Origin of the sequence: Enterobacter sp. BWH52 (genome assembly GCF_001037565.1) — a bacterium.
GTDB classification, from domain to species: domain Bacteria; phylum Pseudomonadota; class Gammaproteobacteria; order Enterobacterales; family Enterobacteriaceae; genus Enterobacter; species Enterobacter hormaechei_C.
In genome coordinates this window covers 1-57,671 of the sequence record NZ_KQ089856.1, presented here as the reverse complement: position 1 = coordinate 57,671, position 57,671 = coordinate 1, and the positions used below count along the sequence as shown (strand labels likewise).

Annotated in this window: 49 protein-coding genes and 2 rRNA genes (1 of these 51 running past the window's edge); 14 read left to right on the top strand and 37 right to left on the bottom strand. The window is 55.6% G+C overall.

Annotated elements, in window-relative coordinates:
- Both SK47_RS21590 and SK47_RS21585 read right to left on the bottom strand, forming a co-directional pair.
- On the bottom strand, positions 1 to 1,532 hold the 5' portion of the coding sequence (locus SK47_RS21590; protein WP_045337027.1) for an EAL domain-containing protein. It extends 34 nt beyond the left edge of the window; only the first 1,532 of its 1,566 coding nucleotides appear in the window; the start codon lies at positions 1,530 to 1,532; the stop codon falls past the left edge of the window.
- A gap of 265 nt (positions 1,533 to 1,797) precedes the next feature.
- A complete protein-coding gene (locus SK47_RS21585; RefSeq protein WP_003860281.1) occupies positions 1,798 to 3,198 on the bottom strand; it encodes a sensor domain-containing diguanylate cyclase in 1,401 nt (466 codons plus the stop codon).
- Positions 3,199 to 3,641: 443 nt separating this feature from the next.
- On the opposite strand from SK47_RS21585, the gene SK47_RS21580 reads away from it, so the two are divergent.
- Positions 3,642 to 3,923: a YjcB family protein gene (locus SK47_RS21580; RefSeq protein WP_003860282.1), complete on the top strand. Its 282-nt coding sequence runs from the start codon at positions 3,642 to 3,644 to the stop codon at positions 3,921 to 3,923.
- A gap of 61 nt (positions 3,924 to 3,984) precedes the next feature.
- On the opposite strand, the gene ssb1 is transcribed toward SK47_RS21580, so the two are convergent.
- Positions 3,985 to 4,509, bottom strand: a complete 525-nt coding sequence (gene ssb1 / locus SK47_RS21575; RefSeq protein WP_003860284.1) for a single-stranded DNA-binding protein SSB1 — start codon at positions 4,507 to 4,509, stop codon at positions 3,985 to 3,987.
- A 251-nt stretch (positions 4,510 to 4,760) separates the two neighbouring features.
- Here ssb1 and uvrA point away from each other — a divergent pair, with 251 nt between their 5' ends.
- Positions 4,761 to 7,583, top strand: coding sequence for an excinuclease ABC subunit UvrA (gene uvrA / locus SK47_RS21570; RefSeq protein WP_003860287.1), 2,823 nt, complete (start codon positions 4,761 to 4,763; stop codon positions 7,581 to 7,583).
- A gap of 3 nt (positions 7,584 to 7,586) precedes the next feature.
- On the opposite strand, the gene SK47_RS21565 is transcribed toward uvrA, so the two are convergent.
- The 6 genes from SK47_RS21565 to dnaB all read right to left on the bottom strand — a co-directional run bounded on the left by SK47_RS21565 (position 7,587) and on the right by dnaB (position 13,256).
- Positions 7,587 to 7,940, bottom strand: coding sequence for an MmcQ/YjbR family DNA-binding protein (locus SK47_RS21565; RefSeq protein ID WP_003860288.1), 354 nt, complete (start codon positions 7,938 to 7,940; stop codon positions 7,587 to 7,589).
- A 2-nt stretch (positions 7,941 to 7,942) separates the two neighbouring features.
- On the bottom strand, positions 7,943 to 8,359 hold the full coding sequence (locus SK47_RS21560) for a secondary thiamine-phosphate synthase enzyme YjbQ (protein ID WP_022650227.1): 417 nt from the start codon (positions 8,357 to 8,359) through the stop codon (positions 7,943 to 7,945).
- A gap of 112 nt (positions 8,360 to 8,471) precedes the next feature.
- Complete coding sequence (gene aphA / locus SK47_RS21555; RefSeq protein WP_003860292.1) at positions 8,472 to 9,185, bottom strand: acid phosphatase AphA; 714 nt, start codon at positions 9,183 to 9,185, stop codon at positions 8,472 to 8,474.
- A 259-nt stretch (positions 9,186 to 9,444) separates the two neighbouring features.
- Complete coding sequence (gene tyrB / locus SK47_RS21550; protein ID WP_022650225.1) at positions 9,445 to 10,638, bottom strand: aromatic amino acid transaminase; 1,194 nt, start codon at positions 10,636 to 10,638, stop codon at positions 9,445 to 9,447.
- Between the two features lie 109 nt (positions 10,639 to 10,747).
- Positions 10,748 to 11,827: an alanine racemase gene (gene alr, locus SK47_RS21545; protein ID WP_003860296.1), complete on the bottom strand. Its 1,080-nt coding sequence runs from the start codon at positions 11,825 to 11,827 to the stop codon at positions 10,748 to 10,750.
- Between the two features lie 16 nt (positions 11,828 to 11,843).
- The gene (dnaB, locus tag SK47_RS21540) at positions 11,844 to 13,256 is read right to left on the bottom strand and encodes a replicative DNA helicase (protein ID WP_003860298.1); all 1,413 of its coding nucleotides are present in this window, start codon (positions 13,254 to 13,256) and stop codon (positions 11,844 to 11,846) included.
- 60 nt (positions 13,257 to 13,316) lie between these two features.
- Here dnaB and SK47_RS21535 point away from each other — a divergent pair, with 60 nt between their 5' ends.
- Complete coding sequence (locus SK47_RS21535; RefSeq protein ID WP_047654329.1) at positions 13,317 to 14,300, top strand: quinone oxidoreductase; 984 nt, start codon at positions 13,317 to 13,319, stop codon at positions 14,298 to 14,300.
- Between the two features lie 184 nt (positions 14,301 to 14,484).
- Here the strand turns inward: SK47_RS21535 and pspG are convergent, their stop codons facing one another.
- The 4 genes from pspG to SK47_RS21515 form a co-directional block, all read right to left on the bottom strand.
- The gene (pspG, locus tag SK47_RS21530) at positions 14,485 to 14,727 is read right to left on the bottom strand and encodes an envelope stress response protein PspG (protein WP_048245137.1); all 243 of its coding nucleotides are present in this window, start codon (positions 14,725 to 14,727) and stop codon (positions 14,485 to 14,487) included.
- Between the two features lie 136 nt (positions 14,728 to 14,863).
- Entirely contained in the window at positions 14,864 to 15,859 is a 996-nt protein-coding gene (gene dusA / locus SK47_RS21525; RefSeq protein ID WP_003860304.1) for a tRNA dihydrouridine(20/20a) synthase DusA, read from the bottom strand.
- An 82-nt stretch (positions 15,860 to 15,941) separates the two neighbouring features.
- Positions 15,942 to 17,228: a conjugal transfer protein TraF gene (gene traF / locus SK47_RS21520; RefSeq protein WP_176602923.1), complete on the bottom strand. Its 1,287-nt coding sequence runs from the start codon at positions 17,226 to 17,228 to the stop codon at positions 15,942 to 15,944.
- 192 nt (positions 17,229 to 17,420) lie between these two features.
- Positions 17,421 to 17,909, bottom strand: coding sequence for a cupin domain-containing protein (locus SK47_RS21515; RefSeq protein WP_003860307.1), 489 nt, complete (start codon positions 17,907 to 17,909; stop codon positions 17,421 to 17,423).
- A gap of 117 nt (positions 17,910 to 18,026) precedes the next feature.
- Here SK47_RS21515 and zur point away from each other — a divergent pair, with 117 nt between their 5' ends.
- Positions 18,027 to 18,539 carry a zinc uptake transcriptional repressor Zur gene (gene zur, locus SK47_RS21510; protein ID WP_003860309.1) on the top strand — a complete coding sequence of 171 codons (513 nt, stop codon included), beginning with the start codon at positions 18,027 to 18,029 and terminating at the stop codon, positions 18,537 to 18,539.
- Between the two features lie 47 nt (positions 18,540 to 18,586).
- On the opposite strand, the gene SK47_RS21505 is transcribed toward zur, so the two are convergent.
- The 4 genes from SK47_RS21505 to SK47_RS21490 all read right to left on the bottom strand — a co-directional run bounded on the left by SK47_RS21505 (position 18,587) and on the right by SK47_RS21490 (position 21,402).
- On the bottom strand, positions 18,587 to 18,796 hold the full coding sequence (locus tag SK47_RS21505) for a CsbD family protein (RefSeq protein WP_003860314.1): 210 nt from the start codon (positions 18,794 to 18,796) through the stop codon (positions 18,587 to 18,589).
- A 119-nt stretch (positions 18,797 to 18,915) separates the two neighbouring features.
- A complete protein-coding gene (dinF, locus tag SK47_RS21500) occupies positions 18,916 to 20,253 on the bottom strand; it encodes an MATE family efflux transporter DinF (protein WP_032661154.1) in 1,338 nt (445 codons plus the stop codon).
- Between the two features lie 63 nt (positions 20,254 to 20,316).
- Positions 20,317 to 20,925: a transcriptional repressor LexA gene (gene lexA / locus SK47_RS21495; protein ID WP_003860318.1), complete on the bottom strand. Its 609-nt coding sequence runs from the start codon at positions 20,923 to 20,925 to the stop codon at positions 20,317 to 20,319.
- Between the two features lie 108 nt (positions 20,926 to 21,033).
- A complete protein-coding gene (locus SK47_RS21490) occupies positions 21,034 to 21,402 on the bottom strand; it encodes a diacylglycerol kinase (protein WP_003860321.1) in 369 nt (122 codons plus the stop codon).
- A 154-nt stretch (positions 21,403 to 21,556) separates the two neighbouring features.
- Here SK47_RS21490 and plsB point away from each other — a divergent pair, with 154 nt between their 5' ends.
- On the top strand, positions 21,557 to 23,977 hold the full coding sequence (gene plsB / locus SK47_RS21485; protein ID WP_003860322.1) for a glycerol-3-phosphate 1-O-acyltransferase PlsB: 2,421 nt from the start codon (positions 21,557 to 21,559) through the stop codon (positions 23,975 to 23,977).
- Positions 23,978 to 24,066: 89 nt separating this feature from the next.
- Here plsB and ubiA read toward each other — a convergent pair whose 3' ends face one another.
- The 5 genes from ubiA to malK form a co-directional block, all read right to left on the bottom strand.
- Positions 24,067 to 24,936: a 4-hydroxybenzoate octaprenyltransferase gene (gene ubiA, locus SK47_RS21480; RefSeq protein ID WP_023315219.1), complete on the bottom strand. Its 870-nt coding sequence runs from the start codon at positions 24,934 to 24,936 to the stop codon at positions 24,067 to 24,069.
- Between the two features lie 12 nt (positions 24,937 to 24,948).
- A complete protein-coding gene (gene ubiC / locus SK47_RS21475) occupies positions 24,949 to 25,446 on the bottom strand; it encodes a chorismate lyase (RefSeq protein WP_022646736.1) in 498 nt (165 codons plus the stop codon).
- A 172-nt stretch (positions 25,447 to 25,618) separates the two neighbouring features.
- Complete coding sequence (malM, locus tag SK47_RS21470; protein ID WP_003860327.1) at positions 25,619 to 26,557, bottom strand: maltose operon protein MalM; 939 nt, start codon at positions 26,555 to 26,557, stop codon at positions 25,619 to 25,621.
- A 114-nt stretch (positions 26,558 to 26,671) separates the two neighbouring features.
- Complete coding sequence (locus SK47_RS21465; protein ID WP_026080558.1) at positions 26,672 to 27,982, bottom strand: maltoporin; 1,311 nt, start codon at positions 27,980 to 27,982, stop codon at positions 26,672 to 26,674.
- A gap of 42 nt (positions 27,983 to 28,024) precedes the next feature.
- Positions 28,025 to 29,134, bottom strand: coding sequence for a maltose/maltodextrin ABC transporter ATP-binding protein MalK (malK, locus tag SK47_RS21460; protein WP_003860329.1), 1,110 nt, complete (start codon positions 29,132 to 29,134; stop codon positions 28,025 to 28,027).
- 371 nt (positions 29,135 to 29,505) lie between these two features.
- Between malK and malE the strand changes: the two genes are divergently transcribed.
- The 3 genes from malE to malG all read left to right on the top strand — a co-directional run bounded on the left by malE (position 29,506) and on the right by malG (position 33,267).
- Positions 29,506 to 30,696, top strand: a complete 1,191-nt coding sequence (gene malE, locus SK47_RS21455) for a maltose/maltodextrin ABC transporter substrate-binding protein MalE (protein ID WP_003860330.1) — start codon at positions 29,506 to 29,508, stop codon at positions 30,694 to 30,696.
- A 121-nt stretch (positions 30,697 to 30,817) separates the two neighbouring features.
- Positions 30,818 to 32,362 carry a maltose ABC transporter permease MalF gene (gene malF / locus SK47_RS21450; protein ID WP_003860331.1) on the top strand — a complete coding sequence of 515 codons (1,545 nt, stop codon included), beginning with the start codon at positions 30,818 to 30,820 and terminating at the stop codon, positions 32,360 to 32,362.
- 14 nt (positions 32,363 to 32,376) lie between these two features.
- On the top strand, positions 32,377 to 33,267 hold the full coding sequence (malG, locus tag SK47_RS21445) for a maltose ABC transporter permease MalG (protein ID WP_048245136.1): 891 nt from the start codon (positions 32,377 to 32,379) through the stop codon (positions 33,265 to 33,267).
- 96 nt (positions 33,268 to 33,363) lie between these two features.
- Here the strand turns inward: malG and psiE are convergent, their stop codons facing one another.
- From psiE to pgi, 6 genes are all read right to left on the bottom strand, one after another.
- Positions 33,364 to 33,774 (bottom strand): phosphate-starvation-inducible protein PsiE, encoded by a 411-nt coding sequence (gene psiE / locus SK47_RS21440; RefSeq protein WP_000202963.1) that lies wholly within the window; start codon positions 33,772 to 33,774, stop codon positions 33,364 to 33,366.
- A gap of 162 nt (positions 33,775 to 33,936) precedes the next feature.
- Positions 33,937 to 36,033 carry a YjbH domain-containing protein gene (locus tag SK47_RS21435; protein WP_048245134.1) on the bottom strand — a complete coding sequence of 699 codons (2,097 nt, stop codon included), beginning with the start codon at positions 36,031 to 36,033 and terminating at the stop codon, positions 33,937 to 33,939.
- The gene (locus SK47_RS21430) at positions 36,033 to 36,770 is read right to left on the bottom strand and encodes a capsule biosynthesis GfcC family protein (protein WP_023315215.1); all 738 of its coding nucleotides are present in this window, start codon (positions 36,768 to 36,770) and stop codon (positions 36,033 to 36,035) included. The genes SK47_RS21435 and SK47_RS21430 overlap by 1 nt, the downstream gene beginning before the upstream one ends.
- On the bottom strand, positions 36,767 to 37,405 hold the full coding sequence (locus SK47_RS21425) for a YjbF family lipoprotein (RefSeq protein WP_003860339.1): 639 nt from the start codon (positions 37,403 to 37,405) through the stop codon (positions 36,767 to 36,769). The genes SK47_RS21430 and SK47_RS21425 overlap by 4 nt, the downstream gene beginning before the upstream one ends.
- A gap of 63 nt (positions 37,406 to 37,468) precedes the next feature.
- Positions 37,469 to 37,711, bottom strand: a complete 243-nt coding sequence (gene yjbE, locus SK47_RS21420; RefSeq protein WP_003860341.1) for an exopolysaccharide production protein YjbE — start codon at positions 37,709 to 37,711, stop codon at positions 37,469 to 37,471.
- A gap of 366 nt (positions 37,712 to 38,077) precedes the next feature.
- A complete protein-coding gene (gene pgi, locus SK47_RS21415; protein ID WP_003860343.1) occupies positions 38,078 to 39,727 on the bottom strand; it encodes a glucose-6-phosphate isomerase in 1,650 nt (549 codons plus the stop codon).
- Positions 39,728 to 40,101: 374 nt separating this feature from the next.
- Between pgi and lysC the strand changes: the two genes are divergently transcribed.
- The 3 genes from lysC to SK47_RS21400 all read left to right on the top strand — a co-directional run bounded on the left by lysC (position 40,102) and on the right by SK47_RS21400 (position 42,812).
- Positions 40,102 to 41,451, top strand: coding sequence for a lysine-sensitive aspartokinase 3 (lysC, locus tag SK47_RS21410; protein WP_003860344.1), 1,350 nt, complete (start codon positions 40,102 to 40,104; stop codon positions 41,449 to 41,451).
- 93 nt (positions 41,452 to 41,544) lie between these two features.
- The gene (gene panS, locus SK47_RS21405) at positions 41,545 to 42,489 is read left to right on the top strand and encodes a ketopantoate/pantoate/pantothenate transporter PanS (protein ID WP_022650218.1); all 945 of its coding nucleotides are present in this window, start codon (positions 41,545 to 41,547) and stop codon (positions 42,487 to 42,489) included.
- Positions 42,490 to 42,539: 50 nt separating this feature from the next.
- Positions 42,540 to 42,812, top strand: a complete 273-nt coding sequence (locus SK47_RS21400; RefSeq protein WP_003860346.1) for a YjbD family protein — start codon at positions 42,540 to 42,542, stop codon at positions 42,810 to 42,812.
- Here SK47_RS21400 and rluF read toward each other — a convergent pair whose 3' ends face one another.
- Positions 42,813 to 43,685: a 23S rRNA pseudouridine(2604) synthase RluF gene (gene rluF / locus SK47_RS21395; protein ID WP_045346556.1), complete on the bottom strand. Its 873-nt coding sequence runs from the start codon at positions 43,683 to 43,685 to the stop codon at positions 42,813 to 42,815.
- 197 nt (positions 43,686 to 43,882) lie between these two features.
- Between rluF and SK47_RS21390 the strand changes: the two genes are divergently transcribed.
- Together SK47_RS21390 and SK47_RS21385 are read left to right on the top strand one after the other, a co-directional pair.
- The gene (locus SK47_RS21390; protein WP_023315213.1) at positions 43,883 to 44,185 is read left to right on the top strand and encodes a type II toxin-antitoxin system RelE/ParE family toxin; all 303 of its coding nucleotides are present in this window, start codon (positions 43,883 to 43,885) and stop codon (positions 44,183 to 44,185) included.
- 6 nt (positions 44,186 to 44,191) lie between these two features.
- Positions 44,192 to 44,479 carry an addiction module antidote protein gene (locus tag SK47_RS21385; RefSeq protein ID WP_022650216.1) on the top strand — a complete coding sequence of 96 codons (288 nt, stop codon included), beginning with the start codon at positions 44,192 to 44,194 and terminating at the stop codon, positions 44,477 to 44,479.
- Here SK47_RS21385 and SK47_RS21380 read toward each other — a convergent pair.
- On the bottom strand, positions 44,476 to 46,107 hold the full coding sequence (locus SK47_RS21380) for a Na/Pi cotransporter family protein (protein WP_003860350.1): 1,632 nt from the start codon (positions 46,105 to 46,107) through the stop codon (positions 44,476 to 44,478). The genes SK47_RS21385 and SK47_RS21380 overlap by 4 nt on opposite strands.
- A 116-nt stretch (positions 46,108 to 46,223) precedes the next feature.
- Entirely contained in the window at positions 46,224 to 49,907 is a 3,684-nt protein-coding gene (metH, locus tag SK47_RS21375) for a methionine synthase (RefSeq protein WP_045346557.1), read from the bottom strand.
- Between the two features lie 193 nt (positions 49,908 to 50,100).
- Here metH and iclR point away from each other — a divergent pair, with 193 nt between their 5' ends.
- The gene (gene iclR, locus SK47_RS21370; protein WP_045343493.1) at positions 50,101 to 50,931 is read left to right on the top strand and encodes a glyoxylate bypass operon transcriptional repressor IclR; all 831 of its coding nucleotides are present in this window, start codon (positions 50,101 to 50,103) and stop codon (positions 50,929 to 50,931) included.
- A gap of 23 nt (positions 50,932 to 50,954) precedes the next feature.
- Here the strand turns inward: iclR and aceK are convergent, their stop codons facing one another.
- From aceK to SK47_RS21340, 6 genes are all read right to left on the bottom strand, one after another.
- Positions 50,955 to 52,706, bottom strand: coding sequence for a bifunctional isocitrate dehydrogenase kinase/phosphatase (gene aceK, locus SK47_RS21365; RefSeq protein ID WP_048245130.1), 1,752 nt, complete (start codon positions 52,704 to 52,706; stop codon positions 50,955 to 50,957).
- Positions 52,707 to 52,757: 51 nt separating this feature from the next.
- On the bottom strand, positions 52,758 to 54,062 hold the full coding sequence (gene aceA, locus SK47_RS21360; RefSeq protein ID WP_048245128.1) for an isocitrate lyase: 1,305 nt from the start codon (positions 54,060 to 54,062) through the stop codon (positions 52,758 to 52,760).
- A 31-nt stretch (positions 54,063 to 54,093) separates the two neighbouring features.
- Positions 54,094 to 55,695, bottom strand: a complete 1,602-nt coding sequence (gene aceB / locus SK47_RS21355; protein ID WP_045331332.1) for a malate synthase A — start codon at positions 55,693 to 55,695, stop codon at positions 54,094 to 54,096.
- A gap of 270 nt (positions 55,696 to 55,965) precedes the next feature.
- The gene (metA, locus tag SK47_RS21350; protein ID WP_003860360.1) at positions 55,966 to 56,895 is read right to left on the bottom strand and encodes a homoserine O-acetyltransferase MetA; all 930 of its coding nucleotides are present in this window, start codon (positions 56,893 to 56,895) and stop codon (positions 55,966 to 55,968) included.
- A 224-nt stretch (positions 56,896 to 57,119) separates the two neighbouring features.
- Positions 57,120 to 57,235 (bottom strand): 5S ribosomal RNA (gene rrf, locus SK47_RS21345).
- 69 nt (positions 57,236 to 57,304) lie between these two features.
- Positions 57,305 to 57,671 (bottom strand): 23S ribosomal RNA (locus SK47_RS21340); the annotation flags it as partial.

Here is a 57,671-nt window from a genome sequence, read left to right as displayed (position 1 = left end):
GCCTGGGGCGGCATCGCTTTCGCGAAGTGCCATCCCTGGCAATACTGTACGCCACGCTTCAGCAGCCAGCTCACCTGCTCCCCCGTCTCGACCCCTTCCGCAATGGTTTTCAGCCGCAGGCTTTGCGCCATCTCAATGATGTGCTCGGCAATCAGGTGGCTGGTGCTGTTGGTGGTTAAGGTATCGATAAAGGATTTGTCGATTTTCAGGATATCGACGTTCAGCGAATAGAGGTTATGCAGGTTAGAGTAGCCGGTTCCGAAATCATCAATCGCCACTTCATACCCCGCCTGACGAAACGCCTGAATGACCGGCGTGGTTTTCGGCACGTCAATAAACCCCCGCTCCGTCACCTCAATTTTGATTTGCTGCGCTCGAACCGAGTAAAAGCGGGCTTTGTCGGAGATCAGGGCGATAAGACGTGAAGAGTGGAAATCTGACGCCGACAGGTTAATCGAGACATACAGATCGGGATGAGCGGCAAGAAAATGGCCCAGATCGCTGAACACCTCCTCCACGACGTAATCCGTAATGCGCTCAATCATCCCCTCTTTTTCTGCCAGTGGAATAAATTCCGCCGGGCTCATAACCTGACCGTTGAATCCAGGCCAGCGCAACAACGCCTCTGCCCCCACGCACTGGTTATTTTTAATATCAATGATGGGCTGATAATGGACGCACAGCTGGCGTTTATTCAGCGCCCGGTGCAGAAGTCGGCCAGGCGAATTGAATTCACGGTGTGTACGCGACCACACCAGCAGAATAATAATGCTGCAAATTATCCCTAGCGGTAGCGTCAGGGTAGCCTGATGATAAAGCGTTTTATAAAAACGGGCACTGGAGGTTGAAACGATGGCCGCAATGGGCCGCTGCTCTGATTTTACGATCGTATAAAAACGGTCATCTTTCTGAAAAGTCGTTTCCTGATGTCGAAGCATCGAATGCAATAAAGAAATATTACCTTTCTGGCTCACAGAAAAGAATGCATTGCTGACGGTGTCATACACTCCCCACGACAGGGAACGATCGTCTGACATCACCTCACTGTACGAAAGCGGGTTGACCACTGCGACATAATTTCCGCGCTGCATATATATCATTTTATAACCATTAAAAAATGGTGTATCGCGAAAATAATAGATAGCAACGTCGGGTTTACGTGTGTAATTGGCAGCGGGGATGATGTAAGGGTGTTCCGGCGTAAAAAGGGTCGAGCAGAGAAAGTCCTGGCCATCAGCATAAATTAAATCGGCAACAAAAAGGCGACCGCGGGAAACGTTCAACATATATTGACGATGCTCCGGCGTACACACTTTGCCCTGATATTTTTCCGCGTCTTTCCGGGCCAGGTCAACCTGTTGAATAACCCGTTCAGTTTTATTTAAAGCAAGTTCAGCAAACGTGCGCAGCTGGGCGCTGATTTCCGACACTGCACTAAGCTGGGCAAACCATAGCGCAAGCATCACCGGCAGCATAACTACCATGATAATCCCGACCACTTTGAGCATTTTGCGCCGCGCGCTACGATTCATTTCCCGCTCTGTATCCCTGCATGTTGTACGCCTGTAGCAATGAAGACCGGCTGCTTTGATAAACAGGTGATTACGTTGCATGAATCATAGGAAGTTAGCAACTGACTTTTGGTATTAAAAATCCTAAAATTCGTGATGCCGATAATATTTTCCCGTAAGCCAAACTAAAAGTATTCATTTCGTTTCTGATAAGGAAAATAATTACCCGCGACAGGTGTGGAAAATTCGCTGGCTGAAATAGCCTGCTCTTTGTTCTTATGCTGATTTATAAATAATCAGACGCCAGGACCGTTTTTCCTCTTCCCGTACGCTTGGCGTCATATAATGCCTTATCGGCACGCATCAGTATGGCAGAAGTATCTCGTTGCCCCTGACAGACTTCAACCACCCCGGCGCTGAAGGAGAGTACCAGCGTTTTATCGCCCACACGCAGCGGTTTTGAGATCAGCGCGGCACGCAGGCGAGAAGAGAGCAACGTAGCGGCCATACCATCCGTACGCGCCAGCAGAAGAACAAACTCTTCGCCCCCCACCCGTCCCAGCGCTGACCCGGCCGGGCTCACCTCGCGAATACGGTCGCAAAAGTGAATCAATGCCGCATCGCCAACCTGATGTCCCCACCGATCGTTAATCTGCTTGAAATAATCGAGATCGAACATCAGGAGACAGAAGTGGCTACTGACATCCTGCGGCGAACTGGCTGCCAGCGCCATTTTGAGCTGCTGTAAGATTGTCGAGCGATTCAGACAGCCCGTCAGATCGTCCGTGGTGGCTTTGACGGTCAGCTGCTGTTCTGCTTTTTTACGTTCGGTGATATCCAGGCCAATATTGAGAATGGAGTTATCCGGCAAAAGGATGTTTGACCAGAGAATCGTTAACTGCGTCCCGTCTTTACGCACCGGGTGCCATTCGTACATATCCTTAAGTGGTGCGAAACGAACCGACTCCTGCACGCGCTGTCGCTCCTCGGGATCCGGATAAAACAGGGCCAGCGGATCGGGGTGCTCGTCGATTTCAGTCATACTCCAGCCAAAGACTTTTTCGCATTCGGCATTCCACAATACACACCGGTTATGCCTGTCAAAGGCGTTCATTAATACCGGCGCACGCTCAAATAAGGTTTTATATTGCGTGACGACGCGCTGCATTTCTTGCGCCGTTTTTTCCCGCACGATGATGTCATCAAAATAATCTTTTAGCTTCTCAACCAATACCACCACGATATTTTTCAGTATCGGCAACGAAGTAAGTTTTCCATTAAAAGCCAAAAAGAAATAACCACTGCACTGTCTGCCATGCGCTGAGAGTTTACACAGGACGCCGCTTTGCAGCCGCGCATAGCCCGGGTGCTGAGGGGAAAATACCGCCCGGCCAATATGCGCTTTCCAGTAGATAACCCGCCAGGCGCGGTGATGCCGCTGCAACAGGGTGCTGGCAAGAAAATCCGCCACGTTGAAGGCGTGACACGTCACGTCGCCGGCACAAACCACGCGCGGCCCGTCTGCGGATTCGACACTGACCCACGAGAGATTTGCCCCCAGAGCGCTGTTGATGGTTTCCAGCATTTCCACCGGCGAACACTGCGCGTTGAGTTGCGGCATCAGCTTCGCCAGGGCGTGCAGCGCCTGCATGCTGTCGTTAATAATCTCGCGTCTTTGTTCTTTCATTATCTTTTCGCAGGTCATTAATCGAGAGAGCAACCGCAATAACTCATATCTGAATAAAAGAATAAGACCACGAAATCAAAGAGCATGCTGAGTGTAAAACAAAGAATATAAAATCCAAAAAAGGCAATTAATTCAATGCGATGAATTATTTCTGCGGGTACATTTATTGTTCCACACAAGCATAATCCATAGACATACTGCTGTAAACGCTATACAGCCGAAGGTGTTTTGCAAAGGTTTTGCTATCTGAATGAATTAAAAATAAAAATTCCGACCAGACGCGGATACGAGCGACGACGATATATTTTCCCTGGTAATAAACCCACTTTTACCTCACGCGGATACTGGCTAATAAAACAGCAAATGTGATATAGTTCACACATCTTATGTAACGAGAAACATTGTTTCATTCCAGTTCGTCTGTTTTGTCGAGGATGAGTTTTATGGCAACCATTACCACCAGCATGGTGCTCCTGCGCTGGCCGTTGTTGAGCGCGGTTTTGATGTTCCTGGCCAGCACGTTAAACATTCAGTTCCGAAAGTCCGACTACGCAGGTCTTGCTGTGATTAGCACCCTGTTAGGGTTAGGCGCCGCATGCTGGTTCGCAACAGGTTTGCTCGGTATTACGCTGGTGGATATAGCCGCCGTCTGGGAAAACATTAAAGTGGTAATGGTTGAAGCCATGAGCCACACCCCACCAGACTGGCCGATGGTGATTACCTGATAGCCTGTTATAAAAAAACCCAGACATTATCTGGGTTTTTTGTGTTTCACGCGTCTGGATATCAGAACGGGATATCGTCGTCGAAATCCATTGGCGGTTCGTTAGACGGTGCCGGAGCAGACTGCTGCTGCGGACGGGACTGCGCGCCGCCGCTAAACTGATTGCCGCCCTGCGGCTGCTGAGGCTGGCCCCAACCGCCCTGCTGCTGGCCGCCACCTGCCGGTGCGCCGCCGCCCTGACGGCCACCCAGCATCTGCATGGTGCCGCCAACATTCACCACCACTTCCGTGGTGTATTTTTCCTGACCGGATTGATCGGTCCATTTGCGGGTACGCAGTTGGCCTTCAATGTAAACCTGAGAGCCTTTACGCAGATACTCACCGGCCACTTCAGCCAGTTTGCCAAACAGCACAACGCGGTGCCATTCGGTCTGCTCTTTCATTTCACCGGTCGCTTTATCACGCCAGGATTCGGAAGTAGCCAGCGTAATGTTGGCAACTGCGCCACCACTCGGCATGTAGCGTACTTCCGGGTCCTGGCCCAGATTACCGACGAGAATCACCTTGTTTACGCCTCTGCTGGCCATGTTCGTGTCTCCTGAATACGTTTCTTAATAGTGTAAACGCGCGAGTGTACCATTTCCATGCGACACTTTGATAGTTGCGTAGCATGTTCCAGAGTTCTCTCGCGGACTCGACATTGTTACACAGTGAATCAGAAAATGCATTCCAATACTGTATATTCAAACAGGTCATTTTGTGTCATAATTAGCCGTTTCTGACAGCCGTTTGTCCTTCAAACAAATCAGGCAATCCGTGTTCCAACCGGGAAAGGTGAATGGATAAGATCGAAGTTCGGGGCGCCCGCACCCACAATCTCAAGAATATCAACCTCATAATCCCTCGCGACAAACTCATCGTCGTGACCGGGCTTTCGGGGTCTGGCAAATCCTCACTGGCTTTCGACACTTTGTATGCCGAAGGACAGCGTCGTTACGTTGAATCGCTCTCGGCGTACGCGCGTCAGTTCCTGTCGCTGATGGAAAAACCGGATGTCGACCACATTGAAGGGTTGTCTCCTGCTATCTCCATTGAGCAGAAATCCACGTCGCATAACCCGCGATCCACGGTCGGTACCATTACCGAAATCCATGACTACCTGCGTCTGCTGTATGCGCGCGTGGGCGAGCCGCGCTGCCCGGATCACGACGTTCCGCTGGCGGCCCAGACCGTCAGCCAGATGGTGGATAACGTGCTGTCGCAGCCGGAAGGCAAACGCCTGATGCTGCTGGCGCCGATCATTAAAGAGCGTAAGGGCGAACATACTAAAACGCTGGAAAATCTGGCAAGCCAGGGCTATATCCGCGCCCGTATCGACGGCGAAGTGTGTGACCTGTCCGATCCGCCAAAGCTGGAGCTGCAAAAGAAACACACCATCGAAGTGGTGATTGACCGGTTTAAGGTACGTGAAGATCTGGCGACGCGTCTGGCGGAATCCTTTGAAACGGCGCTGGAACTGTCGGGCGGCACGGCGGTGGTGTCAGACATGGACGATGCAAAAGCGGAAGAGCTGCTCTTCTCCGCCAACTTTGCCTGCCCGATTTGCGGCTACAGCATGCGCGAGCTGGAACCGCGCCTGTTCTCGTTCAACAACCCGGCGGGCGCGTGCCCGACCTGTGACGGCTTGGGCGTTCAGCAGTATTTCGACCCTGACCGCGTGATCCAGAATCCGGAGCTGTCGCTGGCGGGTGGCGCCATTCGCGGCTGGGACAAGCGTAACTTCTATTACTTCCAGATGCTGAAGTCGCTGGCGGAGCACTACAAGTTCGACGTTGAAGCCCCGTGGGCCAGCCTGAGCGCGAACGTACATAAAGTGATCCTGTTCGGTTCCGGCAAAGAGAACATTGAGTTCAAGTACATGAACGATCGCGGTGACACTTCCGTGCGTCGCCACCCGTTCGAAGGGGTGCTGCACAACATGGAGCGCCGCTACAAAGAGACCGAATCCAGCGCGGTGCGTGAGGAGCTGGCGAAGTTCATCAGCAACCGCTCCTGCGCCACCTGCGAGGGCACGCGCCTGCGCCGCGAAGCGCGACACGTGTTTGTCGAAAACACGGCGCTGCCGACCATCTCAGACATGAGCATCGGCCACGCGATGGACTTCTTCAACAACCTGAAGCTCTCCGGCCAGCGCGCGAAAATCGCTGAAAAAGTGCTGAAAGAGATCGGCGATCGCCTCAAGTTCCTCGTGAACGTTGGCCTGAACTACCTGACGCTTTCCCGCTCGGCTGAAACGCTCTCCGGCGGTGAAGCCCAGCGTATCCGTCTGGCGAGCCAGATTGGCGCAGGCTTAGTCGGCGTGATGTACGTGCTGGATGAGCCGTCTATCGGCCTACACCAGCGCGACAACGAACGCCTGCTCGGCACGCTGGTTCACCTGCGTAACCTTGGCAACACTGTGATTGTGGTTGAGCACGACGAAGACGCCATTCGCGCCGCTGACCACGTGATCGACATCGGCCCGGGCGCTGGCGTGCACGGCGGACAGGTGGTGGCAGAAGGGACGCTGAAAGACATTATGGCGGTGCCCGAGTCGCTGACCGGCCAGTACATGAGCGGCAAGCGCAAAATTGAAGTACCAAAACAGCGCGTGGCGGCGAACCCGGAAAAAGTGCTGAAGCTAACCGGGGCGCGCGGCAACAACCTGAAGGACGTGACCCTGACGCTGCCTGTCGGGCTGTTCACCTGCATCACCGGCGTGTCCGGTTCCGGTAAATCGACGCTGATCAACGATACGCTGTTCCCGATTGCGCAGACGGCGCTGAACGGCGCGACGCTGGCTGAACCTGCACCGTACCGCGACATTCAGGGGCTGGAGCATTTCGACAAGGTTATCGACATCGACCAGAGCCCGATTGGCCGTACGCCGCGTTCCAACCCGGCGACCTATACCGGCGTCTTTACGCCCGTACGTGAACTCTTTGCCGGCGTGCCGGAAGCGCGTTCGCGCGGCTACACGCCAGGACGTTTCAGCTTTAACGTGCGCGGCGGCCGTTGTGAAGCGTGCCAGGGCGACGGCGTAATCAAGGTTGAGATGCACTTCCTGCCGGATATCTACGTGCCGTGCGACCAGTGCAAAGGCAAGCGCTATAACCGTGAAACGCTGGAGATTAAGTACAAAGGCAAGACCATCCACGAAGTGCTGGATATGACCATCGAAGAGGCGCGCGAGTTCTTTGACGCCGTCCCTGCGCTGGCGCGTAAGCTGCAAACCCTGATGGATGTGGGTCTGACCTATATCCGTCTGGGGCAGTCAGCGACAACGCTGTCCGGTGGTGAAGCGCAGCGCGTGAAGCTGGCGCGTGAGCTGTCTAAACGCGGTACCGGTCAGACGCTGTACATTCTGGATGAGCCGACCACCGGCCTGCATTTTGCGGATATCCAGCAGCTGCTGGACGTGCTGCACCAGCTGCGCGATCAGGGCAACACCATCGTGGTGATTGAGCACAACCTGGACGTGATTAAAACCGCGGACTGGATTGTCGATCTCGGCCCGGAAGGCGGCAGCGGCGGCGGTGAAATCCTCGTCTCCGGTACGCCAGAGACCGTTGCAGAGTGCGAAGCCTCGCACACCGCGCGCTTCCTCAAACCGTTGCTGTAATCGTCACACGGAGAGCTGCTGTCGGATCGTTTCCGGCAGCAGTTCAACCGCCTGTTGATACGACGCATCCACCAGGTAGTAAATTTGCGAATCTGGCAGCGAGCCGTCGAGAAACACCGTACTCCAGTGTGCTTTATTCAGATGCTTGCTAGGCCTGACATCATCGTGCTGCTGGCGCAGTAAGTCGGCCAGTTCAGGACTGGTTTTCAGTGATGCCGCTGGCCGCGCATCCACCTCTTTCACCATCGCGAACAACACATCCCCCACTTTGATCTGCGTGGCTTTCCAGTCGCTGTGAACGCTTTGTTCCGCCCCCGGCTTGCTCATGCAGTACTGAAGTATCTCCGAAATTGTCATCTTTATTCCCCTTGTAGCGTTGCGATAATTTTACGCGAACCACCGTGAATGCGATGTTCTCCCAGCCAGATCCCCTGCCACGTTCCCAGCAGTAACCGTCCGTTGTGGACCGGCAGCATCAGCGAGACGCCCAGCAAAGAGGATTTGATGTGCGAAGGCATATCGTCCGCCCCCTCGTAATCATGCTCATACGGGGCGTTATCCGGGACGGTTTTCAGAAAATGCCGCTCCATGTCAGACCGGACGGTGGGATCGCAATTTTCATTGAGCGTGAGAGAAGCAGACGTGTGCTGAAGCAGCAGATGCAGCAAACCCGTTTTGACGCGCGACAGGTCGCGGATTTGCCCGATGACTTCGTCCGTCACAAGGTGAAATCCGCGTGGTTTTGCGCTTAAGGTCAGGGTCTGTTGATACCACATGTGCTGCTCCATTATGAAAGGTGAATCTTTCTAAGTGTGCAGCAAGAAAGCGAAAGGTAAAACCCGCGCAGCGAGATTTGCTTAAAAAAGCATTCACCCCGCCGTTAATGCATCAGTATTCAGAGTTAACGATCACCTCTTCACCAAATTTTCCGGCCATCGGCAGCGGTCGGTAGGTGGAGTTCGAGGCGCGTAACACCCTGATGCCTCTGGCTCCCACGTCGTGCGCCGCGGTGATGTCGTTATCTGAATCCCCGTAGAACACTTTGATATTTTTCTTTTCCAGCCACTGGGTTTTGGTGTTTTGCCCTTCCTGGTCCCCGGCAAAAATGACCGGATTCATGCTGGCCGCCGGGATCAGAAAATCATCCTGTAGCGTTTTCGAGACGGTTTCGGTTTTAGTCTGGCTACGTCCGGTCACGAAGTAAATGCTGTCGCCGCGCTTTACGTGCATGGCGATCAGCGCGCGGGCAACCTCTTTCGGGATACTGAACTCATCCCAGCCGTTGTTCATCTTTTCCCAGAATTCCGGGTTTTTCAGATAGGCTTCGCTGTCCGGGGAGTACGTTTTTTTGCCGCGCCAGAAACCGGGGCTGGAGAAGAGAACGGTATCGTCAATATCGAAGCCCACGGCCATCGGCGGGCGACCCGTCAGGCTGTTTTCAATTTGTGCCACTGAAACCCAGTGAATGGGGGCCTGTTCGGCAAGAATGGCGGCGGTGGTGCCGGTGTAAAGCGGCGTGGGTGCAGAAGCCCGCGCAACAACGGTACTATTAAGCGAGAACAATAAGCAGGCGGCGCTGAGCGCCAGTGTGATCTTGCGCATATTTTCCCCTGAATATTCAGTTTGTTATCTTTTTATTTTGAGCGGATGGTCAAAAAACTATCCGACCATAACCCCAGCGGGAGGGGAAGGAAAGGAGTTTTTACTTATGAAGCGGAATAAAAAGAAGACGATCACAAAGTGTGGATGAGTGATGTAGGCCCGGTAAGGCGCAGCCGCCACCGGGCAAGATTTTCTGCGGCCTGATGCCCTCACCCCAGCCCTCTCCCACAGGGAGAGGGAGATAATAAGTAGTGAGTACTTACATCACAGCTGCAAACGCCTGCGCCACGCGCTGGACGTTGCTGGCATTCAGACCCGCCACGCACATACGGCCGCTGGCGATCAGGTAGACACCGAACTCTTCACGCAGGCGATCGACCTGCGCTGCGCTCAGTCCGGTGTAGCTGAACATCCCGCGCTGCTTGAGAAGATAATCAAAGTTATGCCCAGGCACGGCCTCTTTCAGGACGTTAACCAGCTCCTGACGCATCGACAGGATGCGCTTACGCATCGCTTCCACTTCCGCAAGCCAGGTGGCTTTCAGTGTTTCGTCACCGAGAACTGTCGCCACCACCTGCGCACCAAAGTTCGGCGGGCTGGAGTAGATCCGGCGGACCGTCGCTTTCAGCTGGCCGAGTACGCGTCCCGCGGCTTCGGCGTCTTCACACACCACGGACAGACCGCCAACGCGCTCGCCGTACAGGGAGAAGATTTTTGAGAAGGAGTTGCTGACCAGAGCGGGAAGCCCCGCGCTGGCAATCGCGCGAATGGCGTAGGCGTCTTCTTCCATGCCCGCGCCAAAGCCCTGATAGGCGATGTCGAGGAACGGGATCAGGTTACGCGCCTTCAGTATCTCGATCACCGCATCCCACTGGGCATTGGTGAGGTCCGCACCCGTCGGGTTATGGCAGCACGGATGCAGCAATACGATGCTGCGCTCCGGCAGGGTGTTCAGTTTTTCCAGCAGCGCATCAACGCGCACGCCGTTGGTTTCGCTGTCGAACCACGGATAGGTTTCAACCTTAAAGCCCGCGCCCTCGAAGATCGCAACGTGGTTTTCCCACGTCGGGTCGCTGACCCACACGCCGGAATCCGGGAAGTACTTTTTCAGGAAATCTGCGCCTACCTTCAGCGCACCCGAGCCACCCAGCGTCTGGATAGTCGCTACGCGCTTTTGCGCGAGCACCGCGTGGTCCGCACCAAACAGCAGCGGCGCGATAGTGTTGCGGTAGGTGTTTAATCCTTCCATCGGCAGATAAAGCGAAGCACCGTGCGGGGTTGCGTTAAGACGCGCTTCAGCTTCAGCAACGGCTTTCAACTGAGGAATGATGCCGTCTTCGTTGTAGTAAAGACCAATGCTGAGGTTCACTTTGTCGCTGCGAGGATCTTCTTTGAAACGCTCCATCAAGGAGAGGATAGGGTCGCCGGCGTAGGCGTCTACTTTCTGAAACACGCGATGTTCTCCGGATTATTATGAGGCAGGGAATTCAACAATAAACCGGAAGCGGAAGAAGATCGAGGGGATGTTAACAGAAGCGGGATGCACCGCATCCCGCTCATGCTTAGTCGACGTATTTCATCGCGACCCTTGAGGTAAGACGCGTGATAAGTTCGTAAGCACTCACTTTTGTTATTTCAGCAATACGTTCTACCGGCAGGCCTTCGCCCCACATCACCGCATCGTCCCCCGCTTTATCCTGCGCGTCGGGCCCCAGATCAACACAAATCATGTCCATCGCCACGCGGCCGACAATCTTCACTTCACGACCGTTGACCAGCACCGGCGTGCCCGTTGGTGCGGCGCGGGGATAGCCGTCACCGTAGCCCATCGCCACCACGCCAAGACGGGTATCGCGCTCGCTGATCCAGGTGCCGCCGTAACCTACCGGCTCTCCCGCTTTGTGCTCACGCACGGCAATCAGCTTTGAAACCAGCGACATCACCGGCTTAAAGCCAAAGTCCGGCCCCCAGGGTTTGTTCTCCAGTGGCGATACGCCGTAAAGAATGATGCCCGGACGCGCCCAGTCGAAGTGCGACTGCGGCCACAGCAGAATACCGCCGGATGCCGCGATCGAGCGCATCCCCGGTTTGCCTTCGCAGAAGGTGTTGAAGATATCAAGCTGCTGTTCCGTTGCGCCGCATTCAGGCTCATCGGCGCGGGCAAAGTGGCTGACGATGTTTACCGGCTGACGCACATTTTTGCACTGACACAGACGCTGATAAAACGCCTCCGCGCTTTCCGGCCGCACGCCCAGACGGTGCATGCCCGTGTCGAGCTTCATCCAGACGGTGACCGGCTCGCTCAGTTCGGCCGTTTCCAGCGCGGCCAGCTGTTCTTCGTTATGCACCGCCGTGTGCAGGTGCTGATCGGCAATGGTCGGCAGGTCCGAGGCTTCAAAAAAGCCTTCGAGGAGCAGAATCGGTTGCGTAATTCCACCTGCGCGCAGGCGGAGAGCTTCTTCGAGACGGGCGACGCCAAAAGCGTCGGCATCGGGGAGCGTTCGCGCGGTCTCAAGAAGACCGTGTCCGTAAGCGTTCGCTTTCACGACTGCAACGAGCTTACTGGCGGGCGCCAGTTCTCGCAGACGTTGCAGGTTGTGTCGCAGAGCGCGGCGGTTAATAACAACAGTTGCCGCTTGCATTTGAATTCCTTAGAAATTACTCATCATCATATTGAGGACCGGCATAGTTGTCGAAACGCGACCACTGGCCGTTAAAGGTCAGACGTACCGTACCGATGGGGCCGTTACGTTGCTTACCAATAATAATTTCGGCGATCCCTTTCAGGTCGCTGTTCTCGTGATAAACCTCATCACGGTAGATGAACATGATTAAGTCGGCATCCTGCTCGATGGAGCCGGATTCACGCAGGTCGGAGTTGACCGGGCGCTTGTCTGCACGTTGTTCGAGAGAGCGGTTAAGCTGCGACAGCGCCACCACCGGCACGTGCAGCTCTTTGGCTAACGCCTTGAGCGAGCGCGAAATCTCGGCAATCTCCAGCGTACGGTTGTCGGAAAGCGACGGAACGCGCATCAGCTGAAGGTAGTCGATCATGATGAGACCGATGCCACCGTGTTCACGGGCGATACGGCGTGCGCGGGAGCGCACTTCCGTCGGCGTCAGGCCGGAGGAGTCATCAATATAGATGTTCCGTTTTTCCAGCAAAATCCCCATGGTGCCGGAGATCCGCGCCCAGTCCTCATCGTCCAGCTGACCGGTACGGATGCGGGTCTGATCCACGCGCGACAGGGACGCCAGAGAACGCATCATGATCTGTTCAGAGGGCATCTCCAGACTGAAGATAAGCACCGGCTTATCCTGCAACATCGCCGCGTTTTCGACGAGGTTCATTGCAAATGTCGTTTTACCCATCGACGGACGTGCGGCCACGATAATCAAATCCGACGGCTGAAGACCTGCCGTTTTCTTGTTGAGATCGTCATAACCGGTGTTCACCCCCGTCACGCCATCGTGCGGCTGCTGGAAAAGCTGCTCAATACGTGCGACGGTGGCGTCGAGCACATCGGCGATGTTTTTCGGGCCTTCGTCTTTATTCGCACGGCTTTCGGCGATTTTAAAGACGCGGGATTCCGCCAGGTCGAGCAGATCTTCGCTGGTGCGCCCCTGGGGATCGAAACCGGCCTCGGCGATCTCATTCGCCACCGAGATCATCTCGCGGACAACGGCACGTTCACGAACGATATCAGCGTAAGCGCTGATGTTCGCGGCACTTGGCGTGTTTTTTGACAGTTCTGCCAGATAGGCAAATCCGCCGACGCTGTCGAGCTGTCCCAGACGCTCCAGCGATTCTGCGAGCGTAATCAGGTCGATCGGGCTGCCCGACTCCTGCAAACGCGCCATTTCCGTAAAGATGTGGCGGTGCGGGCGGGTATAGAAGTCTTCCGCGACAACGCGCTCGGCGACGTCGTCCCAGCGTTCGTTATCCAGCATTAAACCGCCCAACACCGACTGTTCCGCTTCAATCGAGTGCGGCGGGACTTTTAACCCGGCGACCTGATAATCACGCTCACGAGGTTCAGTCTGTTTGTTGAAGGGTTTGTTTCCTGCCATAGTGAATGGAGTTACCGAGATAAAGAGTGGGTCGAAAGATTACCACATTCTGGAGGAAGCATGGCAACACGTATTGAATTTCACAAGCATGGTGGCCCTGACGTACTCAAAGCGGTGGAATTTACCCCCGCTGCGCCTGGCGAGAACGAAATCCAGGTGGAAAACAAAGCTATCGGCATTAACTACATCGATACCTATATTCGCGGCGGCCTCTATCCGCCTCCGTCGATGCCGAGCGGGCTGGGCACCGAGGCGGCCGGCATCGTCAGCAAAGTGGGCAGCGCGGTTAAGCACATTAAGGAAGGCGATCGCGTGGTGTACGCGCAGTCGGCGCTGGGCGCTTACAGCTCCATCCATAACGTTCCGGCCGAGAAAGCGGCGCTTCTGCCAAATGCGATCGGCTTCGAGCAGGCTGCCGCCTCATTCCTGAAAGGGCTGACGGTCTATTATCTGCTGCGCAAAACCTACGAAATTAAGCCTGACGAGCAATTCCTGTTTCACGCAGCCGCAGGTGGCGTGGGGCTGATTGCCTGCCAGTGGGCGAAAGCCCTGGGCGCGAAGCTGATCGGCACCACAGGCAGCGCGCAAAAAGCGCAGCGTGCGCTGGACGCGGGCGCATGGCAGGTGATCAACTACCGGGAAGAGAGCATCGTTGAGCGGCTAAAAGAAATCACTGGCGGCAAAAAGGTCCGCGTGGTGTATGACTCGGTGGGGAAAGACACCTGGGAATCTTCGCTGGACTGCCTGCAACGTCGCGGGCTGATGGTGAGCTTCGGTAACGCCTCCGGGGCTGTCACCGGGGTGAACCTGGGCATTCTGAATCAGAAAGGATCACTGTACGTCACTCGCCCTTCCCTGCAAGGTTACATCACCAACCGGGAAGAACTTGAGGAAGCCAGCAACGAGCTATTCTCGCTGATCGCCAGCGGGGTGATTAAAGTGGATGTGGCAGAGGCGCAGAAATATCCGCTGGCCGATGCGCAACGTGCGCATGAGGTGCTGGAGAGCCGGGCAACGCAGGGGTCAAGTCTGTTAATTCCCTGAGCCATAAAAAGAAATTGGGCTTCCCGTGGGAAGCCCTTTCTTTTTTTAGTTCGGCTGTATGTAGGGTACAGCTCGATGAATTCTTTAGCGGCAGCCATAGTGACAGATTCGATAAGTAAATCCTATTCTGTTCTAAGGATTGCTGCCGGAAAAGTTGCAGGTATGTGACGTACCCCTCAATACCTTAGTAACGGAAGCGGTTATTGCGCTGATAACTGGGCACTTTTGGCGATTTAATCGCCCGTATCACCCACACCACCGCCACGGCCAGCAGTAACCACGGCAGCAGTTTGATCGTCAGGGCAAATAAACCGCCGACAAACATCACCACCGTGGCCACTACGAGCGCGGCCAGGATGCCGAGCAGCGATACGCCCGTGACCATCAGCATGATAAAGAAGCCAATCACAAAAAGTAGTTCCAGCATGGTGCTCTCCCACGAGTTCCCGAATGATGCTGCGATCGTTACAAGAAACATGCCAAAAATAAGTTGTTGTTCTGAAAGCAAAACGCCCCGCAATGTCTTGCAGGGCGTGGCGTATTTGACCATCTTTTAGCGAAATTTAACGTTTATCCGCAACCAGACGCAGCGCGTGTTCCAGGACCTCAATATCCGCACCGGCCTTATGCGCGTTCTCGCTGAGATAACGACGCCACTGGCGCGCACCAGGAATGCCCTGGAACAGGCCAAGCATATGGCGGGTAATGTGGCCCAGATACGTACCATGACTCAGCTCGCGCTCAATGTACGGATACATGGCGCGCACTACGGCCACGGGATCGGTGTCAGCACCCTCAACGCCAAAGATTTCCCGGTCAACCGTCGCCAGAATGCCCGGATTCTGATACGCCTCGCGTCCGACCATCACGCCATCCATATGTTCGAGGTGCGCTTTGGCCTCGTCCAGCGACTTAATACCGCCATTGATCGACATGGTCAGGTGTGGGAAGTCGCGTTTCAGCTGGTACACGCGCGGGTAGTCCAGCGGCGGGATCTCGCGGTTTTCTTTCGGGCTGAGGCCTGAGAGCCAGGCTTTACGGGCGTGGATGATAAACATCTCGCATTCACCCTTCCCTGATACGGTGTTGATGAAATCACACAGAAACTCATAGCTGTCCTGGTCGTCTATGCCGATACGGGTTTTGACCGTGACCGGGATAGAGACGACGTCGCGCATCGCTTTGATGCAGTCCGCCACCAGGTGTGCATTTCCCATCAGACACGCGCCGAACATACCGTTTTGCACACGGTCGGACGGGCAACCGACGTTGAGGTTAATCTCGTCATAGCCGCGTTCTTCAGCCAGCTTCGCGCACTGCGCCAGCGCAGCCGGATCGCTGCCACCCAGTTGCAGCGCAACCGGATGCTCCTCTTCGCTGTACGCCAGATAATCGCCCTTGCCATGAATAATTGCGCCGGTAGTGACCATTTCGGTGTACAGCAGCGTATGGCGGGAGAGCTGGCGCAGGAAATAGCGGCAGTGTCTGTCCGTCCAGTCGAGCATTGGCGCAATGGAGAAACGGTGTGCAGGGAAAGCGGTCTGGAATTCTGACGACATGGCGAAGTTTTAAGCATCTGGTGGAAAAGGGGCGCTACTATAGCATAAAGAAAAGCCGGAGGCGCAGCGCCTCCGGTGGACTTTAGAACGTCATGCTCAACTGTGCCCCTGCGCCCCAGGTCTCGTCTTCGCCATAAAGCCCCATCAGGTCAACGTGGACGGCGTTGAACGGCGCGAAACCGACACCGCCGGTAAAGACGTTGCTGTCGTTCCCTTTCATATCCGCACGATAACCGGCGCGTACTGCCAGCCAGCTCAGCGGCGTGACTTCGGCACCGACGCCAACGTACTGGGAGGTGTCTTCGCTTTTAAAGCCCTTGGTTTCGGTCAGATCGCCGTCTGCGGTAAGCGTGACCAGATCGTTATGCCAGGCGGCCCCGGCAGTGACCAGCGGACGGATCTGATAGGTGTCTTTATAACTCACTACCTCTCCCGTGCGTCCGTTGCGAATGCGGATATCTTTGGTATCGATATCGCGCGACATCAGGTTTTGTCCGCTCACACCGACCGTCCAGTTTTCACCGAAATCAGCCGCAATACCGGCATCGACGTTGAAGCCAGTGTCGTCGGTACGGTAGCGGCTGTCGTTCCACTTATTACTGTCGTAATCGTAGATTGAGGTGGTGTAGTTATAGAGCCAGGTTTTTTGCAACTTCGGCGTGACGCCAACGGAAACCGGAACGCCGCCAAGATCGAACTGACGGGCCACCGCAATACCGTAGTCGGACACAATCGCCGCCCGACCAGACGCCGTAGAGTTAAGGTTTTTGGTGATCTGATCGGTACCGTTTAGCGCGGCATCCAGCGCCACACCGGCAGCCACCGCATCGCTTCGTTGTATACCGCGCAGATAATCAATGTCCTGCTGATCGATTGAAGAGCTGACCCGGCCATGGGCATAGCCTTTTGCCATAAAGGCCACGGAAAGAAGATCGTTAGGGATACTGACGGCAATCCCCGCCCCTGCGGTGGCGTGTGCGGTCTTGCCTTTCAGGTAGTCCAGTTCATCAGCGAGATCTTTCGCTGCGCCCTGGAACTGATTGATCGAACCTAATGGATTGGTGATAACTTCAATGGGGGTCAGACTATCAACCACATCCTTGTAATGATTGATTTTGTCGTTAATGGTATCAATCTCGTCCTGAAGATTGTCTTCATCGGTCACCTGCACGCCAACGGACGGCAAAATAACCGTCACATCATCCTCGGGCTTAGATTTTGCCAGCAACGCGGGGTTGATTAACGCCCCGCTGCCATAGCTCCCTGCCGCGACACCCGTTCCGCCCATTGCGTCGCTACGCGCTTCCGTCCAGGTATTGGCTGCTCCCGCCTGATTTGCCATAAAAAAGGAGACAGCGATGCTAAACATCGAAAATTTAAAATGTTTTTTCACAGTGTGCTCGTAAATAGTTTGTTATTAGTTAACCCTGTCTGTTATCACCCAAACAGGAACGAACTATTGCTGTGAATAAGTGCAAAAAGACCCGCTATTTCCTTAAGTTAAATTCCATCCCGGCCTGTTGTAATATGTGACGACCATCAATATTTATAGAAGAGGAAATTATTTTCGCCCAGGTTTTCCATCGTGCGGCCCAAAAAACTGAGGCGGATGGTCGACCCAGCGGTCTTCGCGCGTCGCGGCATACACCGGATTGAGCGGATAGTAGATACGGTTATGTTTTTTATTGGCCTCACCCACCACCAGTAAGCGCACCTCTTCATCGGTATTGTTGATAAAGGTGTGACACACGCCCGTCCCGGCTGGAAATCCCACGCTGTCTCCGGGTTCGAGCTTCCATAAATAGCCATTGATCCAGGCCTCAGGGTAACCCTCCAGAACGTAAACAAACTCCTCTTCGTCGCTTTCCGCATGCGGATAAGATGTGCGGCGTCCGGGCGGCAGCCGTTCATGGTGAATACCAATGCGGCCGAGACCCAGTTTGCGGGCCAGCGGCGCGCCAATAGAAAAACGTTCGTTGCTGTCAGGATACGTTGCGTCATCAGCGCCTTCCACGTCCCTCCAGTGCCGAATACAGTCAGGTCTTTTCATTTTGCGATCTCCTGATTTGCGATGCGTCAGGTATAGCACAGCCTGGCGGATCTCGGTGTTTTTAGCAGAACATGATAAAGTGAGAGTTTTCACCCCTTACCACATCCGAGGTGCCCGATGGACAAGTCCACAAAAGAGCTGTTAGCGCAAGCTGAAAAGCTGTGCGCGCAACGCAATGTGCGCCTGACCCCGCAGCGCCTTGAGGTACTGCGTCTGATGAGCCTGCAACAGGGCGCCATCAGCGCCTACGATCTGCTCGATCTGCTGCGTGAAAGCGAGCCGCAGGCAAAACCGCCGACCGTTTATCGGGCGCTGGATTTTCTGCTGGAGCAAGGATTTGTGCATAAAGTGGAATCAACAAACAGCTATGTGCTGTGCCATCTTTTTGACCAGCCAACTCACACGTCCGCCATGTTTATCTGCGATCGCTGTGGTGTGGTGAAGGAAGAGTGTGCGGAAGGTGTGGAAGATATTATGCATACGCTGGCAGCCAGAATGGGCTTTGCGCTGCGACATAACGTGATTGAAGCCCACGGCTTATGTTCTGCCTGCGTGGAGGTGGAGTCATGCCGTCATCAGGATGACTGTCAGCACGATCACTCTATCCTGGTGAAGAAAAAGCCGCGTTAAAGCCAAAGAAAAAGGCGGCTCAGGGCCGCCCTTGGGGATAGTACCGGTTACCAGCGGTAGTCGTTACGGGTTTCCCAGTCTTTGACTTCGTTTTCCGCCTGATCTTTTTCGTAACCGTAGCGCTCCTGGATTTTACCTACCAGCTGATCGCGCTTACCTTCAATGACGGTCATATCGTCATCTGTCAGCTTACCCCACTGTTCTTTCGCTTTACCTTTGAATTGCTTCCAGTTGCCGCCGATTTCGTCTTTATTCATCATCGTGTCCTCGTGTTAAGCGTCTATGAGTATCGCCCGCTACGTTCTTTTCTGCTGGACGTGATTATTATTGTAGTTAAGGATTCGGTAGTTGTTTTTATATTCGGAATCTTTAACCGTTACGATATATCGTGCGGGGCTGGAAACCAGGTATTGTTTCGCCAGTGACGATGCCAGATAACGGCCAGCGAAAGGCCACGCAGTGAGAGAAACACCGCCAGCGCCAGCCACAGACCATGATTGCCGAGATACGGCAGGGTCAGCAGCGTCAGGCCAAACCCCGCCGCCGCGACGGCCATGCTGTTGCGCATCTCCGCCCCTCGCGTCGCACCAATAAACATGCCGTCCAGCAAATAGCACCACACACCCACCACCGGTAATACTACCTGCCAGAGGATGTAGCGATCGGCCAGCTCACGTAGCGCGGGCAACGAGGTGAGTAGCGCGACAATATGCTCACCAAAACAGGCGTATACCAGAGCAAAGGCCAGCGCCACCAGGCCCGCCTGACGACAGGCAGCACGCCAGACCTCACGTAACTGGCCGCTTTCACGCGCGCCATAGGCCTGCCCTGAATGCGCCTCGACGGCGTAAGCAAAACCATCCAGCGCGTAAGCGGTAAAGGTCAGTAACGTCATGAGCACTGCGTTGACTGCGACGATTTCAGGCCCAAGACGCGCACCAAAAACGGTTAAGGCGCCAAAGCAGAGTTGCAGCAGGAGCGAACGGAGCATGATGTCGCGATTAAGCGCCAGCAGCTTACGAATGTTGCCGCGCCAGGCCGATTTCAGCAGATCCAGGGTGATACCGCGCATCGCCAGCACGCGCCAGACCATCCCCAAACCGATCAGCAGCGTACCGTACTCGGCAATTGCCGTGGCCAGCGCCGCGCCCCGGACGTTCATGTGCAGCCCCATCACCAGCCACAGATCGAGCATAATGTTAAGCAGGTTGCCTACCACCAGCAGGATCACCGGCGCGCGGGCGTACTGCACGCCCAACAGCCAGCCCAGCAGGACCAGGTTTGCCAGTGATGCGGGCGCGCTGAGCCAGCGAATTTCGAGGAACCGCCGGGCCTGTTCCAGTACGGCATCGCTGCCGCCCACAATATGGAGCGCAAAATCAATCAGCGGCGTACGCAACAGAACGATTAACGCGCCAGCACCGAACGCCAGAATGAGCGGCTGAACCAGCGCACGCGCCAGACGCAGAGGATCTTTTGCACCATACGCCTGGGCCGTCAGGCCTGTCGTACTCATGCGCAGAAAAAGCAGCAGCATAAAGAGGAAGCTGGTCGCCGTTGCGCCGATCGCGACGCCGCCGAGATAAATCGGCGAATCAAGATGCCCGATAACCGCCGTATCCACCAGCCCCAGCAGAGGAACGGTAATATTGGAAAAAATCATCGGTAGCGCAAGACGCCACAACGCCTTATCGGCAGAAGTTAGCAATGCCATGGAAATTACCGGAATCAGAAAACAGGCCAGGCTGTAGAGGAACTACAGCCTGTCAGGAAGAGATTATAGCCATTCACCGTTGCGGATAACGCCGACCGCCAGCCCTTCAATAGAGAAGCTCTGCTCGCGGAGATCCACCACAATCGGGGAGAATTCATTGTTTTCAGGCAGAAGCTGCACGGTATTGCCTTGTTTTTTCAGGCGCTTAACCGTCACTTCATCATCAATGCGCGCCACCACGACTTGCCCGTTACGCACGTCCTGCGTTTTGTGTACCGCCAGCAGATCGCCATCCAAAATACCGATATCTTTCATGGACATTCCGCTAACGCGCAGCAGGAAATCGGCGCTCGGCTTGAACATGCCTGGATCAACCTGATAGTGCCCTTCGATGTGCTGCTGCGCCAGCAGAGGTTCACCTGCCGCTACGCGACCCACCAGCGGAATACCGCTCTCTTCTTCCACCAGCAGACGAATACCGCGTGAGGCGCCGGAAACAATCTCAATCACGCCCTTACGCGCCAGCGCTTTAAGGTGCTCTTCGGCAGCATTAGGAGAACGGAAGCCCAGACGCTGCGCAATTTCTGCACGCGTGGGTGGCATACCCGTCTGGCCGATATGATCCCGAATGAGATCAAACACCTCTTGCTGCCTGGTCGTTAACGCTTTCATACCGCCCCCTGGGTGTATATACAGTTATGCTGTGAGTATATACAGTCAAAGGCGATTTTGGAACCAAAAACTGCACAAAAAACCAGGGACTTAATTATTCCTCGAGGCTCATCGGAAATGCGACCAAAGCAGCGTGACCCAGGTGATCGCCGCAGTGATAATCGCCAGCAGTACGGCAGCGGAACCCATGTCTTTCGCCCGGCCAGACAATTCATGGAATTCCGACCCGATTCGGTCAACAACGGCCTCAATAGCGCTATTAAGAATTTCCACTATCATCACCAGAAAGACAGATCCGATGAGCAGTACGCGGGTGATAGCATCAACATCAAGGAAGCAGGCGATGACAACGGCAACGATTGCAGCAACCGCCTCCTGGCGGAAAGCGGCTTCATTAACCCATGCAGCGCGGAAACCTTTCCATGAATAACCGGCAGCTTTAATGATTCGAGTTAACCCAGTGGTATTATTGGCCATTAAAAGAACCTTTTATGATAAATAGCGTCTGTAACTAAAGCCGCAGCGCGTTTTGCTGCAACCTGAAGTATGACGGGTAACAACAGAAATTTTGCGCGCTTTCTGTTATCCTTGCGCCGCAATTGCATTATTAACCAGAGGCTTTACATCGTTTATGTCCGGCTGGCCACGAATTTACTACAAATTACTTAATTTACCATTAAGCGTCCTGGTAAAAAGTAAGTCTATCCCAGCAGAACCTGCGCTGGAATTAGGGCTCGATACGTCGCGCCCTATTATGTACGTTTTGCCTTATAACTCGAAGGCAGACCTGCTGACGCTTCGCGCACAATGTCTGGCGCACGATTTACCTGACCCACTTGAACCGCTGGAAGTCGACGGTACGCTGCTGCCACGCTACGTGTTCATCCATGGCGGGCCGCGCGTGTTCACCTATTACACGCCGAAAGAAGAGTCCATTAAGCTGTTCCATGATTACCTCGATCTGCACCGCAGCAACCCCGATCTGGACGTGCAGATGGTGCCGGTGTCGGTGATGTTTGGCCGTCGTCCGGGGCGCGAAAAAGGGGAAGAGAACCCGCCGCTGCGTATGCTCAACGGCATTCAGAAGTTTTTCGCCGTCTCCTGGCTGGGACGCGACAGTTTTGTCCGCTTCTCACCTTCCGTTTCACTGCGCCGCATGGCGGATGAACACGGCACTGACAAAATCATTGCGCAAAAGCTGGCGCGCGTTGCGCGTATGCACTTTGCACGTCAGCGTCTGGCGGCCGTTGGACCACGTCTCCCGGCACGTCAGGATCTGTTCAACAAGCTGCTGGCTTCCAAAGCGATTGCCCGTGCCGTAGAAGACGAAGCGCGCAGCAAGAAAATTTCGCACGAGAAAGCGCAGCAGAACGCAATCGCGCTGATGGAAGAGATCGCCGCGAACTTCTCCTACGAGATGATTCGCCTCTCTGACCGTATCCTCGGCTTCACGTGGAACCGCCTCTATCAGGGGATTAACGTCCACAACGCCGAACGCGTGCGTCAGTTAGCGCACGACGGCCACGAGATTGTCTATGTGCCCTGCCACCGCAGCCACATGGACTACTTGTTGCTCTCTTACGTGCTCTATCACCAGGGGTTGGTGCCACCGCATATTGCTGCCGGTATCAACCTGAACTTCTGGCCAGCAGGCCCGATTTTCCGCCGTCTGGGTGCGTTCTTCATTCGTCGTACCTTTAAAGGTAACAAGCTTTACTCCACCGTCTTCAGGGAGTATCTGGGCGAGCTGTTCAGCCGCGGTTATTCTGTGGAGTACTTTGTTGAAGGCGGTCGCTCGCGTACCGGTCGTCTGCTCGATCCAAAGACCGGCACGCTGTCGATGACCATTCAGGCCATGCTGCGTGGCGGTACCCGTCCTATCACGCTGGTGCCGATTTACATCGGTTATGAACACGTGATGGAAGTGGGCACCTACGCGAAAGAGCTGCGCGGTGCGACTAAAGAGAAAGAGAGTCTGCCGCAGATGCTGCGTGGGCTGAGTAAATTGCGCAACCTCGGCCAGGGATACGTGAACTTTGGCGAGCCCCTGCCGCTGATGACATATCTGAACCATCATGTTCCGGAGTGGCGCGAGTCTATCGATCCTATCGAAGCGGTACGTCCGGCCTGGCTGACGCCAACGGTCAACGGCATTGCATCCGAGCTGATGGTACGCATCAACAATGCTGGTGCGGCAAACGCCATGAACCTGTGTTGTACTGCGCTTCTGGCCTCTCGCCAGCGTTCACTGACCCGCGAACAGCTGACCGAGCAGATTGACTGCTACCTGGATATCATGCGCAACGTGCCGTATTCCGTGGATTCGACCGTGCCGTCTGCCACCGCCAGCGAGCTGATCGATCACGCGTTGCAGATGAACAAGTTCGAAGTCGAGAAAGATACGATTGGTGACATCATCATTCTGCCGCGCGAGCAGGCCGTGCTGATGACCTACTACCGTAATAACATCACGCACATGCTGATGCTGCCGTCGCTGATGGCGGCCATTATTACCCAGCACCGCCGTATTTCGCGTCAGGAGCTGCTGCGCCATATTCAGGCCATCTACCCGATGCTGAAAGCGGAGCTGTTCCTGCGCTGGAGTAAGGATGAACTGGCGGCAGAGCTCGATAAAATGACGGCAGAGATGCATCGTCAGGGGCTGATTACCATCAGTGATGATGAACTGCATATCAATCCGTCACGTTCACGTACCTTGCAGCTCCTGGCTTCCGGTGCGCGTGAGACGTTGCAGCGCTACGCCATTACCTTCTGGTTGCTGAGTGCAAATCCGTCCATCAACCGCGGTACGCTGGAAAAAGAGAGCCGGACGCTGGCCCAGCGCCTCTCCGTTCTGCATGGCATTAACGCCCCGGAATTCTTCGACAAAGCGGTATTCAGCTCCCTGGTGCTGACGCTGCGCGACGAAGGGTACATTAGCGATACGGGCGATGCCGAGCCGGAAGAGACGATGAAGGTTTACCAGATGCTGGCAGAGCTGATTACCGCGGATGTGCGTTTAACGATTGAGAGTTCGACGCAGGGCGAATGATGCTAAAGCCGGGTGACGCTAACGCTTACCCGGCCTACATGTTCCGCTAAATCGTAGGCCGGGTAAGGCGAAGCCGCCACCCGGCTTTTTTATGACCAGTAACTCATCGCCAGGCCCAGAAACAGCACCAGCCCGACGTAGTTATTATTCAGAAACGCTTTAAAGCAGGCTTCACGCTCGCGCTTCGCGATCAGCTTCTGCTGATACGCAAACAGCAGCCCCGCCACCAGTACGGACCAGTAAAACTCCCAGTTCAGCCCGTTCAGGCGACCAATCGCCACCATCAGCGCCAGCACCGCCACCTGTAATATGCCGATGATCAGCTTGTCGTGACGACCAAACAGGATCGCCGTCGATTTGATGCCAATCTTGAGATCGTCATCGCGATCGACCATCGCGTATTGGGTATCGTACGCAACGGCCCAGAGAATATTCGCCAGGAACATCAGCCAGCAGCTGAGCGGAACGGACTCGCTGACCGCGGCAAACGCCATGGGAATCGACCAGCCAAATGCCGCACCCAATACCACCTGCGGCAGATGGGTGTATCGCTTCATGAACGGGTAAACCCAGGCCAGCGCCAGAGCCGCAACGGACAGTAGAATGGTCATGGTGTTAAGGGTTAACACCAGCATGAAAGAGAGAAGCACCAGCACCACAAACAGGATGCGCGCCTCTTTCCCGGTCACCTGACCGCTCGGCAGAGGACGATTCGCGGTGCGCTTAACATGTCCATCAAATTTCCGGTCAGCATAGTCGTTGACCACACAACCCGCAGCGCGCATCAGCCAGACGCCCGCCACAAACACCGCCAGGATCCACAACGGCGGCACGCCCGGCGTGGCAACCCACAGCGCCCATAAGGTCGGCCACAGCAGCAGCAGCGCGCCAATGGGTTTATCAGTACGCATCAGGCGGTGATAGGCCAGCAGCTTATTCTGCGTCAGACTCCACTCCATTTTCTCTCCCTCTTAGTACAACGGCGATGCAGGCAAAAAGAGTTCCGTCAGTATTAACGGCTTGCCACTCAAACGAAGGCGGGAACGGCGCCCCCACAAATCGGCATCGCAACCAATTTCAATAAAATCACGGGTCAGTTCAGACGAGGTGAACAGATAGCGCCCCAGGGGCGTTTTGCCGAGGCGTTGCAATGCCAGCTCCGGCCCGGAAAGTGTAGACTCAGGAACCACCGTCCGCCCGGCAAGCCACGGCTCGCCATCCGCACAGAGTAAAATTTCACGCAGCCAGTAGCGTTCTTCCTGCGGCAGCAGCGGCAGCTCGCTGGCAATCTCCGCAGGCGAGACAAACCCTTCCTGAATCATCGTCACCGTGACCGTTTTACCCTGTTGCTCAAAACGTTTTGTCATGGAATCTTCCAGCAGCAGCCAGTCCAGCTGTTCCGGGTCAAGCGCAGGGATGTGGTCGAAATAGCGTAGCGCACGCAGCTGCGTGAGCGCGGGGTGTGACATGCCAGACTCTCCGATACATAACGTAAAAGCATTGTATCGCAGATTGGCAAAATGAGGACGGACAAACAGAATTTAACGATCACTATCGCAACAATGGTGCAACTTAGCCAAAAAAAGTGCGCCCGTGAAGGCGCACTAAACGACTAACAAAATCAGCACTGTGGGGAGACGGTTACCCCTTGCCTTTTACACTGCTGATAAAGGTGGAACGGGCAGTGGTTGAACCTAAACGCTCGGCCTCATCAAGCAGTTTCAGCGCTTTATCGACATCGCCGTTTTTAACTGCCTGCTTGATGGCGTTGTTAAAGTAAGTTTCAGTATCGTTAAGCACCGGCTCGGCTTTTTTCGCCGGGGCCGGAGCCGCGGCCGGTGTTGCGGCTGGCGCGGCATACACAGGCGCGGCAGTATTACCCACCGTTACCGGCCCCGGGCCAGATGAGCCAAACAGCGGGCCTACGAGTACGCTGGAGGCGCTGTTGGTGGAGACTTTCAGCTTGATCAGGCCGTCGGTAGTATGGCGAGCATGCGGATCCGGGATATCCGGGACAGCGTTACCGGTGCCTTTTGCGTAGGCTTTCGCCGGATCAACCAGCTTCGTTGTCTGTTGCAGATCTTTTTCAGTCGTGAACACCAGGACATAAATCTTCTGCTGACCCAGGGCTGGCGTCAGGCGCATAACGCCTTCCAGCCGATCGGCACTCATGACGCCAGGCTCCTGATAGCTGAAATAGTCGCTTGGGAAGAATGCGGATGGCGTCATGCTCTGATCGAGGATCAGCACGTTAGGCGCGAAGACGCTGGTCTGTTTATTGACTTCACTGGTTAACGTCAGGGTCAGCTCGCCGATATTCGCCGGCACGCTGAAAGCCGCAACCGGACCGCTGATACCCGGCACGTTCAGCGACTGACCGCCAGCGGCAAGCTGGGTGGTTTGCGTTTTCGACTGATCAACTGGCGTCCACACCAGTTGCTGAAGTGCCGCAGCCGGAATAGCTGGCGCAGCACTGGTATTTTGAGGAACAAAATTCACATCTGCATAGGTGAGCGCAGGCGCACAGGCCAACAGCCCCGCAGAGAGGCACAGCGCGACGAGACTTTTCTTCATTTTCATTGTTATTACCTCTGATAGCGTGAGCACTGCGGTGGCCAGGCAATAGCGCGCAGCACCCTAAGGAGAGAGGGGCTTACGCCCCTCTTTTCAGGTCATTACGTCAGGCTCGACGAATTACCACCAGATTTCCATCTGGGCGCCGAAGGTCCACTCATCGTTGTCGCCACGGCTGAAGGTTTTCGCGGAGGTGTCGCTATACGCTACGCCAGAGGTGTAACCTGCACCTGAGTCGTTGTTTGCATAGCCCCATTTCTCATCCCACTTCGCGTAGGTTGCGAAGACACGGATAGCCGGACGGGACCAGATGCTGTCGCCTGCCTGCCATTGCTGTGCCAGGGTGATTTTGTACTGGCTGTTTTTGTCGTCAGTTTTCTGAGACTTAACGTTGTCGTAGCCCACTTCCAGCAAGGTGCTCATGATCGGCGTCCATTTGAACATTGGACGAACACCCACGGTCCACCACTCGGTACCGTTGTTGTTGTCACGATCGATGTTCTGGTACATACCGACGTACATCAGGTCCCAACGGTCTGCCAGGGTGATTGCACCGTGGTCCAGCACGCGCCACATAGAGCCGTCGTTATCGATGCTGCCACCCTGTGGAATACCTTTACCGTTAGAGGTCATGGAATCCGTACCGTATTGCAGTACGAACTTGTTGAAGCCTTTCATCATGCTCTGGGTGTGTTCAGCGGTGAACAGCCAGCCATCTTTAGAGGCGCCAGGTTGCAGATAGTAGTCGTCAGGAATGTTGGTATGACCGTAGTCAACGCCCAGCTCCAGCGTACCGCCCGGGTTGGTTTCCAGACCGGCTAAACGGACGTCGAAGACATCGTTTGGTACCACGTTGTCATAAATACGGTCGCCGTTCGCATCACGATCGGCGAAGGTTGCAGAACCGCCGGACTCAGAAGAACGGGTCGCTGCCAGAGAGAGTTTACCAAAGCCCAGATCGATGTTTTCAATACCGGCACCAGGACCAGAGATATCCCAGTAGTAGAAGTCGATCATGTGTACGTCATGACGCTGATAGAAGCGCTTACCGGCCCAGATGGTAGAGCCTGGCAGCCATTCAATCAGGTTTTTACCCTGCACGTTAGCTTCACGGAAGGCCGGGCTGGTGGATTCCCAGTCATTCTGTTGAGAAACGGAGTACGCTACGTTGGTGTCGAAATAGAAGCTCTTGTCGCCTTCTTTCCACACTTCCTGGCCCAGTTTCAGTTCGGCGTAGGTTTCACATTCGTTACCGAGACGGTATTTACTTTGTGCGCCTGTTGCCTGGAAACATTGTTGTTCACCGCCACTTCCGGTCCAGCCAATGCCGGAACGAGCATAACCTTTAAAGTCTACGGCGCCCGCCTGGGCAGACAGGATGCCTGCCGCAATTGCGACAGCCAGAGGGACTTTGCGCAGAGTAATCATTATTCTATCTCCTGAGATCATTGCTTTTCTTTGTAATTGGAATGCTTAAACGCCTGGCTCTTTGTGCAACCGACGACATGCAGTGCCATCCTCACGGAACAGATGGCATCGCTCTGGCGGCAAACCGATAGCGAATGTGGCACCCTCTTCTACCAACACCACGTCATTCTGGCGGTAGACCAGGTTCTGACGGATGGCGGGGATCTGGATATGAATCTGTGTTTCGTGACCAAGCTGTTCGACGACCTGAACTTCACCTTCCAGCGTCACATCAGCGATGTGGCTCGGCAGTAAATGCTCAGGGCGGATACCGAGGGACATATTGGCCCCCACCTGTACGTTGGCGCTGTCGACCGGCAGCCAGACTTGCTGACGGTTTGGCAGCTCCACCTGTACCTGTTCGATTGCCGTCGCGGTCACTTTTACGGGCAGGAAGTTCATCTTTGGCGAGCCAATAAAGCCCGCAACAAAGCGGTCTGCCGGGTAGTGATACAGCTCCAGCGGTTTGCCCACCTGCGCCACGCGACCGGCATCCAGCACCACGATTTTGTCGGCCAGCGTCATCGCTTCGACCTGATCGTGGGTGACGTAAATCATCGTGCGTCCAAGGCGTTTGTGCAGACGGGAGATTTCGATACGCATCTGGACGCGCAGGGCGGCATCCAGGTTAGAGAGAGGTTCATCGAGCAGGAACACGCGCGGCTCGGCCACCAGCGTACGGCCGATCGCCACACGCTGACGCTGACCGCCGGAGAGCGCCTTCGGTTTACGCTCCAGCAGATGTGCCAGCTGAAGCACTTCCGCCACCTGGGTGACGCGCTGGTTAATGGTCTCTTTTTTCGCGCCGGCCAGCTTCAGGCCAAAGGACATGTTCTCGGCAACGGAAAGATGCGGATAAAGCGCATAAGACTGGAACACCATGCCCACGCCGCGTTCAGCTGGCGGGATGTCGTTCATTCGGGTATCACCAATAAATAAATCGCCACTGGTGATGGTTTCAAGACCGGCAATCATACGCAGCAGAGTCGATTTACCACAGCCTGATGGACCCACGAACACCACAAATTCACCTTCGTGGATGTCCAGATTGATGTCTTTTGACACCACTACGTCGCCCCAGGCTTTCGTTACATTACGCAGCTGTACGCTCGCCATGCCCTTCTCCCTTCGTTACAACCTGTCACCGACAGAAACATTCAAGATAAGTTCACTATGCGTGTTCCATTACTTTCGTGAATCCTCCACCCCCCAGCTTTTTTATGGGGGAGGAGGCGGGAGGATGAGAGAGCAGGCTCTGCGACCGCAGCTGAGGGGCCGAGGCGAAAATCGTGAAGCGGCCTGCAAAATTCAGTGGGTTTTTATGTGCGCCAGCACTCATAACTTAAATTTATGTTACAGGGATCACACAAACAGGGGGTGGGGCGTAGGGACTGGGAGGATGGAAAGAGGATGTCAAATAAGGAGACTGAGTCACGTTGAACCACCTTATGTATCCACGAGCACATCACCAATAAAGGATGGCAGATATGAAGATCAAGACTGGCGCACGCGTTTTCGCATTGTCCGCCCTCGCAGCAATGATGATTTCCGCACCGGCTCTCGCCAAAATTGAAGAAGGTAAGCTGGTTATCTGGATTAACGGCGACAAGGGCTATAACGGTCTGGCCGAAGTGGGCAAAAAATTCGAGAAAGACACCGGTATCAAAGTCACCGTAGAGCACCCGGACAAACTGGAAGAGAAGTTCCCGCAGGTTGCGGCAACGGGCGATGGTCCGGACATTATCTTCTGGGCGCATGACCGTTTCGGGGGCTACGCGCAGTCTGGCCTGCTGGCAGAAGTTACGCCAGACAAAGCCTTCCAGGACAAACTGTTCCCGTTCACCTGGGACGCCGTTCGCTATAACGGCAAGCTGATCGCTTACCCAATAGCGGTTGAAGCCCTGTCACTGATTTACAACAAAGACCTGGTGCCAAACCCACCGAAAACCTGGGAAGAGATCCCTGCTCTGGATAAAGAGCTGAAGGCGAAGGGTAAATCCGCTCTGATGTTCAACCTGCAAGAACCGTACTTCACCTGGCCGCTGATTGCTGCCGACGGCGGCTACGCGTTCAAGTTTGAAAACGGCAAATATGACGTGAAAGACGTGGGCGTGGACAGTGCGGGCGCGAAAAAAGGTCTGACCTTCCTGGTTGACCTGATTAAGAACAAACACATGAACGCGGATACTGACTACTCCATCGCGGAAGCGGCGTTCAACAAAGGCGAAACCGCGATGACCATCAACGGTCCGTGGGCCTGGACCAACATCGACAAGAGCAAAATCAACTACGGCGTGACCCTGCTGCCAACCTTCAACGGCAAACCGTCTAAACCGTTCGTGGGCGTGCTGAGCGCAGGCATCAACGCCGCCAGCCCGAACAAAGAGCTGGCGAAAGAGTTCCTCGAAAACTACCTGCTGACCGATCAGGGTCTGGATGAAGTGAACAAGGACAAACCGCTGGGCGCCGTTGCGCTGAAATCCTTCCAGGATCAGCTGGCGAAAGATCCACGTATTGCGGCCACCATGGATAACGCCCAGAAAGGCGAAATCATGCCGAACATCCCTCAGATGGCTGCATTCTGGTACGCCACCCGTACCGCCGTCATCAACGCTGCAAGCGGTCGCCAGACTGTCGATGCCGCGCTGAAAGATGCTCAGGGTCGTATTACTAAGTAAGTCTGAAAAACGGCGGGTGGCGCATGCGCTTACCCGCCCTACGACTACGGCACGATCCGTAGGTCAGGTAAGCGCAGCGCCACCTGACGATAAGTTTCCACCGTTGTAGAGGAAGAACCCCATGGATGTCATTAAAAAGAAACACTGGTGGCAAAGCGACGCACTGAAGTGGTCAGTGATAGGTCTGCTGTGTCTGCTGGTGGGTTACCTTGTTGTTTTAATGTACGTGCAAGGGGAATACCTATTCGCCATCATGACGCTGATTTTAAGCTCGGTTGGCCTGTATATTTTCGCCAACCGTAAAGCGTATGCCTGGCGCTATGTTTACCCGGGCGTTGCCGGGATGGGGCTGTTTGTCCTCTTTCCGCTGATCTGCACCATCGCGATTGCCTTTACCAACTACAGCAGCACCAACCAGCTCGCGCAGGAGCGTGCCACCCAGGTGCTTCTGGACCGTTCTTATCAGGCGGGTAAAACCTTTAACTTCGGCCTGTATCCTGCGGGTGATGAGTGGAAGTTAGCGCTCACTGACGGTGAGAGCGGCAAAACCTATCTTTCCGACGCGTTCAAATTTGGCGGTGAGCAGAAGCTGACCTTAAAAGAGGCTGCGGCCCTGCCGGAAGGTGAACGTGCCAACCTGCGTATCATCACCCAGAATCGCCAGGCACTGACTCAGCTCACCGCCGTACTGCCAGACGAAAGCAAAGTGATCATGAGCTCGCTGCGCCAGTTCTCCGGCACCCAACCGCTCTATACCCTGGCGGATGACGGCACGCTGACCAACAACCAGAGCGGCGTGAAGTACCGCCCGAACAACGATATCGGTTTCTATCAGTCTGTGAATGCCGACGGCAGCTGGGGGGATGACAAACTCAGCCCGGGCTATACCGTCACCATCGGCTGGGACAACTTTACCCGCGTGTTTACCGACGAAGGCATCCAGAAACCGTTCTTCGCCATCTTCGTCTGGACGGTGGTCTTCTCGGTGCTGACCGTGATCCTGACCGTGGCCGTGGGCATGGTGCTGGCCTGCCTCGTGCAGTGGGAGTCCCTGAAGGGCAAAGCGATTTACCGCGTGCTGCTGATTCTGCCGTACGCCGTGCCGTCGTTCATCTCGATTCTGATTTTCAAAGGGCTGTTTAACCAGAGCTTCGGTGAAATCAACATGATGCTGAGCGCGCTGTTCGGCATTAAACCGGCCTGGTTCAGCGACCCGACCACCGCTCGCTCGATGATTATCATCGTGAACACCTGGCTGGGCTATCCGTACATGATGATCCTGTGCATGGGGCTGCTGAAGGCCATCCCGGACGACCTTTACGAAGCCTCGGCGATGGACGGCGCGGGTCCGTTCCAGAACTTCTTCAAAATTACCCTGCCGCTGCTCATTAAGCCGCTGACGCCGCTGATGATTGCCAGCTTCGCCTTTAACTTTAACAACTTCGTGCTGATTCAGCTGTTGACCAACGGCGGTCCGGACCGTCTCGGCACCACCACGCCGGCAGGCTATACCGACCTGCTCGTGAGCTACACCTACCGCATCGCCTTCGAGGGCGGCGGCGGTCAGGACTTCGGCCTGGCGGCGGCGATTGCCACCCTGATCTTCCTGCTGGTGGGCGCCCTGGCGATTGTGAACCTGAAAGCCACACGTATGAAATTTGACTAAGGAGGGCACTGAACATGGCAATGGTACAACCCAAATCTCAGAAACTGCGCCTCCTCGCGACGCACTTAGGCCTGCTGGTTTTCATCGCGGCGATCATGTTCCCGCTGCTGATGGTTATCGCCATCTCCCTGCGTTCGGGGAACTTCGCCACCGGGAGCCTGATCCCGGACGAAATCTCCTGGGAGCACTGGAAGCTCGCGCTGGGCTTCAGCGTGGAACACGCGGATGGCCGCGTCACACCGCCGCCGTTCCCGGTGCTGCTGTGGCTGTGGAACTCGGTGAAGGTGGCAACCATCACAGCCATCGGCATCGTGACGCTCTCCACCACCTGTGCTTACGCCTTCGCCCGTATGCGTTTTCCGGGCAAAGCGACCCTGCTGAAAGGGATGCTGATTTTCCAGATGTTCCCGGCCGTACTGTCGCTGGTGGCGTTATATGCCTTGTTTGACCGTCTGGGCCAGTACGTGCCGTTCATCGGCCTGAACACTCACGGCGGCGTGATCTTCGCCTATCTCGGCGGTATCGCCCTGCACGTGTGGACCATTAAAGGCTATTTCGAAACCATCGACGGCTCGCTGGAAGAAGCGGCGGCACTGGATGGCGCGACACCGTGGCAGGCGTTCCGCCTGGTGCTGCTGCCGTTGTCGGTGCCGATTCTGGCGGTGGTGTTTATTCTGTCGTTTATCGCGGCGATCACCGAAGTACCGGTCGCCTCTCTGTTACTGCGCGATGTAAACAGCTACACCCTGGCCGTCGGTATGCAGCAGTATCTCAACCCGCAAAACTACCTGTGGGGCGACTTTGCCGCGGCGGCCGTCCTCTCTGCCATCCCGATTACCGTGGTGTTCCTGCTGGCCCAGCGCTGGCTGGTCAACGGCCTGACGGCGGGCGGTGTGAAAGGTTAAGTTTCATTTGTTATGCCACTGCAACCCTCAACTTTAGACGTATTGTATTGAACCAACTTGTGACTGTTGTTAGGCGCTCTTCGGAGCGCCCTTTTTTTATTCGCGTTTTAGCCGCTTTGAGTTGCACAGCCAGAGGGTGATCACCAGCAGCAGGATCGCCGCCGAGTAGATCAGCACGTCGAGCGGGGATTTATGATCGACGATGATCAGCCGCACAATGGCCGTGATGCCAATGTAGACGAAATAGCGCAGCGGGAAGTGAAAGCCGGACTGAAAGTACTTCACAATCAGGGCGATAAATTCAAAGTAGAGAAAGTAGACCACCAGGCCTTCCACCAGTGCGTATTTGCTGGTTTGCTCAGGAGCGAAGAGCACATCCGCCAGATGCACCGTCTCTTTACCCAGAAAAACGACCAGGATCAGGCCAAGGCTCAGCAGACCGAGGTTCAGTACGGTCTGGAGTATCGTTGAGATAAACTCAACGCGCGGACGAGTCAGGGATGTCATACAGCACCTCATTCTCCAGGGCGAGGTTCCTGTATAACGCAAAAATGTGACGGGGATCTATATTTTTTGTTTATGTTTGGCGCATTCGCCCGGTGGCGCTGCGCTTACCGGGCCTACAAAAACCGTAGGCCGGGCAAACGCAGTGCCGCCCGGCGTGAAGCATCAGCGGAAGTTAACGTTCTTATCGCTGGTCATATCATACAGCTGGAATTTACGTCCAAGCTGCTGACCGCCGTCGCGCGTCAGCGGCGTCCAGCCCACTGCCGCACGGCTGCGGGTTGGGCCTGATGAGAACAGATCCAGCGGAATCGACACGTACACCCCTTTGGTGAAGTCCCCTTCCCCGTACTCGTCTGGCGAAACGTTGGTGATGGTGGCATAGCCGCCCACCACAACGCCGCTGTCAAAGTGTTTGGAGATATCCAGCGTGCCGCCCTTATCGCCCGCCAGATACTGGCCGACGCTGGCTTTTACCAGCACGTCCTGCGCGAACGACGGCGTCCAGTAGGCGGTCAGGTGGCCGGTTTTGACGCTGTAGTCGGTGAACTTCATCATGTCCTGCGCGCTGCGCCAGTCACGCTGTTTCACGTAGTTGGCATCAACCCCAAACGCCCAGTTGCTGTCGACAGGACGATAAAGCACTTCTGCCCCGGCGCCGCCGAACATGGTTTCCAGATAGCCACCGTAAACCTGGCCGTAGAAGCCATTGCCGAAGTACTGGAAGTAGTTGGCCTGGAGGTTATTCACGTAGATATCGTTCTGCACGTATTCACGAACGCGGGTACGCACGCGCGGCAGTTTTGAATCGTTCGGCGGGTTGGTGTAGTTAAATTTGTCGTAGTTGTTGGCAATGTTGCCGAACAGACTACCGGTGGTCAACAGGTGGTCGGTCACCCACAGATCCGCCGTCGCCATCGCGCCCAGCTGATACATGTAGAAGTTTTCCGGCCCACCCACGGACTGGTTCAGCACCGGATCGATATGGAAATCGAAGCGCGATTTATCGATATACCAGCCCTGCTCGGTGGTTTCCGGCACCACCGGCTCAACGCGTTTTTGCACCAGCTCGGTTTCATGCCCGAGCGGTTCGCCTTCAAGATGACGCTTAAGGCTGGCAACATCGGTTTCGGTGGTGACCTGCGGCAGATTCAGGCGGTTCTCCGTCACGCGGATCGTGCGGATCCCCTCCGGCAGATCGTTCATGACGATCCGGTTGGCGCGCTCGATCCCTTCGCGGGAGTCGCGGTATTTCACCTGCTCGCCGGTAACATACAGCGTATCGCCTTTGGTCTGGATCTTCGGATCCGCCAGGCCCGCGTTATATTTCAGCAGCGTCAGCTGGTTCGCTACCACGGAGTGCTGAATGATCGCATCCTGCGGCTCCGGCTGATATTTTGGCCGCGGGTTGTCATTATAGTGCGGCCGCATGTCGTTAAAGTTAGTGCGCAGGGTAAAGCCAAACATCAGGGTATTACCGCGCTCATAGCTGAGGTTAACGTCGGCCCAGTCGGTGACGCGGTAAATGGCGCCGACGTTAAACTTGCTCTTCTGCTCAATTTTGCCGGCAAAATCTTCGCTGTAGTTATTACCTTCGTACTCCAGCTTCAGGCGCAGCGGCTGCCATGGCGTTTGATACTCTACACCACCAAACAGCGAGGCCGGGCCGTGGAACATCTGGTCGCCGTTGATGGAACCCGCTTTTTTGTAGCTGTTATCGCGGTAGCAGTATTTGTCGCTGTAGGTACAGAACGGGTTGGTTACGTTGCCGCTGGTACCCAGATAGCCCCATCCCAGACCGAGTGAGAAATCAAACGGTCCCCAGGCTTTGCTGGCCACGATGTATTCCGCGTCAAACAGGCCGGTCCCGCCAATGTCTTTCGCACCAACGGAGACCTGCGGCATCCAGTAACTCTCTTCCCACAGGCGCAGCTTCACGTCGAAGGCTTTGTCTTTGTAGGTCTGATCGCCGGAGAAAGCGTCTACGCTGCTGTACTGTTTTGTACGCACGTCGGTGTAGCGCAGCGTGGTCTCCAGCCAGGGGAACAGCTGCACGGACGCAGAGTAGTAACGGTACTGATCGTTATCGCGATAGTTAAGGCTGATTTCCCCCTCGCGGGCCATACGCGCGGTTGGGGTTTGCAGTAAGCCCACGCCGCCAAAATCGGACTGCGACGGGCCGATGGGTGCCGGATACGTTTCTGCATGACAGGCGGCACTCACGCACAGTGCAAGCATGCTGTAGAGATAGGTTTTTTTCATTATTCCGGTATCCGCTGTATCAGGGAGCGAAGGATATCGGCATTAAGCCCGTCATACGCTTTCGTCCAGAAATGGTCGGCAAAACCGACAAAAATGATGCTGCCCGGCATAGGTTCGATATGGCGTTTATTCCAGTAAGCCACCGGCGCTTTCTGCGTATGCCCGTCCGGATAGACCACCCAGGCATAGCTTTTATCCGCTCCGCTGAGCAGACTTTGCTCGTCGAGATAGCTCGCCACGTCCCGGCCCGGCGTAAACGGCTTTTTGCCAGGGCTGCTGAGAAGCCCCATCACGGTGACGGTGGAAGGCTGAGCCGGAAGCCACAGGGTATAGTCCCCTTCCAGCGACGGATTGCCGTTTTCCGCGACACGCACTTCGTCGGGATCGAGATTCACCTTCTGGCGCCCCGTCACCTTAACCGCCTGAAGCTGCTGACGCAGGCTAGTAATAGCCGCGGCATCGTCGGCATCTTCCTGTTGTGCCAGCCCGCTCAGTCGGGCGAGCAGCGCCTGATGTTTTTGTTCCGCTACAATCGTCGCCTGACGCTCGCTGATAACCGCCCCGGTCCACCAGCTTTTCGCCAGCCTCGGCTGCCCCACCAGATCGAGCAGATGCCCGGCATTGGTTAAGGTTTTAGGTTTTTCGCTGTCCGGGGTGTAGACCTGTACCGTTCCCGCAGACCACGCCAGCGGCGAGGCCAGGCTGGCGAGAAGCGCAATGTGGATGAACATTTTCATGATTTCGCCGCCTTGATCAGGGTGGTCTTCACCGGGAAGAAACCGGCACCGAGATACTGCAAGGACTGGCGGATTTGCCCCTCTTCGTCCACCCAGAAGCGGTTATGCCAGGTGGCCTGATCGGTTGTCACCTCTTCATCCAGCACGCGCACCTGCGTTTCGTCGCTGCCCACTTTGACACTGTCCGTACCGTCCCAGCGGAAGGTGGAGCGGGCCGTGGCGTAGCGCACCTGTTTGTGCTCGGTCCAGCCCATCGTGCGCGTCCAGCTTGCGCCATCGACAATCTGATTCGGCTTGATGAGCGGATCTTCAGCCAGGTTGTTCACCTCAAGCAGGTTGTCGCCGCCGAGCAACGTTTTCACGATGCGGGAATGCTGCGTCACGATGGTGGCCTGATCCTGCGTCACCCATTTCTGCTGCCCGTTTTCATCGAAAGCGAGCACCACAAACAGTTGCGGACCATCGTTTAGCTGCATGTACTGGCTGGCATACGGCATGTTCTGAAGTTCGTCATCGGTCAGATGCACGCCCGGCGTGCCGAACATGCTGTCCCACAGTGAGTGGCCCAGCCCTTTGGTGGTAGCTGAGCACGCCTGCAACAGCAGGCAAATCAGGATGATTGCAGGTCGCTTCACGACTCTTCTCCGAAGGGGCGAAATAACCACACCGAAGTGTGGTTATGATTAAAACACCCGGTATTACTGGGTGCTGGTCGTCGTAGTGGTCGTGGTTCCGGTATTGGAGCCATCACCGCCACCGGTTGCCGCCAGCGCGACACCCACGGCTGAACTTACGGCGCTGGTGCTGGCTGCGGTAGAACTCCCCGCAGACGCAGACGTCGCTGCCGACCCTGCTGCTTCCCCGACCTGGACCGGAGCTGCATAGACAGACGTCGCCGCAAGCGCAGATATGGCAAAAATGCCATACAGTACTTTCTTCATAACAATTTCCCTTCAATGAATGAATGGAGATTTGCCCGAAAAGAAATTCAGGCGGATTCGAGTATACACAACTAAAGCAGTGGGTTTACCGTGGGGGTAAATAGGGATGAGGTTTTCAGACTAATGGTTAAAAATGGAAGGAAAAAAGAATCAAGTAAATATATAATCAATATAAATCAATAAGTTATAATATAAGAACATTAAAGCATCACTCCGTATTTTCTTAAAATAAACCTCAGCAATTAACGGGGTTACCGTCTTTTTCGGATTAAACTCAGATTCAGAATTTGAGATAACTAACAGACATCAGGAATTATCCGATAAAAAAATGCCGGCATATCGCCGGCATTGTTCATGACATATTTATTACGCACGCCAGGCTTTATAACGGTTAATCAGACCATTGGTGGAGCTGTCGTGGCTGTCGATCGCTTTATCGTCACCCAGCTCTGGCAGAATGCGGTTTGCCAGCTGTTTGCCCAGCTCAACGCCCCACTGGTCAAAGGTGAAGATGTTCAGAATAGCGCCCTGAGTGAAGATTTTGTGCTCGTAGAGGGCAATCAGCGCCCCCAGGCTGAACGGCGTGATTTCGCGCAGCAGAATGGAGTTAGTTGGACGGTTGCCTTCGAACACTTTAAACGGCACCACGTGCTCCAGCGTTGCCGGATCTTTACCCTGATCACGGTACTCCTGCTCAACCACCTCGCGGGATTTACCGAACGCCAGCGCTTCGGTCTGGGCGAAGAAGTTAGACAGCAGCTTCGGATGGTGGTCTGACAGTGGGTTGTGCGTAATCGCCGGGGCGATGAAATCGCACGGTACCATTTTGGTGCCCTGGTGGATCAGCTGGTAGAACGCGTGCTGACCGTTGGTGCCCGGCTCGCCCCAGATGATTGGGCCAGTCTGGTAATCCACCGCGTTGCCGTTACGGTCAACGTACTTGCCGTTGGATTCCATGTTGCCCTGCTGGAAGTAGGCCGCAAAGCGGTGCATGTACTGGTCGTACGGCAGAATCGCTTCGGTTTCAGCGCCGAAGAAGTTGTTGTACCAGATCCCGATCAGCGCCAGCAGTACCGGCAGGTTTTTCTCAGGCGCGGTGGTGGAGAAGTGTTTGTCCATCGCGTGCGCGCCGGAGAGCAGCTCAACGAAATTGTCGAAGCCGACGGACAGAATGATGGACAGGCCGATTGCAGACCACAGAGAGTAGCGGCCGCCAACCCAGTCCCAGAACTCGAACATGTTCGCCGTATCAATGCCGAACTCGCCTACCGCTTTACCGTTGGTGGACAGCGCCGCAAAGTGTTTCGCCACGTGCTTTTCGTCGCCCGCGGTTTTCAGGAACCAGTCGCGCGCGCTGTGGGCGTTGGTCATGGTTTCCTGAGTGGTGAAGGTTTTAGACGCCACCAGGAACAGCGTGGTTTCCGGGTTCACCTTTTTCAGCACTTCAGCGATGTGGGTCCCATCGACGTTGGACACGAAGTGCATGTTGAGGTGGTTTTTGTACGGGCGCAGCGCCTCGGTCACCATGAACGGGCCGAGGTCAGAGCCGCCGATACCGATGTTTACGACGTCGGTGATCGCTTTGCCGGTGTAGCCTTTCCAGCTACCTGAGATGATCGCTTCGGAGAAGGTTTTCATCTTTTCCAGCACCGCGTTCACTTCCGGCATCACATCTTTGCCGTCAACGATAATTGGAGTATTGCTACGGTTGCGCAGCGCCACGTGCAGCACGGCACGGTCTTCGGTGCGGTTGATCTTCTCACCGGAGAACATGGATTTGATGGCATCTGCCAGTTCAGTCTCTTTCGCCAGATCTTGCAGCTTCGCCAGCGTCTCTTCGGTGATACGGTTCTTGGAGAAATCCACCAGCATCAGGTCATCGAAGGTGGCGGAAAACTTGCTGAAACGATCGGCATCTTTCGCGAACAGATCCGCGATGGTGACGTCTTTCATTTCATCAAAATGTTTCTGTAGTGCCTGCCATGCAGCGGTCTGCGTTGGGTTGATGTTTTTCATAGCAATACTCTTCTGATTTGAGAATTGTGACTGCGGTCGATTGTAGCGCCTGCAAATAAAAATTGTGATGGTTTTTATGCCATTGCCCTGGTCTGCATCAAACGCAGGTGAAAAGACCCGAAAAGTATAGCTGCTGTCGCGCCCTTCCGGCGTGGCGAAATGTTGGTCAAAAAGGGGTAAAAAGGAGCATAAAATATGGGCCTGTTATAAGTCCTGTTTCTGAGGGGTACCCCCCCATGAAAAATCCGCATAATCCCAGCATTGACAGGACCTCCCCCGCATTTTATTTATAGGGCCGTATTTTGCGCCTGCACCTGTTCTCGCTTCATTCTTGTGCCAAGGTCGCTCTATTCATTCCCTGACACGAGGTTGTTATGACGAGTTTTGTGGTCGCCAAGTTTGGCGGCACCAGTGTGGCAGACTACGATGCCATGAACCGCAGCGCCGATGTGGTGCTGGCCGATCCGAATACCCGCCTGGTGGTACTTTCCGCCTCAGCCGGCGTGACGAACCTGCTGGTTTCTCTGTCTGAAGGACTGGAAGCGACCGAGCGTTTCGTGAAGCTGGATGCACTGCGCAAAATTCAGTTCGACATTCTCGAGCGTCTGCAAAACCCGAACGTCATTCGTGAGGAAGTGGAACGCCTGCTGGAAAATATCACCACTCTGGCCGAAGCCGCGTCGCTGGCAACCTCTACCGCCCTGACCGATGAGCTGGTCAGCCACGGTGAACTAATGTCTACCCTGCTGTTCGTTGAGATCATGCGCGAGCGCAATATTCAGGCGCAGTGGTTCGACGTGCGTAAAGTCATGCGCACCAGCGACCGCTTTGGCCGCGCCGAGCCGGACGTGGAAGTCCTGGCTGAGCTGACTAACCAGCAGCTTGCCCCGCGCCTGGATGAAGGCATAGTGATCACCCAGGGCTTTATCGGCAGCGAAGCCAAAGGGCGCACAACCACGCTGGGCCGTGGCGGTAGCGACTACACCGCCGCCCTGCTGGGTGAAGCCCTGCACGCCACCCGCGTGGATATCTGGACGGACGTGCCGGGAATCTACACCACCGACCCGCGCGTGGTCTCTGCGGCAAAACGTATTGACGTGATCGCCTTTGAAGAAGCGGCTGAAATGGCCACCTTCGGCGCGAAAGTGCTGCACCCGGCCACGCTGCTGCCCGCCGTGCGCAGCGACATTCCGGTCTTCGTTGGCTCAAGTAAAGATCCAAAGGCGGGCGGGACGCTGGTCTGCAAGAAAACCGAGAACCCGCCGCTGTTCCGCGCGCTGGCCCTGCGTCGTAAGCAGACGCTGGTTACCCTGCACAGCCATAATATGCTGCATTCCCGCGGCTTCCTGGCAGAAGTGTTTGGCATCCTGGCGCGCCACAATATCTCTGTAGATTTGATTACCACTTCTGAAGTGAGTATTGCGCTGACGCTGGACACCACCGGTTCAACCTCAACGGGTGATACCCTGCTGACGCAGTCGCTGCTGATCGAGCTTTCCGAGTTGTGCCGTGTGGAAGTGGAAGAAGACCTGGCGCTGGTGGCCATCATCGGCAACAAGCTGTCGCGCGCCTGTGGCGTGGGTAAAGAGGTGTTCGGCGTGCTCGACCCGTTCAATATCCGCATGATCTGCTACGGTGCATCCAGCTACAACCTCTGCTTCCTGGTCCCTGCCGATCAGGCCGAGCAGGTCGTGCAGAAACTTCATCAGAATTTGTTTGAATAAAATTCGTTAGCACGTTAAACAATATCGATAAGCCGGGCACAGACCCGGCTTTTTTATAACAAAACAACACGACAATACTGCAAGGAATTCACTATGCTCTCCGCTATCACCCGGCTGTTCCCGTTATGGGCGCTGCTGCTCTCTGTACTCGCGTATTACACTCCTGCCACGTTCACGGGCATTGGTCCGTGGGTCACCACGCTGCTGATGCTGATTATGTTCGGCATGGGCGTGCATCTGAAAATTGACGATTTCAAACGCGTGCTGTCTCGCCCGGCGCCGGTTGCCGCAGGGATTTTCCTGCACTACCTGGTGATGCCGCTCGCGGCCTGGCTGCTGGCGATGGCCTTTAAGATGCCGCCCGACCTTTCCGCCGGGATGGTGCTGGTGGGGAGCGTTGCCAGCGGCACGGCATCTAACGTCATGATCTATCTGGCGAAAGGCGACGTGGCGCTTTCCGTCACCATCTCGTCCGTTTCCACGCTGGTGGGCGTGATTGCCACGCCTCTGTTAACCCGCCTGTATGTCGACGCGCATATCCAGGTGGACGTGATGGGCATGCTGCTCAGCATCCTGCAAATCGTGGTGATCCCGATTGCGCTGGGGCTGGTGATCCACCATCTCTTCCCGCGGGTGGTGAAAGCGGTTGAGCCGTATCTGCCCGCGTTTTCGATGATCTGCATACTGGCCATTATCAGCGCCGTGGTAGCCGGTTCCGCATCGCACATTGCTTCGGTGGGCTTTGTGGTGATCGTCGCGGTTGTGCTGCATAACACTATTGGTCTGCTGGGCGGTTACTGGGGCGGGAAGCTGTTTGGCTTTGACGAATCCACCTGCCGCACGCTGGCGATCGAAGTGGGGATGCAGAACTCCGGCCTGGCGGCGGCGCTGGGTAAAATTTACTTCTCACCGCTGGCAGCGCTACCGGGGGCGCTGTTCTCCGTCTGGCATAACCTGTCCGGTTCGCTGTTAGCAGGGTACTGGTCCGGTAAGCCGATTGATGACCAACCGAAAAAAGATGCGGTGAAACAGGGTTAATTGTCCCGGCTTGCTTTACACTGAAGCCTCCCCATCAGGAGGCTTCAGCAATGGCTACACCACGTTTGACCCAGAAAGACATGACCGAAGCCGAGCAGCGCGAACTTAAAACGCTTCTCGACCGCGCCCGCATCGCGCATGGCCGCACGCTGACGAACGCCGAAACCAATCAGGTTAAAAAAGAGTACATCGACAAGCTGATGGCGCAACGTGAGGCTGCGGCGAAAAAAGCCCGCAAGCTGAAAAAAGAGCAGGCTTATAAGCCGGATGCAGAGGCGACCTTTTCCTGGTCCGCCAATACATCAACCCGTGGAAGGCGCTAATTAGCGCCCTTTCTTTTTGCGCCCCGGCTGGGTAAAGCGTTTTCCGTTGCCCGGCTTGCCCCGCCCTTTCTCTTCCGCCTGCGGTGCCTTCACCACCGGACGCTTAATCGTCTGCGTTTTCGGTTTGGCTTTAGCTTTCGGCTTCGCCTCGGACGAGGAGTTTTCGATAAGTTTGAACAGCTCGATCAGCTCGTCGTCCGTTAAGTCACGCCACTCGCCCAGCGGGATCCCGGACAGGCTGACGTTCATGATGCGCGTGCGTTCCAGCTTCGTCACTTCATAACCAAAATACTCGCACATGCGGCGGATCTGGCGGTTTAAGCCCTGCACCAGGGTAATGCGGAAGGCAAACGGCGCCTCTTTTCTGACTTTACACTTCTTCGTCACGGTGCCCAGAATCGGCACGCCTGCGCCCATCCCGCGAATGAACTCGTCCGTCACCGGCTTGTTCACCGTCACGATGTACTCTTTCTCGTGGTCGTTACCGGCACGCAGAATTTTGTTGACCAGATCGCCGTGGTTGGTGAGGAAAATCAGCCCCTGAGAGTCTTTATCCAGACGGCCAATCGGGAAAATGCGGCTGCTGTGGTTCACGAAATCAACAATGTTGTCCCGCTCGCCATCTTCCGTGGTGCTGACAATCCCAACCGGTTTGTTCAACGCGATAAACACCAGGTCTTCGGCATCACGCGGTTCGATGACCTGACCATTCACTTTCACCACATCGCCAGGTACCACCTGATCACCAATGGTGGCGCGTTTGCCGTTAAGAAACACGTTACCCTGTTCAATGTAACGGTCAGCCTCGCGACGTGAGCAGATCCCGCTCTCGCTAATGTATTTGTTTAATCGGGTTGATTGAGTTGGCAGCATAGTTTCTCCTGTGAAGGGCGAAATATACCTTAGGTTTGGGCTGGAAAAAAAGATTAGCCGACGGTTACTGAGACGGGTTTTTTAGTTTGCGAGACGCTTTCAGGATTTAGCGTCAGGCTATTTATCCTTGAGCTAACTCCTTTTAGCTTTACTCTCCAGAGACAATTGCTTGTAGTTTATAAATCACAGGGAGTAATATGAAGGAGATCGTTCAGACAGAATCCTTCCGACGCTGGGAGCAAAATTTAAAGGACAGGCGGGCAAAGACGATTATCGCTTCCCGCCTCTTTAGGCTGGCAAATGGCTTAGCGGGCGACATTAGACCCGTGGGGGAAGGTATCAGTGAACTGAGGATCCACTTTGGCCCGGGCTACAGAGTCTATTTTAAGGACCAGGGCAATTGCATCATCGTGCTGTTATGTGGTGGTGACAAAAGCAGCCAGGCCAGAGACATACTTATGGCAAAAATGCTGAGCAATGTATCCCAATGGCAGGAGTGAATGAGCATGCATAAATTAACACCCTACGATCCAGCCAACGCACTGGTGGATGACGAGGAAATCGCTGTGTTTATGGCTGATGCATTAGAGACGGGTGACTCAGCGTACATTGCTAAAGCGCTGGGCGTCATCGCCCGAGCGAAAGGGATGTCGACCATTTCCCAGCAAACGGGCCTGTCACGAGAACAACTGTATCGATCATTCAGTGATAAGGGGAACCCAACGCTCAAAACCACGCTGGCGGTCATGAAAGCATTGGGCCTTGGGTTAACAATCAAACCCTCTGGGGATTAATACTCATCCCGCTCGTCATCTTCATCCGGTTGCTCCATCACGCTGTACGCCACCGCGCAGAACAACGAGTTGAGACGTTTCATATCGCCCAGCAGCCCCAGATGGAGCGAGCTGGTTTCGATACTCTGCACGTTCTGCTGATGCAGACGCTCAACGTGGGCGTGCGAGTAGCGGCGATTAAGGATGCGGAAACGATGCTTGTTGCGGCGCAGGCGGCGCGCGCTCGGCACGTCGCTGGAGAAGAAGACCGACATCGCCAGCTTCAGGTTGCTGACCAGCTGTTCGTGCAGCGCTTCCAGCTCTTTCAGCCCTTCCACAGAAAACGCCCGACGTGCGGCCAGGGATTTATCCGCGATTTCACTGCCCATACGCTCGACAATATCCGAAGCCTGCTCCAGGTTAAGCGACATCTCAATAATTTCCGCCCAGCGGCGGGATTCCTCTTCCGCCAGCTCGTCCTGGGGGATCCGCGCCAGATAGAGCTTGATGGCGGTATACAGCACGTTGATATCGTCCGCCAGCCTGCGCAGCTCTTTTTCTTCGCGCGGCTCGCCGTGCATCACCTTTTGCAACCCTTCCAGCATGGTTTCCATCGCGTCACCCATGCGCAGCGTTTCGCGGGCGGCATTGGCGATGGCCAGTGCGGGCGTGTCCAGCACAGAGGTGTCCAGATGCTTCGGTTTAAGGCGCGCGTCCAGCTCCGGTTCATCACGAATTAGCCGCTCGCAGAAGCGGGCCATCGGCGCGGCAAACGGCACCATCGCCAGACAGCGCACCAGGTTGTAGAAGACGTGGAAGTAGATCACCAGTTCCGCTTTCGGCAGAGAGAGATTATCCATCAGGTTCGCCAGCGGGTGCACAAACGGCAGAATGATCAGGCTACCCACCAGCTTAAACAGTAAACTCCCCAGCGCCACCCGGCGGGCGGCAGCGTTGGCGGCGCTGTTGTTGAGCATCGCCAGCAGGCCAGAGCCGAGGTTGGCTCCGATCACCAGGCACAGCGCCACCGGGAAGGAAATGACCCCTGCGGCGGTTAAGGTCGCCGTCAGCAGGACCGCTGCCAGGCTGGAGTAGCTGACGATGGCGAATACTGCGCCGATCAGCGCATCCAGCATAATATCGCCGGTTAACGAGGCGAAGATGACCTGTACACCGTTGGCCTGGGTGATCGGCGTGACAGCCTGCACAATCAACTCCAGCGCCAGCAGGATCAGCCCGAGGCCAATACCGACGCGGCCAAGCTGCCCGGCACGGCTTTGCTTACGGCCGAGGAAGAAAATGACGCCGATAAAAATCAGCAGCGGCGACAGCCAGGAGAGATCGAACGTCAGGATACGCGCCATCAGCGCGGTACCGACGTCGGCGCCCAGGACAATCACCAGCGCCGGGGCGAGCGCCACCAGATCCTGCGCCACGAACGAGGTGACGAGCATGGTGGTGGCGTTGCTGCTTTGCACCAGCGCCGTGACGCCAATACCCGCGCAGAAGGCGAGCGGCTTCTTCTCAACGCTGCCGCTGAGAACGGTACGTAAACGTGCGCCAAACACACGCATCACGCCGGTACGAACGATATGGGTGCCCCATACCAGCAGTGCGACTGCGGAGAGCAGGTGTAACAACGTCAACACGGTAGGCATTCCTCCTTATCGTTATTCGTTTTCCTGAGGTTCAGTATAAGGGTTTAAACGTAAGAAAGAGACAAGGCACCATAGCGGTGCCCTGTTTGTTGTAAGGAAAAGTGACGTTAGTCTGCGTCGTAGCCTAAATTCGGCGCCAGCCAGCGTTCCACCTCTGACACGCTCATGCCTTTACGCAGAGCGTAATCCTCAATCTGATCGCGCTGAAGCTGTGCCACGGCGAAGTACTTGCTGTCCGGATGGCTGAAGTACCAGCCGGAAACGGACGCGCCCGGCCACATGGCAAATGACTCGGTGAGCTTCATGCCCGTATGCGCTTCTACGTCCAGCAGTTTCCAGATAGTGCCCTTCTCGGTATGTTCCGGACACGCCGGATACCCCGGTGCCGGACGAATGCCCTGGTAGTTTTCGCGGATCAGCTCCTCGTTGCTGAGGTTCTCATTCGCCGCGTAGCCCCAGTGCACCTTACGTACGCGCTCGTGCAGATACTCGGCAAAGGCTTCCGCCAGGCGATCGGCAATCGCTTTCACCATGATTTTGTTGTAATCATCGTGCTGCGCGTCGTACGCATCCGCCAGCGCGTCTTCTTCCAGACCGCCGGTTACGGCAAAGGCGCCGATATAGTCGGCTTTACCGGAGAGTTTCGGTGCGACGAAATCCGCCAGGCAGTAGTTGGCAAAGCCCACTTTCTCGGTTTGCTGGCGCAGATGGTGGCTCACAGCCAGCACATGGGTGCGGGTTTCATCGCGGTAGATTTCCACGTCGTCGCCCACGCGGTTCGCCGGGAACAGCCCCACCACGCCGCGCGGGTTGAGGGCTTTCTCTGCGCTCAGCCTGTCGAGCATGTCGTTAGCATCTTTAAACAGGCGCTTCGCCTCTTCGCCCACCACCTCATCTTCAAGAATGCGCGGATATTTGCCCGCCAGCGACCAGGTCATGAAGAACGGCGTCCAGTCGATGTAGTTACGCAGCGTTTCGATGCTGGCCGTCACGTCCTGCACGCCCAGACGGTGTGCGACCGGCGGCGTATAGCTGGACCAGTCGAACGCCAGATCGTTTTCGCGCGCCGCCTGAAGCGAAACCGGCGGCGTGCGCGGTTTCTTACGTCCATGCTGAATGCGGACGGTTTCATACTCTTTGCGGGTGCGGGCGACAAAGTCATCGCGCTGGGTGTCGGACAGCAGCGCGGAGACCACGCCCACGGTGCGCGAGGCGTTTTGGACATACACCGTCGGCCCGCTGTAGTTCTGCTCGATTTTCACCGCCGTGTGGGCTTTCGAGGTGGTTGCCCCGCCAATCAGCAGTGGAATGGTGAAGCCCTGGCGCTCCATCTCTTTTGCCACGTTGACCATTTCGTCCAGCGACGGCGTAATCAGCCCGGAAAGACCAATCAAATCCGCATTCACTTCGCGCGCGGTCCTGAGGATTTTATCCGCCGGGACCATCACGCCAAGATCGATAATTTCGTAGTTATTACACTGCAACACCACGCCAACGATGTTTTTGCCGATGTCGTGTACGTCGCCCTTCACGGTGGCGATGACCATTTTACCGTTACTGGAGCCCTTCTCTTTGCTGGCTTCGATAAAGGGTTCCAGATACGCCACCGCCTGTTTCATGACGCGGGCGGATTTCACCACCTGCGGCAGGAACATTTTGCCCTCGCCAAACAGATCGCCGACCACGTTCATGCCGTCCATCAGCGGCCCTTCGATCACTTCAATCGGACGGGCGGCCTGCTGACGCGCTTCCTCAGTATCCTGCTCGATAAACTCGGTAATGCCTTTTACCAGCGAGTATTCCAGACGCTTATTCACATCCCAGGAGCGCCATTCGGCCTGTTGAACGTTGGCTGATTCGTCAGATTTACTGCCGCGGTATTTTTCCGCCAGATCCAGCATGCGTTCGGTGGCGTCGTCACGACGATTGAGGATCACGTCTTCTACGGCGTCGCGCAGCTCGGCTGGCAGATCGTCGTAAATTGCCAGCTGGCCGGCGTTGACGATCCCCATGTCCATCCCGTTGCGGATGGCATAGTAGAGGAACACGGCGTGGATCGCCTCACGAACCGGGTCGTTGCCGCGGAACGAGAACGAGACGTTTGACACGCCGCCGGAGATCAGCGCATGCGGCAGTTCGCGTTTAATGTCTTCACACGCGCCGATGAAGTCCTGGGCGTAGTTGTTGTGCTCTTCGATGCCGGTCGCGACGGCGAAGATGTTCGGGTCGAAGATGATGTCTTCCGGCGGGAAGCCCACCTCTTCGGTCAAAATTTTGTACGCGCGGCGGCAAATCTCAATCTTGCGCTCGCGGGTATCGGCCTGACCCACTTCATCGAAGGCCATCACCACCACGGCGGCCCCGTAGCGACGCACCAGCTTCGCGTGGTGGATAAAGGTATCGACCCCCTCTTTCATCGAGATGGAGTTAACGATGCCTTTGCCCTGAATGCATTTCAGCCCTTTTTCGATGACGTCCCATTTAGAAGAGTCAATCATGATCGGCACGCGGGCGATATCCGGCTCACCGGCAATCAGGTTGAGGAAACGCACCATCGCCGCTTCGGCGTCGAGCATCCCCTCGTCCATGTTGATATCGATAATCTGCGCGCCGCTTTCCACCTGCTGGCGGGCAACGTCCAGCGCTTCGCTGTACTTCTCTTCTTTGATCAGACGCTTGAACTTCGCGGAGCCGGTGACGTTTGTACGCTCACCCACGTTCACAAACAGGCTGTCGTCGCCGATGGTCAACGGCTCCAGGCCGGACAGGCGACAGGCAACCGGAAGCTCGGGTAGCTTGCGCGGTGGAAGCCCGGCGACGGCGTTGCTCATGGCGGCGATATGCTCAGGCGTGGTGCCGCAGCAGCCGCCGACGATGTTGAGGAAACCAGATTCAGCCCATTCGCGGATTTGCGCCGCCATGGTGTCGGCATCCAGATCGTACTCACCAAACGCGTTCGGCAGACCGGCGTTCGGGTGGGCGGTGACGTAGCATTCCGCGATACGGGAAAGCTCCTGCACGTACTGGCGCAGCTCGTCCGGCCCCAGCGCGCAGTTCAGGCCGAAGGAGAGCGCTTCGGCATGGCGCAGAGAGTTATAAAACGCTTCGGTTGTCTGGCCGGAAAGCGTGCGCCCCGAGGCATCGGTGATGGTACCGGAAATCATGATCGGCAGGTCGACGCCCAGCGACTCGAACTCCTCTTTTACCGCGTAAATTGCCGCTTTGGCGTTGAGGGTGTCGAATACGGTTTCAATCAGGATCAGGTCGGAGCCGCCTTCCACCAGCGCTTTAGTGGACTCCCGATACGCGGCCACCAGCTGGTCAAACGTGATGTTCCGAAACGCCGGGTCGTTCACGTCCGGAGAAATCGACGCGGTGCGGTTGGTCGGGCCCAGCACCCCGGCTACGTAGCGCGGCTTGTCCGGCGTACGGGCCGTCCATTCGTCGGCGCAGGCGCGCGCCAGCTTCGCCGCTTCAAAGTTGATCTCCGCCGACAGGGACTCCATCTGGTAATCCGCCATGGCGATGGTTGTCGAGTTGAAGGTGTTGGTTTCTACAATATCCGCACCCGCTTCGAAGTAAGCGTTGTGGATATCTCTGATGACTGACGGTTTACTCAACACCAGCAGGTCATTGTTCCCTTTCAGGTCACAAGGCCAGTCGGCAAAGCGCTCTCCGCGGAAATCGTCTTCACACAGACGATAGCCCTGGATCATGGTGCCCATGCCGCCGTCCAGCACCAGAATTCGTTCATTTAACTGCGCACGCAGTTGCTCTACTTTGCTGCTCACACTTGCTCCCGACAACGCTCAACATGGCCAAAAGGCTGCGTTCCATACTGGCACAATCTCGCAGGGTGGAAAAGTCGCTCAGCGGTAACATGAGACATGTTCACTATTACTCCTCCGATCAGTCAGGATAACGGTTGCAAATTCACCAAATAAAACGAAAATGATTTCCACGATACAGAAAAAGGAGATCGTCATGGTCGCGACCGTTCCCGCTAAACGCGGCAGAAAACCTGCTGCCACCACCGCTGCCGCACAACAGGGTGGACAGGTTCAATCGCTCACGCGCGGTCTGAAGCTGCTGGAGTGGATAGCCGAGTCGCACAGCAGCGTGGCCCTGACGGAGCTGGCCCAGCAGGCTGGCCTGCCGAACTCCACGACGCACCGCCTGCTGACCACCATGCAGCAGCTGGGCTTTGTCCGCCAGGTAGGCGAGCTGGGGCACTGGGCGGTGGGCGCGCATGCGTTTATCGTGGGCAGCAGCTTCCTGCAGAGCCGTAACCTGCTGGCGATTGTGCACCCGATTCTGCGCAAATTGATGGAAGAGTCGGGCGAGACCGTGAATCTGGCCGTGCTCGACCAGAGCGACCATCAGGCGATTATTATCGACCAGGTGCAGTGTACGCAGCTGATGCGCATGTCCGCACCGATTGGCGGCAAGCTGCCAATGCACGCCTCTGGCGCAGGGAAAGCGTTTCTCTCGCAGCTGAGCGAAGAGCAGGTAACGGGGCTGCTGCACCGTAAAGGGCTGCACGCCTATACCCACGCCACGCTGGTGTCGCCCGTGCATCTGAAAGAAGATCTGGCTCTGACCCGCAAGCGCGGCTATTCGTTTGATGACGAAGAACATGCCCTCGGGCTGCGCTGCCTCGCGTCCTGCATTTTTGACGAGCACCGCGAGCCGTTTGCCGCCATCTCCATCTCCGGGCCGATTTCACGCATGACCGACGACCGCGTCACCGAGCTGGGCGCGATGGTGATTAAGGCCGCGAAAGAGGTGACGCTGGCGTATGGTGGGATTCGTTAAACGTGCATTGCCGCCTGATGCCCTCACCCCGGCCCTCTCCCACAGGGAGAGGGAGAAAAGCGGATGCAAAACCGCTGCTTGCGGCGGTAAGCGTAGACATCTTCCACGTGTCCGTTTTTGATCCGCGTTTGCAGCCCGCGCCAGTAGCTGGCGCGGAACAGCTCGGCATGCATCTCTTCGAATAGCGGCCCGATGCGCGGGTCGGCACACAGCCAGTGGCGAAACTCCTCCGGAAACACATCGCCCGGCGATACGCTGTACCACGGCTCGCTGGACAGTTCATCTTCCGGATAGCGCGGCGGCGGGATATCGCGGAAGTTCACCTCGGTCATGTAGCAAATTTCATCGTAATCGTAGAACACCACCCGCCCGTGACGGGTGACGCCGAAGTTTTTAAACAGCATGTCGCCGGGGAAAATATTGGCGGCGGCGAGCTGGCGAATCGCATTGCCGTACTCTTCAATGGCGTCTCGTAAAGCCTGGCCTTCGGACTGCTCCAGCCAGATATTTAGCGGCACCATCCGGCGTTCGATATAGAGATGGCTAATCGCAATCTTATCGCCAAGATCGGTAATTTTCGTCGGCGCTTCCTGCATTAGCAGCGACATCAGCGACGGATCGATCTGCTGCTTATCCAGCACAAAGTTTTCAAACTCCTGGGTATCGGCCATTCGCCCGACACGATCGTGCTCTTTAACCAGCTGATAGCAGGCGCGAACGTGCGCGGCGCTCATCTCCTTCTGCGGGGCGAATTTATCCTTAATCACCTTAAACACGCGGTCGAAGCCCGGCAGTGTGAAAACCAGCATCACCATGCCGCGGATCCCCGGCGCTTCGATAAACTGCTCATCAGCCGTGGTGACATAACGCAGGTATTCCCGATAACTTTCCGTTTTGGCATGCTTCTGACAGCCAATCGCCATGTACAGCTCGGCGGTGGTTTTGCCCGGCAGGATCTCGCGCAGCCACTCCACCAGGGCGGCAGGCAGTGGGGCATAGACCATGAAATAGGAACGGGCGAAGCCAAATACGATACTGGCCTCAGCGCTGGTAGTCAGGCAGGTATCGACAAACAGTTCGCCGTCGTCGGTACGGTGAATGGGCAGCAGAAACGGCACGATGGCTGTCGGCGTAACCAGTTTGCCCACCAGCCAGGCGGCCTTATTCCGGTAGAAAAGCTCGTTGGCAACCTGCAAATGGCTGCGGCTGAGCACCTCCTCGCCGAAGGTTTCACTGAGATACGCGTGGATATAGCCGATATCCCGGGGTTTATTCTCCCACGGCAGGCGCAGCGGCAAATCCGTTAAGACGCGGTGCAGGAGCTTTTCCCAGCCGCGATCGGGAAAGAAATCTTTCGCCAGCGGACGCGGAATGGTACGGAAGCGGCGCTCCGGCTGGGAGCTGAAGATAAATAACCGCTCAGGAGATAATGAGCGGTGGTCAAACAACCGGCAATAGACGGAGTTGAAAAAGCTCTCCGCAATCTCGAAGCGCGGGTAGTCGGGTAACAGATGGGTGTAATGCTCTTTCACGCGCAGTAAAAAATCCGCATCCGGGCTTTTACCGTCGGTGATACAGCGCAGTTGCTCCACCACCAGACCTACATGGTGATCATAAAGATGGATACGCTGCTTCATGGCCTGCTGAACCGCATGCCAGTCGGCGTGCTCAAAACGCTGTTGCGCGCCGGAGGTGACTTCCAGAAAGCGGCCATATTGGGCATCGAAGCCCTGCAAAATAGTTTGGGCAATCAGTAATTCCAGACCACGCGACATATATTCCCCCTCACCCCAACCCTCTCCCCGAGGGGGGAGAGGGGGAAAAGATTAGAACTGTGCTTCTTCCGTTGAGCCCGTTAATGCCGTGACGGAGGAGGCCCCGCCCTGAATAATCGTGGTCACATTATCGAAGTAGCCGGTTCCCACTTCCTGCTGGTGCGAAACGAAGGTATATCCCTCTTTGCCTGCCGCAAATTCTGGCTGCTGCACCTTCTCAACATAGTGCTTCATGCCTTCGCCCTGCGCGTAGGCGTGCGCCAGGTCGAACATGTTGAACCACATGCTGTGGATACCCGCCAGGGTGATGAACTGGTACTTGTAGCCCATATCCGACAGCTGCTGCTGGAAGCTGGCGATGGTGGTATCGTCCAGATTCTTTTGCCAGTTGAAGGACGGCGAACAATTATAGGCCAGCAGCTTGCCCGGATACTTCGCATGAATCGCATCGGCAAAACGCTTCGCCAGCGCCAGATCCGGCGTGGAGGTTTCACACCAAACCAGGTCAGCGTAAGGGGCATAGGCCAGACCGCGGCTGATGGCCTGTTCGATACCGGCATGCGTGCGATAGAATCCCTCGCTGGTGCGCTCGCCGGTAATAAATTCGCTGTCGTACGGATCGCAGTCAGAGGTGATCAGGTCCGCCGCATCAGCATCGGTACGGGCAATCACCAGCGTCGGCACGCCGAGCACGTCAGCAGCCAGACGCGCGGCAACCAGCTTTTGGATCGCTTCCTGGGTTGGTACCAGCACTTTCCCGCCCATATGCCCGCACTTCTTGACCGACGCCAGTTGATCTTCAAAGTGAACGGCCGCTGCACCGGCCTCAATCATGGATTTCATCAGCTCAAAGGCGTTCAGCACGCCGCCGAAACCGGCTTCCGCATCGGCGACGATCGGCAGGAAATAGTCTATAAAACGCGGATCGTGGGGTTCGATACCCGCGGCCCACTGGATCTGATCCGCACGGCGGAAGGTATTGTTGATCCGATCCACCACTGACGGCACCGAGTTCGCCGGATAAAGAGATTGATCCGGATACATGCTGGAGGCAAGGTTAGCATCCGCCGCGACCTGCCAGCCGGAAAGATAGATAGCTTCAATGCCGGCCTTCGCCTGCTGCAATGCCTGACCGCCAGTCAGTGCGCCGAGGCTGTTGATATAGCCTTTTTTAGCTCTCCCGTGCAGCAGATCCCACATTTTTGCCGCGCCGTTCTGCGCCAGCGTACATTCCGGGTTAACCGAGCCACGTAACTTCACCACTTCCTCTGCGCTGTACGGGCGGCGAATGCCTTCCCAGCGCGGTTGGGTCCACTCTTTTTGTAACTCTTCGATCTGTTGGGTACGGGTTTTCATGTGCAGATGCTCCATATTGTTATGTGGTGAATTACGCCAGGAAGCGGTAGCCCGGCAGGGTCAGGAAGTCGATTAAGTCATCAGAGGTGGTGATTTGCTCCATCAGACGTGCAGCATCGTCAAAACGCCCACTGCTGAAGCGGTGCTCGCCCAGTTCGTCCTGGATGACCCGCATCTCTTCGGCCAGCATCTGACGGAACAGGGCTTTGGTTACCGGTTTGCCGTTGCTGAGCGTTTTTTGATGGTGGATCCACTGCCAGATGGAGGTACGTGAAATTTCCGCCGTGGCGGCATCTTCCATCAGGCCGTAGATCGGCACGCAGCCGTTGCCTGAGATCCATGCCTCGATGTACTGCACGGCGACGCGAATGTTGGCGCGCATGCCCTCTTCCGTACGCTCGCCCGCACACGGCGCGAGCAACTGTTCTTCTGCGATGGGCGCATCGTCTTCACGGGTGACAAACAGCTGGTTTTTGTTGTCGCCGAGTACGCGGTTAAAGACCTCCATCGCCGTGTCGGCCAGACCAGGATGGGCAATCCACGTCCCGTCGTGGCCGTTACGGGCTTCCAGCTCTTTATCGGCTTTCACCTTGTTGAGCACCTGGTTGTTACGCTCAGCATCTTTGCTCGGGATAAAGGCCGCCATGCCGCCCATCGCAAAGGCGCCGCGTTTGTGGCAGGTCTTAATCAGCAGGCGCGAGTAGGCGCTGAGGAAGGGTTTATCCATGGTCACAACCTGACGATCCGGCAATACCCGGTCGGCATGGTTTTTCAGCGTCTTGATGTAGCTGAAGATGTAATCCCAACGGCCGCAGTTCAGGCCCACAATATGGTCACGCAGCGCATGGAGGATCTCATGCATCTGGAATACGGCAGGCAGGGTTTCAATCAGCAGCGTGGCCTTAATGGTGCCGCGCGGCAGGCTGAAGCGGTCTTCTGCGTAGCTGAAAACTTCACTCCACCACGCCGCTTCCTGCCAGGACTGGGTTTTCGGCAGATAGAAATAGGGGCCGCTGCCTTTCGCCAGCAGGTTCTTATGGTTGTGGAAGAAGTACAGCGCAAAGTCGAACAGGCTGCCCGGAATCGCTTCTCCGCGCCAGGTGACGTGTTTTTCTGGCAAATGCAGACCGCGTACGCGACAGATCAGCACCGCCGGATTCGGTTTGAGCTGGTAAATTTTACCGGCTTCGTTGGTATAGCTGATGGTGCCATTGACGGCGTCGCGCAGGTTGATCTGCCCGTCGATAACTTTCTGCCAGTCCGGTGCCAGCGAGTCTTCAAAATCGGCCATAAAGACTTTGACGTTGGCATTCATGGCGTTGATCACCATTTTGCGCTCTACCGGGCCGGTGATCTCTACGCGACGATCCTGTAAATCCTCAGGGATTCCACGGATTTTCCAATCACCATGACGAATGGAAGCAGTTTCCGAAATAAATCCTGGCAACTTGCCGTTATCGATCCCCTGCTGTTGGTGAATGCGCGCCGCCAGCAGTTTATTACGCTGTGGCGTAAAGCGAGTCACCAGTTCAGTCAGAAACTCTACCGCTTCTGCCGTCAAAACTTGCTGTTCTTGCTCCCCATTCGGCTGGGTAAAGGTCAGTTCATCGACCGTTGTTGCCTGTTGAGTCATCGTTCTGCTCCTCATCAAAGATCCAAAATCACGCCCCCGATGCGAGCGAAAGATCGTTGTGTAGTTTTCGCTCAGCAGAATTAAGACTATCTATAAATTTTCCAAAATCAAAAACAATTTCCATTTTAATTTTAATTGCAGCGCAACTTCATGATTAATATAGAGTTAAAGTTTCCTGGTATGTTGAACAGGATTTCGGAAATAAAAAAGGCACCCGAAGGTGCCTGATCTGAATAGCTGAAACGCTTTAGGATCGTTTAATGCAGACGATTACTCCAGCGTCGGATTCATGTGGCGAAGATCGTACGGCGTAATCTGGTAGACGTAATAGTTGAGCCAGTTGGTAAACAGCAAATTTCCATGACTACGCCAGGTTGCCCGAGGCGTGTTTTGTGGATCGTTTTTCGGGAAATAGTTGTACGGGACATCCGGATTCAGACCCGCTTCAACGTCACGAAAATACTCTGCCGCGAGGGTATGCGGATCGTACTCAGGATGGCCGGTAACGAACGCGATGCGTTTGTCTTTACTGGCGAACAGGTAGGCATCGCCGTCTTCCGTTTCGGCCAGGATTTCCAGGTCGGTATAATCGCGGATCAGCTGTGCCGGAAAATCGGCGTAGCGAGAATGCGGGGCCAGGAAAGTGTCATCGAAACCACGCGTCAGCAGCGCATGCGGGTGAAGAATGTGGTGTTCGTATACGCCAGAAAGTTTGTCGCTGCGGGTTTGCTTGGGAATGCCATAGAGGATATTCAGTGCGGCCTGTACCGCCCAACAGACAAATAAGGTGGACGTGACGTGATCTTTTGCCCACTCCAGCACCTGCCTGATCTGTGGCCAGTAGGCAACGTCATTAAATTCCACCAGACCCAGCGGTGCGCCGGTGACGATCAGCCCATCGAAATTCTCATCGCGAATATCTTCAAAATTACAGTAGAAGTTATTCAGATGCTCAGCAGGCGTGTTGCGTGACTCACGCGCGTCAATGCGCAGCAGCTGGATATCAACCTGAAGCGGAGAGTTGGAGAGCAAACGCAGGAACTGGTTCTCTGTTTCGATCTTCTTTGGCATCAAATTAAGGATCAGCACCTTCAGCGGGCGAATTTCCTGACCAGAAGCACGCGAAGTTGTCATTACGAAGACATTCTCTTCACGCAAGAAATTGACGGCTGGTAGCTCGTCCTGCACCCGAATCGGCATAACCTTAAATCCTCACAGCATACGTATAAACGTTTAGACATCCAGACAGCTAACGATACCCAGAAACGGGGTTAATGTCGAGCCTGCAAGCGTAAGGTGAGAAAGTTTCAAGGAGGGGATGGTGCGGTTTGATGCCCTCACCCCGGCCCTCTCCCACAGGGAGAGGGAGAAAAACAAAAGCAAAAAACCCCGCACCTTACGGTACGGGGTTTTTCTTGTTTGATGCCTGGCAGTTCCCTACTCTCACATGGGGAGACCCCACACTACCATCGGCGCTACGGCGTTTCACTTCTGAGTTCGGCATGGGGTCAGGTGGGACCACCGCGCTAAAGCCGCCAGGCAAATTCTGTTAATCTGTATCAGGCTGAAAATCGTGTCTGTCTCTTCGCCAAAACACCTTCGGCGTTGTAAGGTTAAGCCTCACGGTTCATTAGTATCGGTTAGCTCAACGCATCGCTGCGCTTACACACCCGACCTATCAACGTCGTCGTCTTCAACGTTCCTTCAGGAGACTCAAGGTCTCAGGGAGAACTCATCTCGGGGCAAGTTTCGTGCTTAGATGCTTTCAGCACTTATCTCTTCCGCATTTAGCTACCGGGCAGTGCCATTGGCATGACAACCCGAACACCAGTGATGCGTCCACTCCGGTCCTCTCGTACTAGGAGCAGCCCCCCTCAATTCTCCAGCGCCCACGGCAGATAGGGACCGAACTGTCTCACGACGTTCTAAACCCAGCTCGCGTACCACTTTAAATGGCGAACAGCCATACCCTTGGG

What these genes read in the sequence shown, in the direction of transcription:
- zur (WP_003860309.1), top strand. Translation starts at nt 18,027, where the DNA reads ATGGACAAGTCCACAAAAGAGCTGTTAGCGCAAGCTGAAAAGCTGTGC.
- alr (WP_003860296.1), bottom strand. Translation starts at nt 11,827, where the DNA reads ATGCAAGCGGCAACTGTTGTTATTAACCGCCGCGCTCTGCGACACAAC.
- malG (WP_048245136.1), top strand. Translation starts at nt 32,377, where the DNA reads ATGGCAATGGTACAACCCAAATCTCAGAAACTGCGCCTCCTCGCGACG.
- dusA (WP_003860304.1), bottom strand. Translation starts at nt 15,859, where the DNA reads ATGTCGTCAGAATTCCAGACCGCTTTCCCTGCACACCGTTTCTCCATT.
- SK47_RS21430 (WP_023315215.1), bottom strand. Translation starts at nt 36,770, where the DNA reads ATGAAAATGTTCATCCACATTGCGCTTCTCGCCAGCCTGGCCTCGCCG.
- yjbE (WP_003860341.1), bottom strand. Translation starts at nt 37,711, where the DNA reads ATGAAGAAAGTACTGTATGGCATTTTTGCCATATCTGCGCTTGCGGCG.
- iclR (WP_045343493.1), top strand. Translation starts at nt 50,101, where the DNA reads ATGGTCGCGACCGTTCCCGCTAAACGCGGCAGAAAACCTGCTGCCACC.
- SK47_RS21505 (WP_003860314.1), bottom strand. Translation starts at nt 18,796, where the DNA reads ATGAATAAAGACGAAATCGGCGGCAACTGGAAGCAATTCAAAGGTAAA.
- lysC (WP_003860344.1), top strand. Translation starts at nt 40,102, where the DNA reads ATGACGAGTTTTGTGGTCGCCAAGTTTGGCGGCACCAGTGTGGCAGAC.
- ubiA (WP_023315219.1), bottom strand. Translation starts at nt 24,936, where the DNA reads ATGGAGTGGAGTCTGACGCAGAATAAGCTGCTGGCCTATCACCGCCTG.
- SK47_RS21400 (WP_003860346.1), top strand. Translation starts at nt 42,540, where the DNA reads ATGGCTACACCACGTTTGACCCAGAAAGACATGACCGAAGCCGAGCAG.
- SK47_RS21515 (WP_003860307.1), bottom strand. Translation starts at nt 17,909, where the DNA reads ATGAAAAGACCTGACTGTATTCGGCACTGGAGGGACGTGGAAGGCGCT.
- pspG (WP_048245137.1), bottom strand. Translation starts at nt 14,727, where the DNA reads ATGCTGGAACTACTTTTTGTGATTGGCTTCTTTATCATGCTGATGGTC.
- SK47_RS21490 (WP_003860321.1), bottom strand. Translation starts at nt 21,402, where the DNA reads ATGGCCAATAATACCACTGGGTTAACTCGAATCATTAAAGCTGCCGGT.
- rluF (WP_045346556.1), bottom strand. Translation starts at nt 43,685, where the DNA reads ATGCTGCCAACTCAATCAACCCGATTAAACAAATACATTAGCGAGAGC.
- traF (WP_176602923.1), bottom strand. Translation starts at nt 17,228, where the DNA reads ATGTTTAGCATCGCTGTCTCCTTTTTTATGGCAAATCAGGCGGGAGCA.
- SK47_RS21585 (WP_003860281.1), bottom strand. Translation starts at nt 3,198, where the DNA reads ATGAAAGAACAAAGACGCGAGATTATTAACGACAGCATGCAGGCGCTG.
- SK47_RS21535 (WP_047654329.1), top strand. Translation starts at nt 13,317, where the DNA reads ATGGCAACACGTATTGAATTTCACAAGCATGGTGGCCCTGACGTACTC.
- metA (WP_003860360.1), bottom strand. Translation starts at nt 56,895, where the DNA reads ATGCCGATTCGGGTGCAGGACGAGCTACCAGCCGTCAATTTCTTGCGT.
- pgi (WP_003860343.1), bottom strand. Translation starts at nt 39,727, where the DNA reads ATGAAAAACATCAACCCAACGCAGACCGCTGCATGGCAGGCACTACAG.
- SK47_RS21565 (WP_003860288.1), bottom strand. Translation starts at nt 7,940, where the DNA reads ATGACAATTTCGGAGATACTTCAGTACTGCATGAGCAAGCCGGGGGCG.
- plsB (WP_003860322.1), top strand. Translation starts at nt 21,557, where the DNA reads ATGTCCGGCTGGCCACGAATTTACTACAAATTACTTAATTTACCATTA.
- malF (WP_003860331.1), top strand. Translation starts at nt 30,818, where the DNA reads ATGGATGTCATTAAAAAGAAACACTGGTGGCAAAGCGACGCACTGAAG.
- SK47_RS21435 (WP_048245134.1), bottom strand. Translation starts at nt 36,033, where the DNA reads ATGAAAAAAACCTATCTCTACAGCATGCTTGCACTGTGCGTGAGTGCC.
- malE (WP_003860330.1), top strand. Translation starts at nt 29,506, where the DNA reads ATGAAGATCAAGACTGGCGCACGCGTTTTCGCATTGTCCGCCCTCGCA.
- uvrA (WP_003860287.1), top strand. Translation starts at nt 4,761, where the DNA reads ATGGATAAGATCGAAGTTCGGGGCGCCCGCACCCACAATCTCAAGAAT.
- aphA (WP_003860292.1), bottom strand. Translation starts at nt 9,185, where the DNA reads ATGCGCAAGATCACACTGGCGCTCAGCGCCGCCTGCTTATTGTTCTCG.
- dinF (WP_032661154.1), bottom strand. Translation starts at nt 20,253, where the DNA reads ATGGCATTGCTAACTTCTGCCGATAAGGCGTTGTGGCGTCTTGCGCTA.
- ssb1 (WP_003860284.1), bottom strand. Translation starts at nt 4,509, where the DNA reads ATGGCCAGCAGAGGCGTAAACAAGGTGATTCTCGTCGGTAATCTGGGC.
- psiE (WP_000202963.1), bottom strand. Translation starts at nt 33,774, where the DNA reads ATGACATCCCTGACTCGTCCGCGCGTTGAGTTTATCTCAACGATACTC.
- panS (WP_022650218.1), top strand. Translation starts at nt 41,545, where the DNA reads ATGCTCTCCGCTATCACCCGGCTGTTCCCGTTATGGGCGCTGCTGCTC.
- lexA (WP_003860318.1), bottom strand. Translation starts at nt 20,925, where the DNA reads ATGAAAGCGTTAACGACCAGGCAGCAAGAGGTGTTTGATCTCATTCGG.
- dnaB (WP_003860298.1), bottom strand. Translation starts at nt 13,256, where the DNA reads ATGGCAGGAAACAAACCCTTCAACAAACAGACTGAACCTCGTGAGCGT.
- aceK (WP_048245130.1), bottom strand. Translation starts at nt 52,706, where the DNA reads ATGTCGCGTGGTCTGGAATTACTGATTGCCCAAACTATTTTGCAGGGC.
- SK47_RS21390 (WP_023315213.1), top strand. Translation starts at nt 43,883, where the DNA reads ATGAAGGAGATCGTTCAGACAGAATCCTTCCGACGCTGGGAGCAAAAT.
- malK (WP_003860329.1), bottom strand. Translation starts at nt 29,134, where the DNA reads ATGGCGAGCGTACAGCTGCGTAATGTAACGAAAGCCTGGGGCGACGTA.
- aceB (WP_045331332.1), bottom strand. Translation starts at nt 55,695, where the DNA reads ATGACTCAACAGGCAACAACGGTCGATGAACTGACCTTTACCCAGCCG.
- SK47_RS21385 (WP_022650216.1), top strand. Translation starts at nt 44,192, where the DNA reads ATGCATAAATTAACACCCTACGATCCAGCCAACGCACTGGTGGATGAC.
- malM (WP_003860327.1), bottom strand. Translation starts at nt 26,557, where the DNA reads ATGAAAATGAAGAAAAGTCTCGTCGCGCTGTGCCTCTCTGCGGGGCTG.
- ubiC (WP_022646736.1), bottom strand. Translation starts at nt 25,446, where the DNA reads ATGTCACACCCCGCGCTCACGCAGCTGCGTGCGCTACGCTATTTCGAC.
- SK47_RS21580 (WP_003860282.1), top strand. Translation starts at nt 3,642, where the DNA reads ATGGCAACCATTACCACCAGCATGGTGCTCCTGCGCTGGCCGTTGTTG.
- SK47_RS21560 (WP_022650227.1), bottom strand. Translation starts at nt 8,359, where the DNA reads ATGTGGTATCAACAGACCCTGACCTTAAGCGCAAAACCACGCGGATTT.
- aceA (WP_048245128.1), bottom strand. Translation starts at nt 54,062, where the DNA reads ATGAAAACCCGTACCCAACAGATCGAAGAGTTACAAAAAGAGTGGACC.